Below are 57,671 nucleotides of genomic sequence, written 5' to 3' on the forward strand. Positions count from 1 at the left end.
GGCTACCAGCACATATTTAGTAAATAAAGTTACTTCTTACTTAGATTTTATTTTTGCGATCGCTTGTTTTTTACTGGATCTGACAAAACCGCATTGCTCCCGTACAGATTTAACTAATTCGTAGCGAGTTAAATTTGGCAAGACTCTGTGCCCCTACCCTACGCGAAGGCGTTCGCGTAGCGTCTCGTAGAGAAGCGCTTATGCACTTAGCTTTGCTACCTAGTGCGTTTAAAAACGCTACGATTTCACACAAAACGGTACTAAAGTTTACTCTTATCTGCTTCTTTCTGCGCCGCCTCACTATATTTCTTATATAGTTGAGTCCGAATTTTAGCTTCCTGATAACGGCTGTGGTTTTGTGGCACCGTACCCATTAAATCTGAGGCTCGTTGCCACTTAGCAGCGATCTCTAGCCATTGAGTTGAGGTTGTGGCTGTTTTACCAGATGTAGAAGCTTGATTTGCAATTCGCACAGATATTGCAAATGGGTCATCAGATGGCTCATCAAAGCTATTGCTAGGAACACGAGATGATGTTTGGGCTTTCCTCTGGTTAGTATTTTCTGTAGTTAAAGATTTGGAAGTTTGTGGTTGCATCAGGTTTCTCAGTTTATCACCTAGCTGGGCATAAACAATCCAACTAAGTAATAACAGTGAACATAAACCAGCTGCTGCTAATACTTTGGTTTTAGGTTTATTACTGTGTTTTTCTTTGTTAATAAGTACCAAAGGACGAGAGACTTGAGTTTTAGGAAAATTTGGTTTTCCTAAGTCAGCTTGAGCTTCTGTAAAATCTTTAATTAGTTGCTTTACAATATTAGGCTGAATTAAGGCGATTTCCTGTGACCAGAGCAATTGGTTGTCGCGATCGCTATCTATTTCCTTTAACCAAAGTAATTGTTGTTCTCGAACAATCCGACTATTGATATTGACTCGGCGAATGTGGCGCGGAGCAATAGACTCAAGAATTTGCTGGATTTGTTCTACTAGGGGAGATTGCTCAAGTTGCTCCATCCTAGCCGCCTCACACAGAAGTTGTAAAACACCATCAGAAAAAATGGCTCTAGTTCTGACACCAGATTTGGCTAGCTTTTCATTTAATAACTGAATAATCGCAGCAACGCTCCCTTGGTGAGCTTGCCAACCGATATCGTTTATTCGGTCTACCATCTGAGGTTTGGTGATAACTCTTCCACCCTGACTGATTAACGTATTCATTAATTTAGGGACTCTTTTCTACTGACCTTGATCTTGTCTTCGATTTTACGAGTAAAAAGATGAGTTGCCAAATAAAATCATAAAAGTCGAGTCTCCTTTCTCGGTTCGGTAAAGATGCTCGATCGCGCTCAGTTAATTTAACACTCCCACGCTTAAAAAGTGTAGGATTCTTGAACTGAAACTGCGCTTTCAGGTTAACGCCGATGCTGGCGGACGAGCTACCTGTTTGACATACTACATTATGATATCTTTTGGCGATCGCATAAACTCAAGTTAAGTTAGCTAAATACTATCAGGATCGACACCAAGGGATGTTTAGTCCAGCCGCTTCTCTGTAAGAGGCTACGCCGACTCCAACGCCTCTACACAACTAGTTCCTTCAACCTTTCCAACTGCGATTCTGCATATCTTGCTTGCGATTGGGCTTGTTCCCTGGTTAATCTTTCCTGTTTCAGAGACACTTTCGCTGATATTTCTGGAACTGTCATTGTGTCAGATATCCTTCACAAAGGAAACAAAATAGCTGTATCAGGATAAATTTATCAGCCATTCTCGCTTTTTTTTGCCTTTTTATCAGAATGGCAAGACTATTTAGTACAGCGATCGCTACATTAGAAGATATATATAAATAAAAATCATTGTTGATTTTTCGTTCGCAGTTCACACAAAACCATGAGTGCAAGTACCATTATTTCCGACAATCCCTTACTTCAAGGCGTTGGTTTACCTCCCTTTGCAGAGATTAAACCAGAACGAGTAGTACCAGCCTTCAATCAGTTGTTGGCAGAACTTGAGCAGCAGCTTGCCACCTTAGAAGCTAGTGTACAGCCTACTTGGAGTAGTTTAGTAGAACCTTTAGAAAAGCTGACAGAACGGCTTACCTGGAGTTGGGGGGTGGTGAATCATTTAATGGGTGTTAAAAATAGCCCGGAACTGCGCGAAGCTCATGAAATTGTACAGCCACTAGTCGTACAATTTATCAACAAGCTCGGTCAAAGCCAACCTATCTACAATGCTTTTAAAGCACTCCGTACCAGCGATAATTGGGCAACTTTAGAATTAGCCCAACAGCGCATTGTAGAAGCCGCCATTCGAGATGCAGAACTTTCTGGTGTTGGCTTACAAGGAGAGGTCAGAGAGCGTTTCAACGCCATACAAATGGAGTTAGCAGAACTTTCTACCAAATTTTCTAACCATGTACTTGATGCCACGAAAGCCTTCAGCTTAACCCTAACAACACAAGCAGAAATTGAAGGTTTACCACCAAGCTTAGTGAGTCTAGCAGCCCAAGTTGCTCGTGCAGCGGGCGAAAGTAATGCCACGCCAGAAAATGGCCCGTGGCGAATTACTTTAGACTTCCCCAGCTATGGCCCTTTCATGCAGCACAGCACCCGGCGAGATTTGCGTGAAAAGCTCTACAAAGCTCATATCACCCGCGCTTCTGCTGGCGATTTGGATAACAACCCGTTAATTGAGCGCATTTTGAAGTTGCGCCAAGAACTCGCAGATATATTAGGCTTTAAAAGTTTTGCCCAATTGAGTCTGGCTAGTAAAATGGCTCCTAATGTTGAGGCAGTCAACGCTCTCTTAGAAGAACTACGCCACGCTAGTTATGATGCTGCTATCAAAGACTTGGTAGAACTCAAAGCTTTTGCCGCAGCACAGGGAGCAGAAGAAGCTGAGGATTTAAAACACTGGGATATTAGCTTTTGGGCAGAACGCCAACGAGAAGCAAAATTTGCCTTTACTGCTGAAGAATTGCGCCCCTACTTTCCGCTTCCCCAAGTTTTAGACGGCTTATTTGGACTAGTCAAGCGGCTGTTTGGTGTTACTGTCACTTCTGCCGATGGTCAAGCCCCAGTCTGGCATGAGGATGTGCGTTATTTCCAAATTGCTGACGAAACTGGTTCTCCCATAGCCTACTTCTACTTAGATCCTTACAGCCGTCCAGCCGAAAAACGCGGTGGTGCTTGGATGGATGTGTGCATCAATCGGGCCAAAATCACTGAAAATGGTGTCACTACCATCCGCTTACCTGTAGCTTATTTGGTGTGTAATCAAAGTCCTCCCGTAGATGGTAAACCTAGTTTGATGACCTTCTATGAAGTAGAGACTTTGTTCCACGAGTTTGGTCATGGATTGCACCATCTGCTTACTAAGGTTGATTATCCTGGAGCCGCAGGCATCAATAATGTGGAGTGGGATGCAGTGGAACTACCTAGTCAGTTTATGGAAAACTGGTGCTATGAGCGACCCACTTTGTTTGGTATGGCGAAGCATTATGAAACTGGTGAAGCCCTACCGGAGCATTATTATCAAAAGCTGCTAGCGGCGCGTAATTATATGAGTGGTACTGCTATGTTGCGGCAGATTCACCTAAGTAGTCTTGATTTAGAACTACACTACCGCTATCACCCTGATAGTAATGAAACTCCGTCAGATGTGCGTCATCGCATAGCCAAGACTACTACTGTTTTACAGCCACTTCCAGAAGATGCAATTTTATGTGCTTTTGGACATATTTTTGAGGGTGGTTATGCGGCGGGTTACTACAGTTACAAGTGGGCTGAGGTACTGAGTGCTGATGCTTTTGCCGCTTTTGAAGAAGCTGGTCTAGAAGATGAAGAGGCTATAAAAGCTACAGGTCGGCGTTATCGGGATACGGTACTCGCACTTGGTGGTGGTCAGCATCCAATGGAGGTGTTTAAAACTTTTCGGGGTCGTGAACCAAGTACGATCGCTTTACTTAGACACAATGGTTTAGTCAGTGCTGCTGTAAACTAAACAATACCACTGTAGGAAGGTTGCAATGCAACCTTTCTACTCGCGTCAAATCTTTGTTATCTAGCATCTAGCGATCGCAAAGCTCGTTATTCTAATACCAGTGGATTTTACCCCAAGTCATGCCCTGTCGAAGTGACAGGGAATGACTTAAACTTTAGACATGAGAAACCTTGATATTTCTGCATGTGCCAACACAGCAGATGGTTCGCGCTGGAGAGCATTGTAATACTTTCTCTCGAAGGTATTGCCTGTCTCTAACGGTACAATCAGCGTGCGGACATCAGTAATCAACTTTTCAAAATCGTCCATTGATATCGGTTCATCAGCTTCGAGCATTTCATCAACTTGCACAACTACCTCAGAAATGCGATGTAGCCAAGCAAATTGTTCATGAGCGATAACTAGCTGAAGTAATTCTCCGCTTGATACTCGTCCACTAACCTGTTCATAGGCAATGCGTTCTGTTTCCAACAACATTTTATGAAGGTGGAGTAATTTATTTCGTAAATCACGCAGATATTGATGTTGACGTATTCTTTGTGAAAGTGTGTTAGAAGTCAATGTTACTCATCCTCTCGTTACAATAGTCTTCAATAGCTTTAATAATTGCTGCGTCAGTATTTATCACCAATAGACTGTAGCGAACAACTGGCTTGTTGAGTGATACCGTAGCGATGCAGAGACGCTTGCCGCTCCAACTTTCTCTCCAAGACACTCTACTTAGATCGACAGTCAAGATATATTGCCACTCCCTCATTGTCTTGTGCAAACAGCACTATTAGCCATCTGCCCTCAGTTAATCTATTCGGTTTCCTTGTTAAGACGTATAAAAATCAACATATCTTTTTATAACCGTTACATCTTATATCAGATTAATCATATATTAGCATAAACTTATAAGAAGTAGATAGTTATAGAACCTAGTGAGAAAATGTCAATTATGGGAAAACAGTCCTAATGTCCCTAGCATACGTAATTCTAGGTCTTCTTCAGCAGCAAGAAATGACGGGCTACGACCTTAAAACAAGCTGCTTTGATCAATGTATTGCCCATTTGTGGCCAGCAGACCAGGCACAAATTTACAGAACTCTCGATAAGCTAGTTGAGCAAGGCTGGATTACCTGTACGATTGAGATTCAGCACGATCGCCCCAATCGCAAAGTTTACACTGTGACGGAGCTAGGGAAAGCAGAATTTGCCCAATGGCTTGGGACTCATCAGCCGTTACCAACTGTACGAGAACCTTTGCTAGCCCAATTGCATTTTGCAGATCAGTTGTCGAATGAAGCCATCATTCACCTACTGGAGCAACAATTGGCGGCTCGAAGCAAAAAGCTTGCTGAATGCGAAATCATTGATTTGCCATCACTTGGTGATGAGTCTGCCAACCGTGAGCAGGTAATGCAAAGGCTGGTGCTGGAGTTGTTAATCAGAAGAGAACAGACTTATATTAATTGGTTGAAGACAGCGATTAATGTTATCGCTCACCAAAAGCCATATCCATCACATTACCAAATTTTATAAATGCCAACAATAGCAGTAAATCCTTATCTTGATCGCAATTTTGCTCCAATCCATGAAGAAATCACCACCGATAAATTGCCAGTCATTGGTGAATTACCCCTTGATTTATTGGGGATGTTTGTACGGAATGGCCCTAACCCTCAATGGACACCCATCGGTCAATATCATTGGTTTGACGGAGATGGGATGCTACATGGTGTGCAAATTAGCAACGGCGTAGCCACTTATCGTAACCGCTACGTCCAGACAGCTGGATGGAAAAAAGAACGAGAAGCGGGTAAGGCTTTGTGGAGTGGGCTTTTAGAACCACCGCGAATGGATAATCCACATGGCCCCCGCAAAAACACCGCCAATACTGCCTTAGTATGGCACGCGGGTCAGATGTTGGCGCTGAACGAAAGTGGTAAACCTCACGCCATCAAGCTTCCTGAATTAGAAACCATTGGGGAGTATAGCTACAATGGGAAACTAATCTCTGCCTTCACAGCTCATCCCAAGGTAGACCCGGTGACGGGCGAGATGATCTTCTTTGGCTACTCTCTATTTACGCCGCCATACCTGCAATATAGTGTTGTCTCAGCACAAGGCGAACTTCTGCGGACAGTGCCAATTGACCTGCCCATAGGAGTGATGATGCACGATTTCGCCATCACTGAAAACTACACTATTTTTATGGATTTGCCGTTGACTTTTAGCGCCGAGCGATCGCAACGAGGAGAACCTGTGATGATGTTCGAGCGCGATCGCCCTAGTCGTTTTGGCATTCTACCACGTCATGGTGACAACAGTAATATCCGATGGTTTGAGAGCCCCTCTTGCTACGTCTTCCATACCCTCAATGCTTACGAAGATGGAGATGAAGTAGTGCTTATCGCCTGTCGTATGAGTTCTACTACTGTGTTGATTTCTGATGATTCCCAACCCGACCCAGAAGGAAATATCCCGCGTTTGTATCGCTGGCGATTTAACCTCAGCACGGGGACAGTGCGTGAGGAGATGTTAGATGATGTAGCTTCAGAATTTCCCCGCGTCAACGAAAATCTATTGGGGCGACAAACCCGATATGGCTACAGTAACAAAATGGCGAATAGTTCATTACCTTTATTTGAAGGCATCATTAAGTACGATTTAAACAGTGGAAATTCTCAAACCCACGAATTTGGACAGGGACGCTATGGTGGTGAAGCTGTGTTTGCGCCGCGTCCTGGTGCAATTGCTGAGGATGATGGCTGGCTTGTGACTTTCGTTCATAATGAGAATTCAAACACTTCAGAATTAGTAGTCGTGAATGCCCAAGATGTAACTGCTGAACCTGTAGCGCGGGTGATAATTCCTCAACGAGTACCTTATGGATTTCATGGTGCTTGGGTTGCACAGTAATAGCGAAATGGGCGGTTTGTAACCGCCCCTACTCAAATTATTTTTCCCTATAACCCCCAGCGTAGTCAATTACGCAGATTGTTCTATATGATTTGTGAGTTCCATAAGCAACGCCAGACACTTTAAAAGCGCCGTTAAATATATTTTTTCTATGGCCGCGATCGCGCACGCCATCATCAATAATTAATTGCATGACGATATCTTGGGCAGTGTTTGGGCCATAACTAATATTTTCGCCAGCCGTTGTTTGCCATGCACCATAGCGGTTGATGCGAGTAAAAGGGTTGCTACCATCGCTACCATCATGACCTGTAACACCTTTTGGCCCTTGGTCTTTAACATGGTCTTTTGCTCCTAAAGACATACCTTTAGAGGCACTCAACGCTCCTACAGGACGTGCAGATTTCAAAAATGCGATCGCTTCATCGACTGCTTTGACTCCTTCTTGAGTTCGCAAATAGGTATTATTAGAAATTTTGACTCGGTTCCCTTCAAAGCGCTTCTTATAGTTTTCCAGAATCGGGAGATATGATTTGGGATTTGTTCGTACCTTATTTGTTTCAATAATTACCTGTTGTTCCAACGGTGAAAGATAACTCGCACTTGCTAATAGCGTTGGACTGCTTGGTTGAACTACGGCTGGATTCGAGTTTGCCACAGATGGGCTAGATTGAAATAGTTGATTTGAGCAACCCAATATCAGGGTAACTGGCAAAAGTACCCAAAGTTTAATGCGATGCATTCATTACCTCACAATTTTTTTATGGATTAATTTAGTGAATTAGGAGAAATAATAATTTTCAACACACAGAGAAGTTTCTAGACGCTTCTTTATTCGGAATTTTAGAAACGGCTTATTGTCAGACATCAGAATTTCTATCAGTTGCCTAATAAGAACGAAAATGAGTTTATTAAGAGTTATAGATAACCCTGTGATCGTCTTTGTTCCTTGAGTGTTAAAAAAGGATTACTTAATACCTGTTGTAACCTAGTTAACACTCAAACGTAAACTAAAAAAATATTTTTACTTTATTACGGCTGCTTTGAAGTAAATTAATTCAGAATATTGGCTAGTAGAAAATATAATGCAAATAAAAAATTTGTATATTTGCGTTCAACAGTAAAACGCAGAGTTGATATTGTGTCCGCTCAAATAAGTGTTATTGCGATCGCTTTTTCTCAGTGTAGGGAAATAAGCCCGAAACAACCTTGCGATGGCGCAAGCGCAGGCCTATGGCCCAATACAGTTCAGATAAGACCAAAACACTTGTAGAGACGGCGATTTATCGCGTCTCAAAAACCCAAAATTTTTGCCAGTAGCCCTTAACCCAAGCGTATTGGGCCATAGGCGATCGCTAATTTTAGTCGCAATTGACTAATTACACCTGATTTACTGGATATAATTTTACACTTTGAGAAACCAACGTTGCCGATACATCAGAACACCAACACCCCACCACAACAGCACGGTGACTAGGGCAAACAACAGGGAACCATTTAGAACTCCCGCCCAAGATGCGAAAAAATTCTGGTAAATCCAATTGTAGGTACTGGGAGCGTCTTTAGCTGTGCCGATAGTGGTTTTCACTAAGATTTTAATCAACAAAACCGATGGAACGAAAAGTGCGATCGCATTTAAGCCCATAATTTCAAAAGGTTTACTCCAGCGACGATTCACCCGGACTTCGATCAGTTCATAACAAGCTGCTAGCAAAAGTAACGCCCAACCGCTAGTAAAGACTACATAAGAACTTGTCCACAGCTTTTTATTAATGGGAAATGTCCACCCCCACGCCCAACCGATAATTAAACAGCCAACTCCAAATAATCCTAACCCGATACTTGTGCGTGATTGTACAGGTTGGCTGCGTATCCATTGACCAGTAAAGTAGCCAGCGAGGACGCTTACTATCGCGGGAATAGTACTGAACAGTCCCTCTGGATCTCCCATAAATTTGAAACCATCACCTTTGTATAGATGTGCTTTGGGAATAATCATCCGGTCAATATAAGCGCCCAAATTACCTTCTCGTGTTAGAACTCCCGCGCCATAATCTGGTACTGGTAGATACATCATCATTAGCCAGTAGCCAATGAGTATTACTGCTGGAAGTATCCATTGACCTTTGCGCGGAAGGTTGAGAACTATCAAGGAAGCCAGGAGATAGGTAATGCTGATGCGCTGCAATACTCCCATAATGCGGATGCTACTCAAATCAAAAGTCCAAACACCTTGATTCCAAAAGCCATTTAGTAGCAATCCCAAGGCAAACAGAATAGCGGCGCGGCGGAAGATGCGCCAGTAAATAGCTGAAGTTGGTTTGTTATCTTCGGTGTACTTTGACAGCGAGAAAGTCATCGCTACACCAACAATGAAGAGAAAGAAAGGGAATACCAAATCAGTTGGCGTGCAACCATGCCAATCGGCGTGGGCTAAGGGAGGATATACATCATCTGCGACTCCCGCCATATTGACAAGAATCATAGCAGCGATCGTAATGCCGCGAAAAACATCCAGTGAAGTCAGGCGCATAGAGGGAATTTTTTCTTTGATGAGTATCTAAGTTACTCCGCCTCATGCAGCTAATCAAGCAAAATTTATATACTCGGATACAAGGTAAAATTTTGTTAAGTAATTACCACCACTTGTTATGCCAGTCAAAGTTGGAGATACTGCTCCTAATTTCACTCTACCTGCTCAAAACGGCTCAACAGTTAGCCTCCAAGATTTTCGCGGCACAAAAGCTGTTGTCCTATATTTTTATCCCAAGGATGACACACCCGGATGTACGGCTGAATCCTGCGCCTTTCGCGATCAATATGAAGTCTTTAAAAGTGTTGGTGCTGAAGTTGTTGGTGTGAGTGCAGACTCTAGCGAATCTCACCAAAAATTTGCTGCAAAATATAATCTACCTTTCACCCTGTTAACTGACAAAGGCGACCAAGTACGGAAGCTATATGGCGCAACAGCAGCCTTTGGCTTATTCCCTGGTCGCGTTACTTACGTCATTGACCAACAGGGAGTTGTGCAATACGTGTTTGATTCAATGTTGAACTTTAAAGGTCATGTTGAGGAAGCATTGAAAACTTTGCAACAAATTGTGAAATGAGGGAATGGCGATTGGGTACTGGGGATTAGGGATTGGGAAACTCTTTCCAAGTACCCAGTCCCCAGTCCCCAGTCCCTTCTCTCTAGCCCCTATTTAGAATGCAACTTTTCCGGCATGACAATATTATTGTGGCTTGACTTGCCATTCTTGCCGTTAGTATGACCGTTACCATTGCGGGGATGAATTACACCATAACCGCCGTGGTTGCGTTCGTAAATTACATTAATCTCTCCAGTTTCAGAATTGCGGAACATATAAAAGTCGTGTCCCACGAGTTGCAGTTGTTCCAGGGCTTCTGCAAGGGTCATCGGTGGCATGGAAAAGTATTTGGTGCGGACGACTTCGTTGGGCAATTCGGGAGTGCGATCGCCAATTAAATCTGGGACTACCGACTCTGCAACAACTACTTCTGTTGGTTGGGGCTGAGTTTTCTGATCTTGACGGCGTTCTTTATATTTCCGCAGTTGACGGGCAATTTTATCTGCAACTAAGTCAATGCTGGCATATAGATTTTCGCTACTTTCCTCGGCACGGATAACGCTACCATTAGCGTAAATAGTTACTTCAGCTGCTTGTCTAGTATTAATTCGAGGATTACGGGCTACGCTAAGATGCACATCCACTTCATTTGTTATGCTCTGAAAGTGACTAGCTGCTTTTTCAATCTTTTGATGTACATATTCCCGAATCGCATCGGTGATTTCAATATTTTTGCTGTGGATGACAAGCTTCATGTAAACTCTCCCACTGAATATTTGATGTGTGAATTTGCTTTGTATGAAAAGAAATTGCGGTAAGGTCTATTACTCCCGCCAAAACAAATTGTGAACTGTTTCTATCTAATGCTGGTAAGCTATCTTTAAGCTTACTGCATCTAAGTTTTTGCTCATTATACCCTTAATTTTCCTCCTCATCTCTGCGCTGATATCCAATTGGATTTCCACATAGAACTATTTGGTGAGGAAATTTGAGCGGTAGCTCTCGTAACTGTCTTCTCTATTAAAACAACGCTTACAGAACTGTTGATAGTTGCTCCTTCTGTGTCCGGTTGAGGTTTACTCTCTGTTGATCGACAACACGAGTATTTATAGAAGTTGATCTTGCTTTAATATGCAAAACAAGATTATTAGAGTCATCAGCCAGTGCATCGTTCTTAATTGTCTTGGCATGATGCTTATTGCAGAGAATTCCTCCTAAAACCTATTGAGGTTGTATATTCAAACTAGCACTTTGTATTTTCTAATGCATGTTCCCTTGACTTTCCTTTAAAATCCTTTGCAAATCTTGACACTTTTGGACTTCAATCCTGTAAATCGCAATATATTTTATTCCTAATACCAGTTGATTTTTGGCATGATCCGTAGTAAAGAATCACACAATAACCTTTGTTTGCTGTATAACCAAGGATTAATGCCTTACTTAGATGCTCATGGATGGCAGCGATCGCTCCTCACTGAACGCATTCATGACCCTAGTCTAGATGACGTGTTAATTTTGCTAGAACATCCACCTGTCTACACTTTGGGGCAAGGAAGCAACTCAGACTTTATCAAATTTGATATTGATAAAGGTGAATATGATGTGCATCGAGTTGAAAGAGGCGGCGAAGTTACTTATCATTGTCCCGGTCAACTAGTGGGGTATCCAATTTTAAATCTGCAACGTTATCGTAAAGACCTGCATTGGTACTTACGCCAACTCGAAGAAGTCATAATTCGCGTATTGAGAGTTTATGGGTTGCAGGGAGAAAGAATTCCGGCTTTTACTGGTGTTTGGTTACAAGGGCGAAAAGTTGCGGCTATTGGGATTAAAGTCAGCCGTTGGATTACTATGCACGGCTTTGCATTAAATGTTTGTCCAGATATGAAAGGCTTTGAGCGCATTGTACCCTGTGGTATTTCTGATAAACCTGTAGGCAGTTTAGCCGAGTGGATTCCAGGTATTACTTGCCAAGAAGTCCGTTTTTATGTGGCACAGTGCTTTGCTGAAGTATTTGGAGTGGAAGTAATCGAATCACAGCCTCAAGACTTTTTCCGGTCTGAGTAAATTCAGTCTGTATTTATGTAACAAATACTATAGCAGCCCTAGGAAAATTATGAGACACTAATGAGAGTAGCCTATATCTAAATAGTATCAAAATAACTATTTAACTACGGTTGTCAAACCTAAAATCTGATTATTTCCAAATTTCTATACTAAATTTTTACGGCTGTCAAGCACAACTTTGCGCGTGAATTACTCAAATAATTGCCAGGTATATACCCCATCATTAACGTCTCTGAGAGAACGTGATTTGACAGCTTTGATAGAACTATTTGATAGAGACGATGGTGATGAAATTGAAGCCGACATCAGTGCTAGTTTGTTTTGGTTGATACCTGAGCCTTGTTGGGAAGATGATCCCTTTGATTTCTTGCGCGAGTATCTTTAAGTAGTGCTGAGTACCGTGAGATTAAAGGAAGCCTTTAATTACGAATTACTTGAAGGCGACTGAGGAAAATACGCAGGCGATCGCTTTGAGGGTTGGTCAGTACTTCATAAGCTGAACCTTTTTCTGCCACAATACCTTTGTCTAAAAATATCACCTGATGGGCTACTTCTTTTGCAAATTGCATTTCATGGGTGACAACCACCATTGTCATTCCCTCTGCTGCCAATTGTTGCATCACTTGCAAAACTTCGCCGACAAGTTCGGGATCTAGGGCGCTGGTGGGTTCGTCAAATAGCATGATTTGGGGATTCATACATAAGCTCCGAGCGATCGCTACTCGTTGCTTTTGTCCGCCAGAAAGTTGTTCGGGATAAGCAGATGCTTTGTCATGTAAGCCAACTTTCTCTAAATACAATCTCGCTATTTGGGCGCTTTCCTTGGGTGTTTTACCCAGAACTTTACGCGGCGCAAGTGTCATATTTTCCAGGACGCTGAGATGAGGAAACAGGTTGAACTGTTGAAAAACCATACCTACCTGTGTCCGTAGTTGACGCAGTTGATTATAGTTGACAGTGGGCCGGGATAAGTTGATACCGTTGATTATTAAACGCCCGTTGTCAATGGTTTCTAAGCGATTAAAGCAGCGTAATAAGGTACTTTTACCACAGCCGGAGGAACCGATAACTGCAACAACTTCTCCCCGGTTGATTTCGCCTGTGATTCCTTTGAGGACTTTTAGGGAACCAAAGTTTTTTTCGATATTGTCAAAAATAATTGCGGGGATGGTATTGTTCATTACTTGTGTCAAGCTGCTTTACAGTTGATTGTAAGGTTTTAAGGAACCGCCAACGCGTAGCGTCTCGCAGAGAAGACACCAAGGGCGTAGAAGGAAGAGAAAATAATATGGCTAAATTTGGTTTTGGGCGTTGGTTGCGCTGGTGTGTGGTTGTTAGTTTTGGTTGTTTGTTATTGGTTGGCTGTGCTGTGAACTCTAGTGCGGGAAAAACTTTGCGAGTTGCTACAGAACCAGCATTCCCACCTTTTGAGTTTAAAAAAGAAGGTGGTGAGTTACAGGGTTTTTCCATTGATTTGATGAATGCGATCGCAGTTGCAGCTAAATTTAAAGTCGATTTTCAAAGTATGCCTTTTGATGGTATGGTACCGGCTTTGGCTGCCAAAACGGTAGATGCGGCGATTAGTTCGATCACGATTACAGAGGAGAGGGCGAAGACAATTTCTTTTTCCCGTCCTTATTTTAAAGCTGGGTTAGCGATCGCAATCCGTGCAGACGATCAAAATATTACTGGCTTTGACAGTCTCAAAAATAAAAAAATTGCAGTTCAAATTGGTACAACTGGAGCTGCAAAAGCTAAGAGTATTCCTGGAGTGCAACTTCGTAGTTTTGATTCAGCACCTGTAGCCCTACAAGAATTGGCCAATGGTAATGTGGATGCGGTAATCAATGATGCACCAGTGACTTTATATGCTATTAATACGGGCAATCTTCAGGGAATAAAAATAGTACAGCAATTGATTACGGAGGAGTTCTATGGCATTGCTACAGCTAAAAATTCGCCAAACTTGGCATTAATAAATGATGGTTTGGAGAGAGTTTTAAAAAATGGCACTTATTCTCAAATTTATCAAAAATGGTTTAAAATCAAACCGCCATTACTACCAGCTAAATCACCATTTGAAAACCAGAATAGTACTAGCTCACCTAAAATATTTACCTCAATTGCCGTAATTTTGCAGGCTTTTCCAACTTTATTGCAGGGAGCATTGGTAACATTACAATTAACAATAATTTCTGTAGTTTTTGGTTTAATTGGAGGTTCCCTAATTGGTATTGTCCGACTTTCTCGCATTGCACCTGTGCGTTGGCTAGCGAGAGCCTATGTAGATTTTTTTCGGGGAACACCTTTATTGGTGCAAATTTTTATGATTTACTTTGGTTTACCAGCAATTTCGCAAGAACTTGGTTTTACATTTACTTTTGATCGCCTAACTGCTGGAATAATTGCCTTAAGTTTGAATAACGCCGCCTACACCGCCGAAGTTGTGCGTGCAGGGATTCAATCGATTGAAGTAGGACAAGCAGAAGCAGCACAATCATTAGGATTGAGTTCTATACAAACGATGAGTTATGTCATTTTCCCCCAAGCTTTTCGCCGGATGATTCCACCTTTGGGTAATGACTTTATCAGTTTATTGAAAGATACTAGTTTAGTTTCTATAATTGGGTTGGAAGAATTACTACGGAAAGGACAGTTAATTGTTGCTGACAACTATCGCGCCTTTGAAATTTACGCAGGTGTAGCGGTGGTTTATTTATGTTTAACGTTACTTTTTTCACAGGCATTTAGTTACTTAGAACTGTGGATGAATCCAGTTAAACGGCAAAGGTGACTTTTTTATTCATTCGCTCGCCAGTCGTACAGAATCCTTCTAAATTCTGACTCCTGAATTCTATTTTGATAAAGTCTAGTTTAAACAATATTTTAAAGGGGTCTTTTGCTGTCATTCTGTTCTCGTAGCGTTATCGCTTAAAAACTAGAGCTTTTTCAACAGCCATTTGAAATATGTAGCTTTTGCTATATAAAGTTTGCAGCCAATACTGTAAAAGCTAATGATTTCAACCTGGATAAAATTTATTTATACAATTTGATCTATAAGTATGTATCTATACAAATAATAAATATTGCATTGTTTGTAATTATGATCTGGTTATTATAAAATTGGCATAAATATCGTACTAACAATAAAAATACTCAAATACAGTCATTTAGTGAGTAACAATCATATCTACTGAGTATCAAAACAGGAAGGACTAATAGAGATAAACTAGATAAAAGAGAAATTAAAAGTTGCTTACAATAATATAATAAGCATTGAAAAAATAAAATTTTGATGAATATCATAACAATTTAAACACTTTTTTAGAGCCAACTTAAAGCAGAATACATAGATGCGGATAATTGGACATATCAACTACAAAAGGTACTACCCATGAGTTCCCGCGCCCTGCTGTTAATAAATCGTCATGCCCGCCAAGGGCAAAAGAGTCTGTCGGAAGCGATTGAATATCTGAAAACACTCGGCTTTGATTTAATTGAGGAGTCTACAGAAGACCCAACACATCTTGCTGAAGTTATATTTCGCTATCAGCATCAAGTTGATCTAGTAATCATTGGTGGAGGAGATGGCACTCTCAATGCAGCAGTAGATGCTTTAGTTGAGACTCAGTTGCCCTTGGGAATTTTACCTTTAGGAACTGCCAACGACCTAGCGAGGACTTTGGAAATCCCGAATTCACTCAGCGAAGCTTGCCAAATTATTGCAAATGGAAATTTACGCCACATTGATTTAGGTTGGGTAAACGGCAAGCACTTTTTTAACGTTGCCAGTCTGGGATTGAGTGTAAAAATTACCCAGCGACTTACCAAAGAAGTCAAACGCCGTTGGGGAATATTTGCTTATGCCGCCACTGCATTGCAAGTGACTTGGGAAGCTAGACCTTTTACTGCGGAGATTGTAATCAATGGTGAATCAGTTCGCGTAAAAACAGTACAAATTGCTGTAGGTAACGGTCGTTATTACGGCGGTGGTATGGCAGTGGCTGACGATGCCACAATAGATGACCAAAGGCTAGACCTCTATAGCTTGGAAATTAAACACTGGTGGCAGATTATACTATTACTCCCTGATATGCGAGAAGGGCGACATATACATTGGCAGAGTGTACGTTCTCTTCAAGGTCAAGAAATAAAAGTATATACTCGCAAACCTCGTCCTATCAATACAGATGGTGAAATTACTACTTACACACCGGCTCATTTTAGGGTTATACCTAAAGCTATAGCTGTTTTAGCACCCCCAGAAATTAGGAGTTAGGAGTTATTCTCCCTCATCTCCTCCACTTACTCTATTTCCCTCTACTAAAAATGTGGGAAGTCGCATCAACTCACGCCAAATGCATCTGAGATTTTCTCAAGATATAAAGTCCCTGTTACAACGCCTAGCGGAACAACCGCTTACTCTAGGTGATGTTCTGGCAGAAACCTCAGAACGAGGATTCTGCCTGGTAATTACATTATTAGTTTTGCCTTTTTTATTTCCTATGCCACCAGGATTAACTGGCCCTTTTGGTGGTGCTTGTTTACTGTTGTCAGCGCAAATGGTTTTAGGGAGGCGATCGCCTTGGCTGCCGAAAAGAATCGCTAACTACAAGTTTCCTCGTCCTTTTGCCGAGTTACTTTTACAAAATTTGGGACATCTTACCAAAGTTTTACACAAAATCGCCCGTCCTCGATTGGCCACAATAGCCCATAATCCTTTGATTTGGCGAATTAATGGATTTTGTATCTCTTTATTAACAATATTTTTAATATTACCAATTCCGTTTACGAATCCTATCCCTACTATAGGTATTTTACTTTTGACTGTTGCCACCATCGAATCTGACGGTTTATTAATTTGCATCAGCTACGGCGTTACTGTCTTAATTACCTTGATGTTTGGATTTATTGGTTATGCAGTATGGTTAGCTCCTGGTTTCCTGCCATCTATATTTAAATAATAAAAGCCCCCAGCTTAAGGCTAAGGGCTGTAATTTATTAGGGTGCATCTACCATTTATTAATCCGCTTTATTAATTGCTATATCCGGGTAAATTAGGTTTTTTAACAAATTTATTTTATCGATGTATTAAAAAATATAAGTAATAAAAAAGCCCATAACGTTAAGCTAAGGGCTGTAATTTATTAAGGTGCATCTACCATTTATTAATCCGCTTTATTAATTGCTACATCCGGGAAAATTAGTTTTTTGAACAGATTTATTTTATTTTTTTTAATTATAAATTTAATTAAAAAAAGCCCTCAGCTAAAAGCGGAGGACTATGATTTAATTAAGGTGCATCTACTATTTATATATCCGCTTTAGTTCTTGCTGTATCAGGAAGAATTGAAAAAAAATGGATAACTGTGGAATTGATTTCGTTTGCTATAAAACTAGTACTAGTCTGAACGAGACCAACCTGCGGTTTTTGACTAGATAATCATTGACTAACTTCACATTAATTTTACAATTAGACCCAATTTTACCTAAATACACAAAGTTTTTGTTAATATCTCTGATGCTATATCCGCAATAGTACGAATATAGTTTATTAGTTGGGTATATGACTATGAAAGTTAGACGCACCCAACTTCATGAAGCGATCGCCATTTCTATTAGCCCTTGCTAGCCTTTGTATTGTCGGGGGAAGCTTTTTTATCAGAACAGCTTTTAGCAGTACTAGCGAGCCTAAAATAATAACTGATACATCACGCTACAAAGAAATTCGTAATCAGCTATGGTCTGATAATGATCGAGTAAAACATTTTCCTAATCAGATTCCTACTGATGCCAAAGACGTTCATATTGCTTACTCTCCAGAATTTTTGCAAGGAAATACTTTTTTTCAAATTAGGCTGAAACAGCCACCAAATAAGATAGAAAAATTACTGTCACAATACAGAAATAGTGCAAAGTACAAATATAGAGGTGGTAACACAAACGACCACATAAATCAACTTAACGGTGTACCAACAACTTTTTTCTACACCAGTGACTCTTCTACAGAATCTTTTCCAGCTACTTATGAAATACTAGTATTAAATGCAGACGACAAAGGCAGACCTGGCTTCAAATGGAATCATGGAGATAGCTATGGTGTCGCTATTAATACTTCCGCCTCAGAAATAATCTATTGGTCTGAAAAATGGTAGCTAGCAATTCAAAATAAATTTGAATCGCTATGAGAAAAATCATTATTTGGGATATGACCCTTATTCAGTACTAAGTAATGGTTTTACCCTTTTGGGTATATCACTTTAGGTAGTTAAAACTTATAGCCAGCATAGGTAAGATTTATAAGCTGCTTAAAAACTATCTAAATATTTAGAATGCCAACTGCTTTAATTACTGGTGCCTCTAGTGGTATTGGTAAAGCTTTTGCCCAGGAACTAGCTGCACGCAATACAAATCTTGTACTCGTAGCTCGTTCCAAAGAGAAACTAAGTCAATTAGCTAAACAACTACAAGAACAACACAAAATTCAAGTAGACGTTATAATCCAAGACCTCACGGAACCTAATGCCGCTGCTGCTGTATTTAATGCCACTAAAACAAAGGGATTAACTATTGACTTATTAATCAACAATGCTGGTTTTGGTTACTATGGCGACTTTGCCGAAGGGGATGGAGAAAGACAAATTAAAATTATACAATTAAACATCTTAGCATTGGTAGATTTAACCCATAAATTTCTACCCTTGATGCGGCAACGACGGTCTGGAAGTGTTATTAACGTATCCTCTATTACCGCATTTCAACCGATACCATACCTTTCTGTTTATGCTGCCAGTAAAGCTTTTATTCTCAGTTTTAGTGAAGCACTATGGGCAGAAAATCGTCAATATGGTGTCCGTATTTTGGTCACTTGTCCAGGGCCAATAGAAACAAATTTTTTTGCGGAAGCTAATTTTCCTCCAGCGCTGGCAAGTAGTACGGATAAAGTGTATTCTTCCGAAAAAGTTGTTTGGGAATGTTTAGATGCTTTGGAAAAAGGCTATCCAACTGTTATTAGTTCTGATACTAGCACTCAAATTAGAAGCAAATTATCTCGGCTCGTACCGCGCAAACTTCTGCTAAATATATTAGCAAAACACTTTAAAGCTTAAGAGGTTGTTTTAAAAGTGGTTACTGAGGTATTCAAGACTTAAGATCCTCCTAAATCCTCCTTAAAAAGGAGGACTTTGAGAAGGTTATTGCACCCTTTTTAAGGAGGGTTAGGGGGGATATGAATATAAGGGTAGACTTTTCAAAAATCCTCTTAGGAGTTAAGAATTGGGGGATAAAGAAACTGGTGAATTTAAAACTCTTAACTCCTCATACCAATTCTGTATGAAGATGCACAGAATATTAAACGAACCGCCAAGTACGCCTTCTCTACGAGACACTACGTGAACGCGAAGCGTCTCGAAGAGAAGAGCGCCAAGAATAGAGAGTTACTCTTTAATGCAGCTTCACATTAAATTGGTATTACTGATTACATATACCTTGTTAATTGAACTCGGTAACGGTCTTTTTTTGTAACTGCGATTTCCCCAACTTCTAAACGCCCTTTAGAGCGAATGGCGATTAAGTCACCTGATTTGACTTGAGAACTAGCTTGTGTAACTTCCTTCCAATTAACGCGGACATCACCAGCATCAATGAAGTCAACCATTTTGCTGCGGGACATACCAAAACCAGCAGATGCGATCGCATCTAACCGCAAAGAAGCCTCCACAGTAGTTAGTTCTTTTTTCTTTGGTTCCCTAACCCTTAATTCAGTTATCTCAATTGGCTGAGTCTTGACAGGAACCGATCGCACTTGCTTAAGACTCATTTCCAAAAATTCTACTAACTCTGGGGCGACAATCGCCTGGGCCCCTCGTTCTCCTAAGACAATAACGTCTCCTGTCTTTTCACGAACAATTCCCGTTCCCAGCATTGCGCCTAAAAAGTCGCGGTGAGAGGCGGTATCAAACAAGAAATTACCAGCAATTTCCACGGCGACAAGGCTGACTTGAGATTGATCTAAGGGAAGTTCTGAACGAGCGATCGCTATTCTTTGGCGTTCAGCTTGGGGATATCCGCCCCACGCAACTAATTGCACTTCTGTTAATCGGTTAAACACCCGTTGAATTTCCGCTAATTCTGGGGGAGATAGAAAATCTGTCAAAACCACTTCCCAAGTTTTGATAGCTTGTTCCGCTTGATCAATTACACGAGCTACACTATCTCGATTTTCAACACCCTTTAAAAGTTCTTCTCGTGGCAACATTCTTAAAATTTATGAGTTAGGAATTGAGAATTAAACTGCTATAACTGTCTTGATTCTAACTTTAATTCCCATTTCAGCAGTTTCCCATCGCTAGGAATTTGTTGCATTCTTACTTTTTTCAAAATGCAAATCGAGGCAACACACTCGTCTGGAGAATGAGCGATAATTCTTTTAAGTTCTCGCCCAGTAAAGGCAAAATTGACCAGTACTTTTACCGCTTCAAAAATAAATCCTGTGTGTTGTAATGCGTAAACCAGGATTTTTTGTCACACGCTACTTGTGTCAGCATAACCTTGGATATTTTCTGGATCAAACTGACGTAATATTCGGGTCGCTTGCCGAGTCAGAGTTTCAGAGCCTTGAACGGCAACTAAGTATTTACCCGCGTCTAAGCGGTTTCGATAAGGCAAGGCATCACCACCACCGATGAGTAAACCGACTCCGCCACCCACAACCACACCACCCATAGCACCACTAGCAGCACCCAGCAGTCCGCCAACGATGTGATTGCCAACTTCACCCGCCCAGGCAAAAGTATCTAAACCAGTGATGAGGCTGAATGTAAAACCTGCAAAAAAGCCAAATGGTATCAGCCAGGTTGCCATAAGTTGTGCTTGCTTTTTGGCTTGGTCTTTGGGGTCAATTAAGCCAAACTCGTCAGCCGTTTTATAGCCCTTCCCAAGGATAGTACTGTTTATGCCTTCTTCTTCTAAAGCTAAGTAAGCAGCTTCGGCTTGAATGCGGTCTGGTAATACGGCAACAAGGTAATTCATTGATTTTACAATTTGTCTAATATAAGTTTTGCCTTAATTAACAGCGTATCAGTCTTGGTCGAATCGATCTTACATTGGGTAAGAGTTTGGAGTTGGGAAAGGCTTTGATTCTTACTCCAATACTTTTCGGATAAACCCAATAGACCTATCTTTTGGTCTGAGGAAAGGTAAATTCAAACCCTTTGCCTTTCCCCTTTCCCCCAAAACCCAAAAAGTATTGATGCTTACTCCCCATCCATTGTAGAGAAGCGATTGGGGGTTAGGTCTGTATTAAACTCAACTGCAAATCGCGTAGGCGTAGCCCGCACTTCGACTGCGCTCAGTGACCACCGCAGGCATCGCGCAAGTTAAGCATTAGTTAAATCAAGTTAAGCATTAGTTAAATATATATGGGTTGATCACTTGAGCGAATCTAGTGGCTCACAAAAATTGTTTACGCCTTGTTTGAGGACATATATCAAAACTGGCGTTGCCAAAATCTTGGGAAATGTCGGCATTGCTTTTAGATGTTCCATCATCTTTTGAGGTGAAGTATTAAGCAAATCTTCCCGGTATTCTTGTTCGCAAATAACCACACGCCATTTTCTAGCCAAGGCATCTAACCACTCAGAATTTGCTCTTTCTGGTTGTTGTCCTGCTCTAATAGCTAGCGTCATCGCCGCATCTTCTAAATCTCCATCACAGTCTTCAATCAAATCCAGCGCTTCCATATCGCTAGGATCGTCAGCCAATTGAGAGCGAAACTGTGCAATTTCTTGAGATGTTACTTTAGTCATGAGTCTTTGACAAGGCTAGCAATCGAACATTCAGTTATGCTACATCATTTCACAAAATTCCTGTTATGCGTTTTCGCGGCACTTTCAAAATTCAAAATCTCTGTGAGAAGATTCAGTTAAGAATTAAACTGTGCCATATTTAATTTTTATCTAGAGAGCGTTCATGTTGCCCACCCCACAAAGACCAATACTGCTCGGTTAAGAATTTTTAACTCGGAATTGGGTTTGGGAAAAAGGTTAAAGGGTAAAGGTTAAAGGTTTTTTCCCTTTTCCCCAAAACCCAACAAGTATTGCCACAAAGACTGATATTTAATTTAGGTTATGCAATTTAAATCACTTTCAGCTGATCGGTGGGAATTTTAGGCGTATAGAGAGTTAAAATTCCGGTCTTTTTTAATTAAAAAGCCTCATCTTTCAATGAGGCTTTCAGAATTTTTAATTGAGAGGTTAAGTCAGCAGTACTAGCGTAGCGCTCTGAGGGTAACAGACCGTTGTAACTGAGCTAAAGCGCGGTTGTAATCCAAAATTGCTGTGACTCGATTACCTTCAGCCCTTGTGAGGTCGTTTTCAGAGTTAATAACATCAGTTTGAGTTCCTACACCAGCTTGGAATCGCAAACGCGCTAAACGTAGAGCTTCTCTAGCTTGTTCTAAAGCGGTGTTAGAGGTTTGAACATTCTCCAAACTAGATTGCTGGGTAGAATAGGCTTGTTCTACCTGAAAACGAATTTGGTTGCGCTGTTCAGCAAATTGAGTTTCTGCGATCGCAATATTAACTCTGGACTGAGCTGCTCTTGCTCTTGCCGCTCCCCCATCATACAAATTGATGGTTGCTCTCACTCCCAAGGAATAACCATCAGTAACGCTGACACTATCATTGAACTGGTCTAGTAGGTTGTAACTACCTACCAAACTAACTTGAGGCCCCAGTTCTGCAAGAGCCTGTCTACGCTGTTGTTCGCTGATATTGCGTTGTGCCAACTGCTGTTGCAATTCTGGACGATTTTGATAAGCCAGCACAATACTTTGTTCTAGCGTTGGGTTCCAAAGACCAGCTAATTGTACAGGGTCGGCGGCACTAATATTTATTCCCTGCGGCAAACTTATCCGAGTTGCTAATTGACGACGGGAAATTGCCTGCTGGGATCTAGCATTAGTCAAATCTTGTTGGGCATTGGCTAAATTCACCTGCGATCGCAACACATCGAACCGCGTACCAACCCCAGCTCGCTCTAAAGCTTCCGCATCACGCAAACTAGCCTCGGAGTTTTGCACAGCCGACTGAGCAATACGTACTTGTTCATCCGCTTGTTGCAGATTATAGTAATCAGTGGCAACATTCAAACGGATTGTCTCAGACTGAGTTTCTACAGCCAATTCATTGAAACGTACCTGTTCTTCAGCCGCTCTGACACTAGCTTGCACTCTCCCAGAAGTGTAAATGTTATATGACAGCTGTGCTTGACCGGAAAAAGATGTACTAGCTTCATCTGGCGATGAGATACCCGTCTGTTGTTCTTGAAGTTTCGACGAGAGCTGACTACTGGCAGACTGACTACGAGTAATATCAGCGCTAATTCCCAGAGTTGGCAATAAAGCAGCTTGTGCCTCGCGTAGAGCCGCTCGATTGCGTTCTAGCTCCAATATCGACACCTGTAAATCGTGATTGTTACGCCGTGCTAGCTCCAGAGCCTGTGCCAAAGTAATCGGCTGATTTCCCTGAAGTGTCACTTCCTCCGGTTTGGTAGGAAATTGCAAGGGATTTGAGCTAGGAATCAGGTTATCGGGAACTTGCACCGGCCCTGATGGCACAGGAGTTATGGTTCTCGGTACAGTGGAAGGTTGCACTTGCCCTGATGGTACAGGAGTTACAGTTCCTGGTATAGTAGGAACTGGTGTCGAATTTGCCGGAATCGAGGTATTATTCTGAGCAATGCGGCCAATAGCATTTTGTTGTAAACAGGTGTTTGAAGCCAGTAGCAAAGCCGCTGAGGAATGAGTCTTGGTTTTCCCTGATTCCTGTGGGCATCTTGGCGCTGACAACAGTTTTGCTGATTCTCCACCTGTAGCTGAAGTTTGTAAAAATGTTTGCAACTCAGTAACAGCATTTTTCTTTTTAACCACTGGCTGCTGTGCAGAAGACAGGGGTAAAATTTTTCTTTGGACAGAAGAAGGTTTTGAAGTGTAGTTGGGAACTACTATGCTCTCTGATTTCTGCCCAGAAATGCTTGAGTTACTCTGTTTTTGGTTATTTTGAGCAGAACGGCTAACATCTAGCTGTTGGGAAGAATTAGAGGTAGGTGTCAAACTGACAAATCTACCTTCATCTTTCTTAAGTACTTGTTTTATTGGCACAACAGTATTTCCAGCCGTAAATACTGGAATACTGTTATTACTTAAAGGCTTCATACTAAGTTTAGTAAAACCAAAACCAGGTAGTAGTGTTGGAACACTAACATTTGCACCATGCGGCAATTGCGTATTCATCATATCTACAACCGAGCTTTGACCATAAGTAGAAGTCAAAACACTAGGAGAAGAAGCCAGCTGTACCCCAGTTAGTTTTACAGTACCAGCCCAAGCAGGCTGAGTTGTTAAAACCGCTGCCGTGACACCAGGCAAGAAGCTATAGAATAATTGCTGTCCTTTCACCGCATCCCTCACACGAAAATCAATCTAGCGGCAGAAAACCTTTCTTCACCACAGAATATAGCACGATACTAAATTTAGGAAAGAATATACTACGATACTAAATTTAGGGTTCGGAACTCTGTTTGTCTTCAAAACGTCTAACAATGCGAGAAAGTTCCGCCTTTTCATCGATACTAACGCGAGTAGGAGCACCGCTGATAATCCGTTCGTAGTTTCTGAAAGAATCTTTAATATCGGGCCCGTCAGCAGTGATATTATACTCGCGAATGCCCTTATCATGCCAAGATCCGCGCATTTTAAATACGTTAATTGCCCGCGACATTTCTCCACGAATTTCTACGTACTGTAACATTAGAATTGTATCGGTAATCGTAGATATATGAGAGTCAGTAATCGAATGCGCTCCTAGAAATTGGTCAGTTGTGTTGGTAAAGAAACCAGTAATTTCTTCTTGTTTAGCATAACCCGTTACACCAATTACAAACTGCCTAAATGCATTATTGCTCACTCCTCTAGCTAATGCTGATAGGGAATCAATGGCAATCCGAGCTGGTTTGAAGACAGCAATTTCTGATTTAATAATTTGTAAATGGTCTTCTAAACCAGTTGATTCAGGATAGGTACAAATTATTTTTAGTAAACCTTGCTCCTCTAATTTTTCAAAATCAATTCCCCAAGAAGAAGCATTACGAGATAGTTGGGCGCGTGATTCTTCGTAAGCAAATAATATTGCCTGTTCTCCATTCAGGCAGCCATCTTGAATAAACTTACTTACTAACAAGGTTTTACCAGTACCTGTGGCTCCTGTTGCCAAAATAATAGAATCTTTAAAGAAACCACCACCGCACATTTCATCTAAGATTTTGACACCAGAAGATACCCTGATATTAGATGAACGCTGAGTTAAACGCATTGCTCCTAGTGGGAAAATGTTAACTCCTTCATTAGTAATTGTGAAAGGATACTCGCCTTTCATGTGAGTTGTGCCACGCAATTTGAGAATTTCAACTGTGCGACGGCGGCGTTCTCCTTCTAAGACGTTGCGAACAATTACTACATTATCAGAAACAAATTCTTCCACTCCAAAAGAAGCAACGGGGCCATATTCTTCACTGCGTTCAGTGGTAATTACAGTGGTAACACTCAGTATTTTGAGACGTGCTACTAAGCGAAAAATCTCGCGTCGTACTACTCCCATTGCTTCGTACTGCTGAAATACAGCTGTCATTGAGTCAATTGAAACTCGTTTAGCTTTGTATTTGCGAATGGCATATTGCAAGCGTTCAATGAGTGCAGAAAGGTCAAAATTTCCAACGATATCTTGACCTTCTGGATCGGGAGATGCATCAAGAATAAATAATTTACCTTCTTCGATTAGGCGCGGTAAATTCCAACCAAAAACATGGGCATTTTTAATAATATCGCTGGGTGATTCTTCAAAAGTAACAAATACACCGGCTTCATCGAAATAGGTGATACCGTTATATAGAAACTGAAGAGACAATAAAGTTTTACCTGTACCTGAAGTGCCACTGACCAAGGTGGTTCTACCAATTGGTAAACCACCATGACTAATATCGTCAAACCCTTCAATCATCGTGCGAATTTTTTCTACACCCCCATTTTTTGGTGTCTTGTTGGGTTCTACTTGCTCGTTTTGACTCATTGCTTGATAATAAAAGGGTATTAAAAACTGTTGTTTTATTAGTAAAATTTTTACTCAATTTTTCCAGACTAATTATAAACTAAATGTTCAGCAAGTAGGGTGTGTTAGGTCACAATTTGACAAAGATATAGCAAAAACAACTATTTTGCTGTAATGCTCTAGGATAAAGGGTAATAAAGCTCTTTTGACTAGAGCAACATAATGCTTTCCCTACACAGTTAAAATTTACTTTATAAACGCTATCTTGTATCATTAATTATTTTACTCTTCAAAATCTGCTTCACTCAGTTCTTCATAAAGCAAATCTAATCCAATCAATACTCTTTCTCGATCTGAAAGATCGCCAATAATTTTGCGAACGGGTGGAGGCAAAATTTTGGATAATGTTGGCGTTGCCAATATTTTATCTTCTTCTGCCAGTTGTGGGCTTTTTAATACATCGATCACTTTTAAAGCATAAACACCTTCAAACTCCTGTTCTAAAATATTTTTGAGTGTTTTCAACGCCCGAACTGAATTAGGGGTGTTCCCTGCTACGTAAAGCTTGAGAACGTAGGTTTTTTTGGCTTTAATCATATATTTACAGGCTAGTTACGATCGTAGAAATACAAGATGTGTTCGCACGTTGGTAATAACTAACAGTGTTAGCTTGTTCCAAGTTAAATATTAATAAATAAACTTATTTTATTTAGGAATCGAACTCCTATAGACTTCACACAAGTGAGCCAATATATCTATCAACGTCAGGCGGTAATCAAGTAAGGTTTCATTGCTTCTTCCTTCTAATTTTAGCTGGATAGAAAATTCTTCAATTACCTCCATGTGAATTTCGATTATTTGGGGCACAGGAATATTAGCATAAAATATCGTATTGATGAATTTATCAATTTTTTCTTTGAGTGTTTTGTCTGTGGTAAAATAATTTATAAGGATTAGACTGTAATCTAATTTAAGCTGTCTTAATAATCCTTGCCTTTCGGCTGGATTCATCTCGTGGAAATGCTGTTGGCTTTTTTGCATCTGGCTGGCAAATACATAGACGTACTTGCTAGTGTATGCCTTACTTGGATTTTGTTGCGGCCAATTTGGTAAATAGTTTATTTTTTCAGAGGTCGTTGCAGTAACAGGTAAATTGCAAAATTGGGCGATAATCGCATCAATAAATTTCCACACCCAAGCAATCCAATCTTTTTGCTTGGCTAAGTAAACTAGATTATTTAAACATTTGTTAATATCAGGTCGCAGAATCAATATCGGTAATAACATTTACTCTTTAATCTATCTCCTTGATCGCCTTGACCAAGAAACGTGGGCTGATAAGTTTGGCTAACGCTTCTAGGGGAATACCTCTTGATGTGCAGTAAACTGGCGACTTTACCCCAAAATAACGCTCTGTGTTCACAGATACTGCAAGAAGGCAGTTCTTGCTGGAGGTGGTAAGTAAGAAAGCTTATGCACTAAACTTAAACTTTTTAGTTTTTTTCTAACTGGATATTTATTTATGCCTGCCTGTGCTGGCAACTCAAAAGCTTAATTCAGCAACTGAGTGTTAAGACTTAGTAAATCTTTGATGATGAGGTATTTGTCGCCATAAAGAGACACACTACCTAATTTATTGTTTGCGTATCTGTATCTATGTATATAAATAGATATATTTTTTAATTTTTCTCCTTGATAAGATACTTAAACGAACTTAAAGGATTGTCGCATTCTAAATCATTATAATTCCTCAAGGTTCTAAAGCGAATCTTTGGGGCCATAATTGTTGTAGCCGTCACTATCGATCGGGAGTTTAAATACCAGTAAGACGCTGGGGAGGCTAGTTGCTATAAATCAGAAACGTCGCCTCTTGGAAAAATGCACTCGTCCACAAGCAAGTGTCCGTGAGGGGAAATCCCGTTGTTTTATTTAATGGCGTTGAAATAACCAGAGTTGCTTATATGAGTCTTCTTAGAGGATATGGCTTCAGGCGAAAAGACCATCAACAGTTGGCAGATGGAGATGCCGGAGGTTCCCACAGGAAGAATGACCCCCAAAGCCCTATGTTAATGCTAGATTACCCGCTTTCTGACTTTCAGGCAACCGTAGCTAGCTGCCTCCAAACATCTTCTTTGGCAGTGGTGCTGGAGATTTTTGAGCAAGAGCAGTGCGATCGCTTGGTAGTAGTGAATCAGCAGCAATGCCCCATTGGATTGCTGTATTCTGCCCGTTTAATCCAAAAATTATTAGCACATAGTGACAATAAAAATCTAAATTTACATCAACCACTCTCTACTTGGGGTCAAGGTCTAATTGAGCCAATACAGACAATATCAGCTTCTGAGCGTGTAGAGCAATTAAGCTTGCACTTGGGTTATCCACAAGCCGAAAAACACCAGAACTTAGATTGGGCGCTGATTGACTCTGATGGTCGATATTTGGGTCTGCTGGATAGTTCTTGCCTTTTGCGATCGCTGGCTAAGGAACGCATGGTTGGTTTACAAAGCTCAGGAATCCAGGGGTCGCACCATGAGTATGATGCTGGTCTACAGCCCCCAAATAAAGCAAAATCATTGGGACACCAGCCACTGATACTGTTACTGGAGAGATTGCCTTGGCCTTTAATGTTGCAAACGTCTACTGGCGAAGTGTTAGCCCGAAATCCCGCCTGGTGGCAACAATTAGGAGCCTTAAAAGATCCAGAAGGAGTTAGGCAACAAGTGGAAGCAATACTTGTCCCTAAGCCCTCCGAAAAATCTGAATATGTCACCCAACGAGCAATCAAGGTTCATCCCAATGGCAGGGAGAATGAATATGGTGGTGAAGAGGAACTGACTCAGCAAGAAGCATCACCAGATGCTGTCTACAGTCGCTGCTATTTGGATAGTCAAGTGGGTACTTGTACCTGTGTTGTGGAAGTGCAAAATGGTCAGGAGCGAATCTGGCAGTTTGCCAAAATTCCCTTAGATAGTCCTGAGTTTAAAGTCATAAGTGCTGAGTCAGAGGTTGTACTCAGCAATGATTTGTGGTTAGTTTTAGCTACTGATGTAACTGAACAGCAGCAGCTTTGCAAAGAGTTAGCTGCAAAAAATGCCGATTTAATTCAACTAAATCGGTTGAAGGACGAGTTTTTAGCTTGTATTAGTCATGAACTCAAAACTCCCCTAACTGCCGTTTTAGGATTATCGCGCTTGCTTGTGGATCAGCAGTTAGGAGAACTTAATGAGCGTCAAGCTCGTTATGCAGGACTAATCCATCAAAGTGGCCGCCACCTGATGAGTGTGGTTAATGACATTTTAGATTTGACCCGAATGGAAACGGGACAAATGGATTTGACGCTGACACCAGTGAAAATTAGTGCTGTGTGCGATCGCGCCCTATCGGAAGCCAAAGCCATCCACACTCAAACTACTAAAACAACATCCCAAACTCAAGAAAATGCCCATTCATCTGCTCCCCAATTCTGCCTTTCCATTGAACTAGGCTTAGATGAAATGGTGGCAGATGAGTTGCGCTTGCGCCAGATGCTAGTACACTTACTTTCCAACGCCTTTAAATTCACTGAAATATCCGGCGAAATTGGGCTGCGGGTAAGTCGTTGGGAAGGATGGATTGCCTTTACAATTTGGGATACAGGTATTGGCATTCCAGAACACCAGCAACACCTAATTTTTCAAAAATTCCAACAACTAGAAAATCCCCTCACCCGCCAATTTGAAGGCACTGGTTTGGGGCTAGTATTAACTCGGGCCTTAGCTCGGCTCCACGGAGGAGATGTCAGCTTCTTGTCTCGTGAAGGGAAAGGTAGCCAGTTTACACTACTTCTGCCGCCCAGTCCCCCGAAAACAGGCTTTTCGGAGCCAGATATGGTAATCAGACCAGACGAGAAGACACGACACCAACAGACACGGGAAAACACCGCAGCCACTCGTCAGCAGATCGTTACGCCTACACAGCATCATCCCGCGAGTTCCCAACGATTGGTCTTAGTAGTCGAGGCTGTAGCCCGATATATTGAAGACTTGACCGAAAAACTCAAATCTTTAGGATATCGGGTAGTAATTGCGCGATCGGGGACAGAAGCAGTCGAAAAAGCTCGGCGCTTGCAACCAATAGCGATATTTTTGAATCCGTTGCTACCCCTGCTCTCAGGCTGGGATGTGTTGACTTTACTAAAATCTGACACCGCAACCCGTCATATATCTGTAATAGTTACCGCAACGGGGGCCGAAAAGGACAAAGCATTTGCTAACCGAGCCGATGGTTTCTTAAGTTTGCCAGTGGAGCATCAGGTATTGGCACCAGTTCTCGAAAAATTATGTACTGCCCAAGTAGCTCCGCAGGTAGGGTTGGAAAATAGCGCCGTTATCCCACCTAAAACCCCACTGCGAATTCTCAGGTTGGTGAATCCCCAGTTGGAATCGGTTAATCCTCACCCCTCACTTCGAGAACATCGGGTGATTGAAGTAGATGATTTAGATCAGGCAGAGCTTTTGGCGCGGGTATGGCAATTTGATGTCATTTTACTAGATGTCGAAAGTACCACCGCCCAAATTTATCTGCAACAACTAATCCAGCACCCACGTTTGGCGGCTCTACCATTGGTTACTTGCGATGTTGCAACTACCTTAGTGGCTTCTAAAGTACCAGGGTTATCTGTATTTCCTTACTTAACACCATTTACCAAAGACAACAGTAGTCGCATCGAAAAAACAGATGCTTTACTATCAGTACTACAAATTGCTTCTGGTATTTGCTGCCCTCCTAACATCTTGGTTGTAGATTTGACGATGCTGCGTGATTTTCCACAGGTAAGACGTAAGCCAGCTAAGGGTTATCGGACAGCAAAAAATTGCTCAATTAGTAGTGAAACTGCTGAAAGGGGGGCTGAGTGGTTCCAAGCTTTAATTCAGTATTTACAAACAGCAGGCTTCAAAGCGGCGATGAGTCCTTGTTGGGCAGAAGTATTACAACAAATTCGCCACCAAAGCGTTGATTTACTGCTAATTTGTTTAGGAGAATCCGCTATCCACAAAGATGTGCTAAAAGCCCTGAAAACATTGGGAGATTCACCTGATAAATTACCACCAATTTTGGTACTAAATCAGCGATTAAATCGCCCAGACACCAATTTTCCGGTTGGGGTAGCTTATAAGGAAATTGACAAGCAGAAGAAGAATGGTTTGGAATCGATAGAAGCTGTTGTTGGTGCGATCGCTACCCAAATATTACCGCGATCGATATCAATGGAAGACCTATTAAACCAGATCAATCAAGCCTTAGCTGTCAATGGTTACAATGGCAAATGTTAAGGGGAATAGGGAATGGGGAATGGGGAATGGGGAGCAGGGGAAGAATTTTTAACTCCTAACTCTTCACTCAGCACTCCTCAAGGGCTAAACCTTAACTATCCGCTAACAGCACGGGCTAAACCTTAGCTATCCGCTAACGAAACTGTTTTGCCCAATGCCCAATGCCCCATTCCCAATTATGATATGTCTATTTTTTCATTTTTCTTTTTCTTAAAAGGAACCCGAACTAGGTTATAAGCACCTTTGGTAGATAAACTTTTGTAATCATCTGGCTGTAATTCCATTTGTAAAAACTTTTTCTGTTCAGCTAATAGTAACAGTGAGGCAGGTTGTAGTTTCTTGGCAGCCTGGTTTTGAATATGCTCTATAGCCTCTTGGGGAAATCTTAAGTAATTGACGTGGATGTGGCTGTAAAATACCACACTGGGCTTTTTGAAGCCAAGCATGATCAATTCTTCATTTGGTTGTTTTACTTCTAGAATGACCGCAGATAATTCCCTTAAGGGTAATTGACGTTCTCGATCAATAAAAAACGAAGCAGGCGTTAAGACAAAAATTATAAATGCCACAAGCCCTAGTAAATTAATTCCAATAATGTAGTTCCATCGGCGACTCAGTAAGAAACCAGCAACTAAAATTGCACAAATCAACCACATTACGCCAGCTATTACTGGTAAACCAGATTTTTGAATTAGTTCATGAAAGTTACTGATAGCTGGATCAGTACCTAATATATGCGTTATGTTAAACAGTGCTGTTGCTAGAACTGATAAAAACATTACATTCAACCAACCACTCACTCGGAGAAAAGTAGGGGAAAGGGGAGGAGTGGGGGAGGAAGAAACCGGAGATGTTTGTCTGTCTTCTGTATCCTGGAAAAAGTCGCTCCATAAAAGCGTCACTAGGATCGCTGCTGCTGGCATTAAAGGCAAGACGTAACTAGGCAGTTTGGTGACAGCAATGCAGAAAAAGCAAAAGATGCTAGCAAACCAAATCCAAGCGAATAAACCAAACTGCTGAAAACGTTCAAGGGATCGCCAGTGCGATCGCTGCCAAAACTTTAGTCTTATTATAGAAACTGGTAAATATACAGAGTATGGCGCAAAACCCAGCAGCACTACTATAAAGTAAAAATACCAAGGTGCTGAGTGACCATTAACTACTTCTGTAAAGCGTTCCAGGTTATGATAACCAAAAAAGGCATTAATATAATTCCAGCCATTGCGCCAAATTACTAAAGCATACCAGGGCACTGACAAACCTAGAATTATCAGTATACCCACGAAGAGGCGCATTTCCCGCAATACCTCTCTAAACCTTCCCACGTAAAGCAAAAAGGCGGCAACAATTATCCCTGGCAAGACAATTCCCACTGGGCCTTTAGTCAAAATTGCCCCAGCAATTAGCACATAACAAGCCAAGTACCACTTATTAGGGAATAGGGCATGGGGCATTGGGGATTGGGCATTGGTTATTAATTCTGCTTCCCCTGCTCCCCTGCTCCCCTGCTCCCTGCTCCCTGCTCCCTGCTCCCTGCTCCCTCCCTTCCCCGCGTACCCTAGAAAGAAACATAACAAAGCTGATGCTATACATCCGGTGAGCAGCATATCAGAGACACCCGTTCTCGCCCAAATAATAGTTTCGGGGTTGAGTGCCATGAGCGCGGCTGCGATAAAAGATGTTAAGTAGCGGCGAGTAGGACGTGAAACTTGCTCTAATTCATCTTGTTTAGCGAAATACCACTGTACGGTGTAAAAAGCTAAACAAATTAAGCCAAATGCTGCGATCGCAGAAGGAAGACGTACTGCCCACTCATTTACTCCAAGAATGTAATATGCGATCGCCTGACACCAGTAAATTAAAGCAGGTTTATCGAAACGAGTTTCACCATTGAAAAATGGGGTTATCCAATCACCTGTGACAAACATCTGGCGGGAAGCTTCGGCAAACAGTGGCTCTGTCTCATCAATCAAGCCAATATTGCCCAAATTCCACCCAAAAGCTATCCAGCCAACCACCATTAACCATAAACCCGACACAGTGACACTGAGACCTGGATTCTTTGCTATTTTGTTGAACCACTGATCAACAGTGTGCTTAAAACTCAATTTCATGCTCATTAGTCAATAGTCAACAATCACTACTCAATAGTCGTTGATTATCTATCTTTTGTTCTTCCAATGCTCAAATTCAAATTTTTTTTTATTTAATACTTAACACTTAACACTCTACACTTCTTCGGCTTGGAACAATACCAGTTGCTCGAAGCTACCCAAGGGTTTACCAAATTATCACCGCCGAGCAAGCTCCTAAGTCCTATTTCAGAATTTATTCATTGACAAATTAGACAATAGATGCACTACTGAAAGCAAGATAAAAATAAGCGTAGCTCAACCTGGGCTAAGCTTACTCTAGTCGGCAGTGACTTGAAAGACGGATAATTTATGTCATTAGAATTACGCATATAGTACAAAACCCCGCTCTCAAGAGCAGGGGTTATCTTAACTAGTAACTTCTCAAACATCCTCTAAGCGATCGCTCACCTATAACTTGTATATTTGACTTTTTAAATCTGGCAAACTCATAATTTTTACTTTTACATATCAGAGGATTTCAGAAATTGCAAATTCATCATTGATTGCAGCAATTTCTGTTGAAATCTTTGGCTCATCAACCATTAATTCCAGTTTATCTTCCTGATTTGTGACATCAGCAAATTTATCTTTTATATATTCACTTTCTCTGATTTGTCTAGCAATGCTTTCTAGTAGCCAAAGTTGCTCTTCTACAGACAAGGCACGGATTGAGCGCTCAATTTCTAGTAAGTTCAGTGATATCATTTTGCTTCTGATTCCAAGCGGGGCGTATTTTTCAAAGATATTCTTATATGTCAGTCTATCTGGTTAACCTATAGCATCGCAAATTCTCCATCATTTTTCCCAAGCTTATCTTTTCACAAATCAAATGAGATTGCTATAAATAACTAGAAGCCAATTTTATGACTTTTTAATTAGGTATTACTGCTGAAGCAAAATGTACGCTAAACTGACTACATGAATTACGAAACAGCTCGGAAACTCCTCATAGATCAGACAATCACAACCGAGGAAAACCCAGATGCGCTGTTAACGCGTATGAAACAGGGGAAACCGCCGGTACCCGGTCAGATCACTTCAATTTTGCTGGCATTGAAAGTGGTGTTTGAAGCCCTTAAAGATGCAAAGACCCTAGACCGAGAACTGGCTTTAGCCCTTTATCAGTTAAGCATTAAGGCACAACAGCTATTTGCCGCAGGGCGTAAAGCTGGTATAGATTGGCCACCACTACTAAAGGAAGATTTGCTACGAATTTCCTTAGCATCTGAAAGTATCTTTTCAGGTATATGGCAAACCCTAGCTCCCATCAGCCTAGGGAAACTATAGAACACTATTTTTAGTAACCTTTAAGTGGAAAATCAGGGGCAGAGGAAGATGAGGAAGCGAGGAAGAATAATTAATGCCCCATACCCAATGCCCAATGCCCATTACCGAATTTGCAGTTCACCTTCTAACTTGTCTAAGTCAGTTTTGAGCAAAACCGTCATTTGCCCGGTAAAAGCCTTGCCACTCTTGGGTTGAGCAATTTCCACCCAATATACATAGCGATCGCCTACTCGTAATTCTCCCTTTAAAGCTTCCCGAATGGGAGTTTTAGCCAGACGCGCCGAGTTAACTACCTTCTGGTTGGGATACTGGTAAACTACCTGGGCGCGATCGTAGTCTTGATAAATCTCCAAGCCATAAATCACCCGCAAGGATTCCTGGAGACGCGCAAATGTCATGCCGTTAATGGCATCATACATGGAAATGCGCTCACTACGAATTGTGCCACGGTCTTTAGAAAATTGCACCCTACCAGGGGGCAATACCGACGCTTGAAAAGTGAATCGTTGAGCAGCAGTATCAGTTTTTTGCACAAACAATAACTCCCCACTCCGAGGGCGGAGTGTAGGATGTGCTTTAATCCAAGTGCCTACTTCCTCTGTACTTTGCCCTGGTAAAGCATTGGCTTGGGAATCAAAAAGCGTTCCCACGCACAGCCAAGGTACTAGAGAAAAAGGCAAAATTAAACAGTTAAGCAGAGATTTTTTGAGCATTTTTCTATTCACGACTTTCATGGAAATTTCCCCATTAGGGAGTAACCATAGTCTTCCCGTTTTTCAGCAAGATTATTTCAATGAATCAATCCAAATTAAGACATCAGGGATCTTACTTATCAAAGCTAGTATGATAGAAAAAGCCAAGGAATGAAATCGTTATGAGCATTACATTCAGCCCAGAGCAAGAACAACTAATTCAAATTTTGCTATCAACAGGTAGATTTAACAGTGTTGATGAAGTAATTCAAAGTGCATTACGTCTTTTAGCATAAAATACTCTTTCTGAGGAAACATGGCTCGAAGAAACTCGCACCAAGATTGATGAAGGAATAGCATCACTTGAAAAGGGAGAACGGATTGATGGTGAAATTTTTGTGAATCAGCTTTTAACACAGTTGAAGCAAAATTTATGTAAGTTGTAGATATGTGTCCTGAAGAATTGGAAAAACTAATTCAGCAGCATGGTGAAGCTGCTAAATCCTACGCGAATGAGGCTATCCAAATTGGCGATACATACATAATTCCAAACTTTGGTTTTGATGCAGCAATGCAGAATTATCTAGATTTACTGCTAGGTGGCAGAAAAACCTGGAACCACGGAGTGGTTGATATTCGAGTTTTTACAAAACCTGAAGACTTTAGACTGTTTGATTGCGACGAAGAGACTACAGAAATCCAAATTATTGATTTATTGACACTTTGCCGAAATCTTTATCCAGATGACTATGATTATTCCCAATTACCTGAATGGTGGACTGAGGAAGATATGCAAAATGCGGCTGAGGTGCTTGAGCCGCTTGATTTTGCAATTTGGATGCAAGATACATTCCGTCCAGATGAGTCAGAAGAGGAAGCACTCAATATATGGCTCAAGTCTGTGCAACCTTGGTTAGGAAAGGGAATTATCTTCTACAAGATGGAAGATGATGATGACTCAAATTGTGGTTTTTCACCATACCTTTTTATGGGAGATCGTTGTCTTATTCTTGTTGCACGATGTTGGCAGCTATAGATAATAAGGGAGTAAAATCCGCTGTATAAAAATTCGGTTAATCGATAGGGTGCAGGAACTAAGGAGTCAGCGCTACCTTAATTACTTTAGGCGCTTTCATCTCATCAAACACCTGTTCTAAATCTTTTAACGATCGCAGTTTGGTCTTAAGCTGTTTGAGGTTATCGGTGAAGTAGTGTTTCCAGTATCTCATGCGATCACTAGTTCAAGCGTCAAAGACATTTAAGCGGACATGATGTAAAACCGCGTCCTATTTGGGGTAATAAGACACGGTTTCATAAAAGTATTTAGTTATAATATTACAAAAATCAAAGTAAGATTTGATTTATACCAAAGTAATCCATTTACTGAGATTTATTTCCTGGTTGATTAACTTTCTCTGTTGTAGGAGAGATTTGGCGCTCGTAACTTGTCTTTTCTTGAGTTAGGGCGATCGCACTAAAGAAAATGGCACTTCCTACAGCCAAGGCTACCATCGGACGCTTGAGCAAGACAAAATCTCTGATAATCCTAGCTAAAGGTCGGCTTTGACGACGTAACGAGGAAGCAATCATTAATTGTCTCCAAGTAAACGGATCGCGCACATAATGACCGCTTTGGCAAACTACTAGCCGTTCTTGGCAATAGGGACAGCAAAACAAGCCCATGCGCGTTTTAACTGGTTTGGGAGTGGCATTTCTTTGGCAAATTGGGCAAGTAACATAATGATTATCAAAGGTGTGTATATTCATTTACCTCGTCCGCCTAGTCCATTTACTCGCTCTATAAGAATAGCTATATTGAATTCCGATCAATACTTAGCAGACTTCCAAGTATGGTCTGACAACAGCCATAAATCATACATACATTGTATTACTACCAAGGATGGCTCAATGGTCGCAACACGAGTATAGCTAGATTTAGGCAAGGATGACTCCTAGTTAATGTTTGCAGGTGTATCCACCAGACCACAAAAACTTTGTTGTCTCTAGAAAAAATAGTGTTGGCACTCACTCGCACCCCACCAGGGATCTTTGCCCCTCAAGTAACAATTGTCTCCCATTTAACCATTCTCCCCACAAAAATTTTGCACAATGACATTTTTTGCTAAAGCTTTGTAAATTAAGCAAATAAAGTCTACTTGTCTGGTTGCTAAATAATGGCTCACAATGAGAAGTAACAGATAAAAATTTAAATTTTTTCTTACATTTACCCCGCCTCTCAATGACTCTCCTGCCTCCCACTCAACTGAGGAAGGTAACGGAACAACCTGCATTTCCTACACCTTCTGCTCATTTAGCTCACCTAATTAATCGTTTTCAACCATCCCCAGAAACAGTTGTCCTGTTTTTAGCCATGCTCATTGGCGGTGGTACGGGTATGGGTGTAGTCACCTTTCACTATTTAATCCAGTTGATTCACCAGTTGATGCTGGAAAATTTAATGGGTCAAATCGGTGTCTGGGGTGCTTGGACTTTAGCCTGCGTTCCCACCCTTGGCGGATTAATCGTTGGCTTGATGCGCTGGCGCACTCAAGACTTTGGCCCTGGACTTTCATCTCTCATCGCCGCTTCTCAGGGAACAGAGATTAAGCGACCACTACGACCAGTTACGAAAATGCTGGCCGCATCTGTTTCTTTAGGAAGCGGTGCTTCTTTGGGGCCAGAGGGGCCGAGTGTAGAAATTGGCGCAAATTTTGGGATGTTGTTCTCTGTAATTCTCAATGTATCTCAAGAGCGACAACGTTTGTTGTTGGGTGCTGGCGCGGCGGCTGGACTGGCGGCGGGATTTAATGCTCCCATTGCTGGAGTATTTTTTGCCTTGGAAGTGGTGATGGGAGCGACATCTTTCGCTACTTCTGCGGTGAGCGTGGTGCTATTAGCGGCGGTGGTAGCAGCATTAATTGCCCAAATTGGTTTGGGGGCACAACCTGCTTTTGATTTACCTGTTTACCAAGTCCGCAGTCCTTTGGAATTACCCCTTTATCTTGGCTTGGGTTTAGGGGCCAGCCTTGTTTCTCTGGCTTATACTCAATTAATTCGTTTAGCAAAAGCCTGCTTTGCTGGAAAGGTTCGAGGTTTTGCCTTTTTGGGACGAATTCCTGAGCCAATTCATCCAATTATTGGCGGTGTGATAATTGGCGCAGTTGCTTTGCATTTCCCACAAATTTTGGGTGTGGGTTATGAAACTGTAGAAGCAATGCTTCAGGATGTAGAGTTTCCACTCTCCCTGTTAGTAGTACTGTTGGTGGTGAAACTACTGATGACTGCAATTAGTGCGGGTAGTGGTTTCATTGGCGGTTTGTTTGCACCAGCCATGTTTTTAGGTGCTTCTTTTGGTTCAGCGTATGCCAAACTTTTAGCTGTGGCATTCCCGACTATTTGCGATCAAATGGCGGCTCCTCCTGCTTACGCAATGGTAGGAATGGCAGCAGTACTAGCTGCTAGTGTCAGAGCGCCGTTAACGGCTATTTTAATGCTGTTTGAATTAACCCGTGACTATCGCATTGTTTTACCGTTGATGGCAGCTGTGGGTTTGAGTGTTTGGCTAGTAGAAAGGATTAAACCAACTTTTAACTCTAACTCTAATCTGCAACAAATTGGTCTTTCGGAATTGAAAGATGAACAAGCGGAAATTGTGCAGCAAATTTTGGTAGAAGATGCTATGCACCCCTATCCAAAAAAATTACCTGCAACCCTTGGAGTTTTAGATGCAGCTGTAGAAATGATCCGCGATCGCACCCGAAGTGCTTTAGTAATTGATGCAGCCGAGCAATTAGTTGGTATACTCTCTCTAGAAGATATTAACCGTGCCCTTGCTCTTTGGCAAAGTTACCCGAATTCACTAACTGAAATTCCAGATAATTTATCCAGTCAAACTCTCATAGATATTTGTACTACTGAAATTCTCTATGCATGGCAAGATGAACTATTATCTGAAGCTTTAGATCGTATGAGTCTTCGAGGTTTACATCAATTACCAGTGGTAGCACGAGACAAACCCGATCGCATTTTGGGTTTACTAGAAAAAGAGCAAATTGCCTTAACCTGCAATTTAGCAGTTACGCGCAAGGCACTTCGCCACTATTTACCAGTCTTACCCACTACAGATATAGTTATTAGTCATTAGTGATTGGTCATTGGTCATTGGTCATTAGTCATTGGTTTTCACAAAGGACAAATGACAATTGACTAATGACCATTTATTAAGCCGTGGCTTCTATAGCTTCATCACCTTCCCGATCTTCTGGATCTACCTGTCTCAGACGAATGTGCTTTTTGCCTAAAGTGATGATAAACTCATCTCCTGGTTTCAGATTCATCTGTTTTGTATAAGCTGAACCTATAAGTAAGTTACCATTCGATTGCACACTAATTCTATAGCTAGCACTACGTCCACCACGCCCATTAGCACTTGGTGTACTGTCCAACTGAATCCCTTCAGCATCAATTAGGGCATTTAAGAACTTCATCATATTGACGCGCTCTATACCGTTTTTAGTAACGGTATAGTAGCCACACTTTTTGGCTTTGTCTTCTTTGCTCTCGTTCTCTAGCTCTTTGACTTTTTTGAGCAGTTCTTCACCGAGTAGGGGTTCAATTTTTTTCTGTTTAGGCATCAACTTAGATCAAAAATGGATGTTTGAAGTGTTGGAATCGATTTTATTTTAGCTGAGGTTGAGCTAATAGGAACATAATCCTTTAGTTTTTATCTCAACCTAGCCAAGTATATTACACTCAGATGCACAATTGTTATGCCATTAACAATATTGTCAAGACAATCTATTTTAGAGAATGCTGGCAATGCTGATCGCTATATATATAGTTTGTAAATCACTGCTAAACTATACTTGTTTAAGTTTTCTAAACTAACGCTCTAAAGGTTGTTTATTTGCTGAGGATGATAATTGAGTTACAGAATGATAAGTAAAACTGATCCTTAGTTATTGGTCGTTGGTTATTGGTTATTTACAAAGGACAAATGACAAAGCATAAACAACAAAGCTTGCCAAAATGAAACTAACTACCAGAGGACACTATAGTGTAAAGGCGTTGCTAGATTTGAGTTTACAGCCAAAATATGGGCCTGTATCTGTAAGAGCGATCGCTAAACGTCAAGATATCCCTGCTCCTTATCTCGAAAAACTACTAATAGAAATGCGTCGTGCATCAATAGTTAAATCAATTCGTGGCAGCATCGGCGGATACCAATTGGCAAGAGAGCCTGCACAAATATCTATAGGACAAATTTTAGAAGCAGTTGGCGAAACTAGCCATTTACCTCATCACACCCCAGCACCTACACAAGCTGAAGATTGGGTAACATTTAGCCTTTGGCAAAGACTCAACCAAAAGCTCAAAGAAGCTTTGTACAGTATTACTCTGGCAGACCTTTATTACGATGCTCGTAGCTGGCAAGCTTCCCTTGGGGAAGAAGCCAGTTTTGTGGTTTAGCCAAGAGCGGAGCCGGAGACGCTCCGCCTCCGGTCTAATAGTTTAAATATTGAATAGGATTTTAGATTTTTTGGTTGATACCCCACCCGGTAATTCGTCCCCCAACGCTTTCGTGAGGGGAACAAATCGAAAATCCTCAATTTCAAATCGGACGCTTCTACAAATGCTCGTTCCTCTGTACAAAATGCTGCACTCCCCGCAGGAGTAAGCTACCGCTAACGCTGTGTTATAAGAGCCAATTACTCGGATTTTGTACCACTACACTAACGTGGTCGGGGTCAATCTAAAATCCAAGTTGCTCTGGAAGCGCACCAAAGATGTAACCCAAAATCCAAAATTGATTGACCCTTGACTCATGACTTATGACTGATAGCATCTATATTTTAATAATTGCTGCATTTTTAGATTACTTAATTGGCGATCCTTGGGATTGGCCTCATCCAGTACAAATTATGGGGTGGGTAATTTCTCACCTAAGCAAATTTTTTCTCCAATTGTATAAAAATCCTCTTATACAACGCCTAGCTGGAATTGTACTAGGGATTATTTTAATAATTGGTAGCGGTCTTGTTGGTTTTTTGATTATTCAAAGTGCCAGATGGGTTCATCCGTGGTTGGGAATTGCAATTGATTCCATTCTTTTAGCTAGTTGTTTTGCTGGTAGAAGTTTGCGAGCAGCAGCAGTAGCTGTTTTACAACCTTTAACAGCAGGAGATTTGGAGAAAGCTCGGAAGATTTTAAGTAATTACGTTGGTCGAGATACCCAAAACCTCTCACAACCAGAAATTTTGCGAGCCGTTTTAGAAACGGTTGCAGAAAATGCTACCGATGGAGTCATGGCTCCGCTTTTTTATGCAATTGTTGGTGTCTTTGTGCCAATTGTGGGGCCAACTCCCTTGGCTTTAGCATACAAAGCCAGCAGTACCCTTGATTCAATGGTGGGATACCGAGAAGCACCCTATACTTATTTGGGATGGTTTTGTGCGCGGTTAGAAGATTATTTAACTTGGCTACCTTGTCGATTAACAGTCGTGACTCTGGCGCTGTTATCGGGTAAACCAATGCAGGTTTGGCGAATTTGTCGTCGGGATGCAATTAACGATCCTAGTCCCAATTCTGGCTGGAGTGAGTGTGTCTATGCTGCTTTTTTGGGTGTGCAGATGGGAGGTACAAATTGGTATCGTGGGGTGGCTAAGTACAAACCACTGCTAGGAGATGCTATTTATCCCATTACTGCAACATCTATTCAAAATGCTTTGCAGTTAACTCGATATTGTTTTTTGCTATGGTTAGGCATAGCGATCGCAATATTCTTAATACTCCCAAACAAGTAAATTTAGGAGTTAAGAATAAAAACTTCTAACTCTTGTACAGACGCGATTAATCGCGTCTCTGTTAACTCATCACTCCTAACTTATTATTCCCTATGTCTGCTAAAGTAGTTGAAATTCTCTCATCCGAAGAAATCCGTCGTACCTTAACTCGCCTCGCCTCTCAAATTGTGGAAAGGACACGTGATTTGTCTCAACTGGTGCTTCTTGGTATTTATACCAGGGGTGCGTTATTAGCCGAATTGTTGGCGCGTCAGATTGAGACGCTGGAAGGTGTAGCTGTGTCAGTTGGCGCTTTGGATATTACATTTTATCGAGATGACCTCGACAAGATTGGATTGCGGACTCCAACGAAAAGTGAAATTCCTTTTGACCTTACGGGGAAAACGGTTGTACTCGTGGATGATGTGATTTTTAAAGGACGGACAATTCGCGCTGCTTTGAATGCAGTCAACGATTACGGTAGACCAGAGGTGATTCGTTTAGCCGTGTTAGTAGACAGGGGCCATCGAGAATTACCAATCCACCCAGATTTTATTGGAAAGAAGTTACCTACTGCTAAAGAGGAAGTTGTGAAAGTTTACTTACAAAATTACGATGGACGAGATGCAGTAGAGTTGATTAGTCATTAGTCATTAGTCATTTAGTCATTAGTCTTGGGTATTGTAAAACTCTTCTCTAGTCCCCATTCCCCATTCCTCACCGCAAAACTGGACTGCCATGATGATGAACTAAATACCACTTTCCACCAAGAAAGTGAAATATATTTGTAGCTGTTGATTGTGCTTCAAGTCTTCTCCCAGCTACTACTTGGAATACATTTTCTCTCAGCACAATATAAGCAATATTATCAACTATTTCTGTAGCAATTATATCTGTGTTTATTTCGATATAAGCGGTGTTTTTAAATATCTGCTCCCAAGAGATGCGAATCTCCTTCCAACCTCGTAGTATATTACTTCCAGGATGAATACAAAAACTACCAGTTCCTTGTGACCATACGGCACTCATTATCTCAATATCTTTTCTTTCAAAAGCTCGATAAAAAGCTGCATTAGCCGCTAAGACTTCATCCTTTGTCATGGGTAATTTAATAGTTAGGAGTTAGAAGTTAGGATTCACTAAATTATAACTCTCAAGTTTGACAAATAAATTAGTAATGCCCAATGCCCCATGCCCAATTTCAAATTCCTAAATCTTTTGAACTGTGCTAATAATTTGCAGTAATTGACTAGCTGTATAAGGCTTAGATAAAAAGGCTTTAATACCCATATCATAGGCTGTATTAACTTTATCAGTCGAAGTTAGTCCGCTGACGGCAATAATTTTGACATCTGGGTTAATTTTTCGCAGGGTGCGGATAGTAGTTATCCCATCCATAGACGGCATTACCATATCAGTCAAGACAAGAGATATTTCATCTCGATGTTCTGCATATAAGGCTATTGCTTCAATGCCATCACTAGCTGTCATTGCTTTATAATTATGGCTTTCTAAGGATGTTTTTGTTACGTCTCGAATGGCAGCTTCGTCATCTACAACTAAAATTAATTCTCCTTGTCCTGAAGGTAGTCTTTGGTCTTCTTCTTCTATAGTTTCCGCCGCGTCTTGTGCTGGCAAATATACCTTAAATTGGCTACCTTTTCTCTGTTCGCTACATACGTTGATAAAACCGCCGTGGCTTTTAATAATGCCAAGGACTGTAGAAAGACCAAGACCAGTACCTTTATTGAGTCTTTTGGTAGTAAAAAATGGATCAAATATGCGATCTAATATTTCTGATTTAATCCCAATTCCTGTATCAGTAACAGTAATAACGACATGATGGCCAACTTGAGCTTCGATATGCATCTTGGCGTAATTTTCATCAATTAAGAGATTTTCCGCCGAAATTTTCAAAGTTCCACCATTTGGCATAGCGTCACGAGCATTAACACATAAATTCATCAATACCTGATGCAGTTGGGTGGCATCACCACATACAGTCCAGAGATTTTGCGAAATTTGAGTGGAAACTTCAATGGATTTGGGAAATGTTTCTCTAATAATTTGCTGAATTTCTATTATTAAATGCTTTAATTGCAATATTGTGCGATCGCCTTCAAGCCCGCGAGTAAAAGATAATACTTGCTTGACTAAATTTGCCCCGCGTTTAGTGTTTGTAATCAATATTGGCAACAGTCGCCGAGAACGCTCATCATGGACTTGTGCCTCTAACAGTTGAGCTGTCATCAAAATAGGCGCAAGAATATTATTTAAGTCGTGGGCGATACCACTGGCTAAAGTACCAATGCTTTCCAATCGCTGGGCGCGGAGAAATTGCGCTTCAAGTTGTTTTTTTTGTGTGATATCAGTGTTAACAACGAGAAAAGATTGTGCTTTATTGCCGAATTCATGCACTAGTGTCCAACGGCTTTCGACAATAATTTCTTTACCTGATTTTGTTTTTTGCTGTAATTCGCCCTCCCAAGAGCCATTTTTCATCAAAACACTGAGTGCTTCTTGAACTTTAGACGGATGTTTTTCATGCCAGAGAGATCGTGTTTTCTTATTAATTACTTCTTCTTTTTTCCAACCGTACAGACTCTCAGCAGCTTTGTTCCAAAATAAAATTTTATCGTCTAAATCACGCACAAAAATTGCATCGGTGGCAACATCGAGTAAAGCGGCTTGTTCGCGGATTTTCTGTTCTGTCTGTTTGCGCTCGATGGCGTAGCGGATAGAACGCTCTAATAAAGGTGCAGTCAACTGGCTTTTTTCAAGATAATCTGCGGCTCCAGCTTTCATCGCTTCGATATCTATTTCCCAGTCGCCCTGACCAGTTAGTAAAATTATGGGAGAAGAACAGCCGTTGGCAATTGCTTCGCGCAAAAGTTCCAGTCCATTGTGTGGCCCCAAACGGTAGTCTACAAGATAAACGTCATGTTGGTGGCGAGCGATCGCATTTCTTGCTGCTTCATAATTATTCACCCACTCCAACTCGCAGTCTGCTACCTGAAATTCACTGAACCAGTAACGAGTCAAAATATAGTCATCTTCGTCATCATCAATGAACAAAACTTTGATAGGGCTGTTGTCCATGTTTTTCTCCCACTGCTTCTAGTGGTAGTTTCACGATTTCAAACCAGTATTTGACTAAAGTGTCCATGACCTCGACTAATGAGGCAAAAGGCGCTGGCTTAATGATGAAGGAGTTCGCACCTAAATGGTAAGTATTATATATATCTTCTTCTCTTCGTGATGTTGTTAGTATTACAACTGGAATTTGCCGCAGTTGGGGGTCAGATTTTATCTGTTTGAGTGCCTCAAGACCGTTAATTCTCGGTATATTCAAATCTAATAAAATCAAACCAGGATGCGGTAAACTGCTCCTGTTTACATATTGACCACGATGGTACAAATAATCCATCAACTCTTCACCATTACTCACGATGTATAGTTCAATTGGCAATTGACTCTCTGCCAATGCCTCACGAACCAAGATGCCATCGTCTTCATCGTCATCAGCCATTAAGATGGTGAGATTTCTTTTTCGACCCTCCACATCGTCTCCTTTGTAGTAATTTATTATGAATCGAGTTATTAAGCTGGCATAGATGGTAACTCTTCCGTTGACAAAAATCATTACTTATGCAATTTATTTGTTTAGGATCTGAAAGTTTTATTTCTTTGCTAATAGAAGGCGATGTCTAACAACAAATAGCTTTGGTGGTGCCAATAGCCTGAAATAATCTAATCTTATTAATAATTAACATTATGGTTGATTTGTACAATACATCAGTCCTACAAATTACGAGTGGCAATTGTACAATTAAGCTAATTTTGGGATTTAGTATTAATCCCTCTCTAGGAATAAAAATCAAGAATGGGAATTAATTGACAATATGATTGTAAATTTTGCTCCTTGCCCAGGTTTGCTTTGGGCTGTGATATGTCCATGATGACGCTCAATTATTTTCCGGCAGATCGCTAAACCTATACCAGTGCCTTCGTATTCAATGCTACTATGCAAACGTTGAAAAACATTAAAAATCCGGTCGAGATATTTTTCTTCAAAACCAATACCATTATCTTCTACGATGATTTGGCAAAATCCAGAATTACTAGATATGTTATCTGCTTGATTGTTTAATATCTTACTATAGATTTTGATAACTGGTGGTATTTGTGGGCGATGGAATTTGAGGGCGTTACCAATTAGATTTTGCAACAATTGACGCATCTGTATAGGATCAGCTTGAATGGTGGGTAACTGTTCTATTTCTACACTTCCTCCAGTTTGCTGTACATAAATTTCTAAATCAGACAATACCTCATGGGCAATCTTTGTCAGATTTACTGATACAAAAGGTTGCGCTCTGGTAGTAACTCGTGAAAGTGTTAACAAGTCTTCAATTAATATCTGCATTCTTGATGCAGCATTCTGCATTCGTTCTAGATAGTCACGTCCTTGTTCACTTAAGGTGTCGCCACAGGTGCTTTTGAGCCGATCGCCAAAAGTTTTAATTTTACGCAGTGGCTCTTGCAAATCGTGGGAGGCGACAAATGCAAATTGTTTTAGTTCTTCATTAGAACGCGTGAGTTCTTCTCTGTGCCGAGTTTCTTGTTCTAGAATGAGGCTCTGAGTTGAGGCAATGCCTATTTGATCTGCTAGCTGTCGTAAAAGTTCAATTTCCCAGCTAGTCCACTGGCGGGGATGGGCGCACTGATGGGCAATTAGCAGTCCCCACAGCTGATTTTTGAGGAAAATCGGGACTACAAGGTTGGCTTTAACGACAAATCGTTCCAGTAATTCAACGTGGCAAGGTTGGATATCAGCTTCTTTGATATCGTTAATGACATTAATTCGTCCTTGGCGGTACTGCTCAATATAATCATCGCGAAAGCAAGGGTCGATAATTTGCTGCCCCAGTACAACAGGTAAACCAGGAACTATTGCCTCTTGAACCGCTATGAAAGAGCCATTTGGCTGTAGGCGCAAGATTAATACTCGGTCGGCAAGCAGTAGCTTTTGCACTTCTTTGACACTGGTTTGCAGAATTTCATCGATTTGTAAAGACTGACGAATTTTCAGGGTGATATTAGCGAATAGTTGCGATCGCAAATTTTGGAGTTCTAATGCTGCTTGGGCATGATCGCGATCGCGCAGTACGGCTTGCCGTTCGCTTATATCCATCATCGCGCCCATCATCCGCACTGGTTTACCTGTTTGGTCATGAACGACATAACCGCGATCAAACATATAGGCATAAGAACCATCGCTGCGACGAAAACGGTATTCATTTGACCAGAATTTTTCACCGCTATCTATCAGTGTCCGCGCTTGGGAGGCGATTCTCTGCCTGTCGTCTGGATGTATATGTTCATACCACCAATTAGCGGTAAATGTGATTTGCTCTTTTGAGTAACCCAGAAGTTTTTCTAAAGCTTGATTCCACCACACCTCATCAGTCAGCAAATCCCAGTCCCATAAAAGATCGTTAGTAGCATGGGCGACTATTTGGAAACGTTCTTCGCTCTGACGCAGTTGTTCTTCTGCCAGTTTTCGTTCAGTGATATCTGTATGGCAACTTGTCATCCGCACAACATTACCATCTTCATCCCACACTGCCTGACCGCGATCCAAAACCCATTTATAGGTGTCATCTTTGCACCGGACTCGATGTTCGCTGATAAAAAACGGGGTAATCTTAGCAAAGTGATCGGCGATCGCTTGTCTGACAAATCCAATATCATCTGGATGTACTCGTGTTGCCCATTCGTCTAAATGATTGGAAATTTCATGTTCTGCGTAACCAAGCATTTCTTTCCAGCGAGTTGAGAAATATACTTGATTATTTTTAACGTTCCAGTCCCAAATGCCATCATTATTGCCCTGCACGGCTAACTGGCAGCGTTCTTCACTTTCTTTGAGTGCCTCTTCCACGCGTTGGCGCTCAATGGCTGTAGCGAGAACATTGGCAACAGCTTGGAGAAAAGAAATGTCATCTTTGGTAAAAATGTGGTGTCTGGTTGTGTGTGCGCCAAAGACACCAAAAGGTCGCTCTTTGCCATAAATCACTACGCTAATGCCGCTCACCACTTGATGCTCATGTAGTAGTGGTGGCCCATTGAATCGCGTTTCGGCACGGAGGTCATCAACAATCACTGGTCCATCGCAAAGCAGAGTATAACCAGCTTGAGAATTTATCTCCCCGCTCACGATCGCCTTTCCCGCAAGTCCAGGTTGCCAACCGACTCCAGCACGTAGCAGTAATTTCCGATTATCTGGCAGGAGTTCCAAAATTTTGCAAAACTCAACTTTGAGACATTGGGCGACGATTGTTACAGATGAGTTCATCAGTGTAGTCAAATCTGTACCAGCTAAAGCCATTTGACTTAGTTCTGCCACCATTGCTTGCTGGTTAGCATGAACTTCTAGGGCCTCCTCCGCTTGCTTGCGCTTGGTGATATCCATGTATACCCCAGATATTTGCACAGCTATACCAGACGTATCTACAACGACAACTCCTTTGTTTGCTAAAAAACGAATTTTCTCATCGGGTAAAATAACTCGAAATTCAATTTCATATTTGGCTCTATCCTTAATAGCTTGCTGATGCGATCGCCTGACGAAATCGCGATCATGGGGATGAATGCAGTGGAGAAAAGCTTGATATGTGTAGTTGAAAGTGCCTTTCTCTAAGCCAAAAATTGCTTCTAGATTATCTGAGCAAGTAATTTTGTTCGTCAACAGATCCCAGTTGTAGATGCCCATACGAGCAGCATCTAATGCTATCTTGAGTTCGACTTCCCGCAATTGTGCCTGTATAGCTTGCTGTCTTAATTCCTGTATGGCATGATTAGCTTCTAAAAGACGGCGCAATCTTAGATGTAATATTGGCCATTGAATCGGCTTAGTAATAAAGTCAGTTGCACCCAGAGCAAAAGCTTTATCTACGGTTGCTTGATCGGAAAAAGTAGAAATCATTAACACTGGTGTGTTTTTGCCGTTGGAAAGTGCTTGCAGTTGAGCGCAGCAACTAAACCCATCCATCACTGGCATCATAATATCCAACAGTACTATATCTGGTTGGAGGCGAGTATAGATAGCGATCGCCTCTAGCCCGTTACTTGCTTCTTCCACCTGATACCCTGCATCTGTCAATTGCTTACACAGATGCATTCGCATAAAATTGTCGTCGTCTACAACCAGAATCAGGTTAGTCATTTGAGTTTATCCTGGGAGCGATCGCCCTTCATTTCACTTTTTCGCATTACTGGGAGGATGTTAACTAATCATAGCGAGGGGGAAGGGGGTAAGGGGTAAGGGGTAAGGGGTAAGGGGTAAGGGGTAAGGGGTAAGGGGTAAGGGGTAAGGGGATAATTCAGATGGGAATTGAACCCAGGTTGTTGAAGTAACGCACTCAAACCCATCTTCCGGTTCCATAGCAGGAGTCATTTCCCCCTGCTCCCTTGCCCACATCCAACCCCGTTGAATCCTACTCCTTTCTTTGTAGATTGCGGTTTTTGGCTAGCCCACAGCTAAATGTCATGGAATCTTGATATTTGTACCAGGGAACAAAATGATGCTGATCAGCAATGTCATGTTTCCATGACATTGCGATCCCAGAAAAGCTTATAAATTCGTAATATAGTCAAAAAAGCTATAGGAAACACTTGATCCCTAGATATGCTTAGTGGTTAATATTGACTTAACAAACAGAACTTCTTCGATCCCAAAGAAATGCTAATTTTGGCATAACCAGGAATTTTAGAAGTTACCTCAATTTAAAAACAGATTAAAAAACTTAAAACTGGGCAAAACCAGGAGTCAGGAATAAGAAATTCATCTGGATGTGGATGACCTTTTATATAGCATTCTTTAACCAGGGGAAATCATTTACCGCTTACACTACTGGAGGCCAAATTAATGGCAAAAGAACGCCCGCCCCTAGAGGAGATGACCTTACGGCAACTACGAAAAGTTGCCAGCGAATATAGCATCTCTCGCTATAGCCGAATGCGTAAATCACAATTGCTGGCATCAATTTTAGAAGTCCAGCGAAGCAAAAGTTTGCTCAGTCCATCTCGTTCATTGGAGGCACAGGAAACCGTGGAAGCTGCTAAGTTTGAATTAGGTCAGGAAGATCGTACAGGTGGATCTCTAGCTGATGTTGATGAAGGACTCGCAGATTTGCCTTCTGGCTATGGTGAAAGCCGGATTGTCCTCTTACCGCGCGATCCACAGTGGGCTTACACTTACTGGGATATCCCCAATGAACATAAAGAGGAACTGCGCCGCCAAGGGGGACAACAACTCGCGCTACGGATTTATGATGTCACCGACATCAATATCGAATACCAAAGCCCTCACAGCATTCAAGAATATCCTGCTGATGAACTAGCTAGAGAATGGTATCTACCAGTTCCAGTTAGCGATCGCGATTATGTGATAGATATCGGCTATCGTGCTGCTGATGGTCGCTGGTTAGTACTAGCTCGTTCTGCTAGAGTACACATTCCCCCCGTCTATCCTTCAGACTGGATTGAAGATGTCTTCATCACTGTCAACTTTGAAGAAGATTTGCGCGGTAAGACTCAGTACGAACTAGTTCCCCCAGCCAAGAAGATTGCAGCTACAGCTACCGCCAATGGTGGTGTAAACACTAACGGCAATCCTATCTACGACCAAATCTTTGGTTTAGCCGAATCTGCCGAAGCGCTACGAGTCGCTGGTTCTATCTTCGGTTCTCAGCATCAAGTACCAGGTTCAGCGCGTCCTGAACAAGCCCTTAGTTCCTACATTTTCCCATCTGGTGTGGGTATGTGGGCAGTTCCCACCGTCTCAGGCTTAACCGCTTCCGGTGCAGGAATGTCAGGTGTTGGCTTCTCCGCTTCCGCCGTCCCAGTGCGTCCGCGCCAGTTCTGGTTAATTGCCGATGCTGAATTGATAGTTTACGGTGCAACCGAACCCGACGCTACCGTAACCATTGGTGGCCGTCCAATTCAGCTAAATCCAGATGGGACATTCCGCTTCCAAATGTCCTTCCAAGATGGTTTAATTGACTATCCAATTCTGGCTGTAGCTGCGGATGGTGAGCAAACTCGGTCAATTCAGATGAAATTTAATCGTGAGACACCATCTCGGAATACTAACACTAAAGAAGAAGCTGTTTTAGAATGGTTCTCTTAAGTTGTAGTTATTCAGATTAATTTCAGACTGAAATTTTAAAGCAAGAATTCAGAATCCAGAATCCAGAAATCATAATTAAGAAGCCATAATATCCTTGATTTTCTAATCATTCTGGATTCTGACTCCTGACTTCTGAATCCTTACATTTTAAATTATTCCCCGCTATAGTAATTCTGTAGCGGTTTTTTTTGCATTATTATGTCAACCAAAAAATTATTTTTGTTATTTATCTCGATAATTGGTGCAAGCTTGTTATCAGGTTGTCAACAGATTGAAGCAAATCCAGTCCCCAAAGCATCTAAAACTTGCCCTGGCAAAAATCCTAAATTCAGTATTGATTTTTTTAAAACTAATAATCAAGGTAAAAAAAATTCCAGAGGTATTAACAATGTGATTATTTTTAATCCCAAATCAGCAGAATTAGATTTCAAAGTTAATGTTGGTCTATCTCATAAACTTTACACCAAAGATGCCAGAGGGAAGGTGCGTAAAGAATACATTCCAAAACAGTTTCATCAACTCATCGGCGATGAAAATGCCAAATTAAACGGACAGCTACCGATTGCCGCAATTAATGCCGATTACATAGATACTGATAATAAGCCACAAGGTTTAAATGTCTCTCGTGGTATAGAATATTCAGGAGCGTTTAAAAACAAACGTTCTTCCTTTGGGATATCAGGAGGTACACCCAACCAAAGGCAGGCTACTATCCAAGCTGGTAGAAGAAAAAACGATATTCTCAATTACAATTTAGTAGGTGGTAATGGCAGATTCTATCGTCAGGGTAAGTTTAAAGATATTTGTCAAGATTTGGGAGAACTTGCTTGTAAAAATGCAACTAATCGCTCTCTGGCAGCTATCACTAGTCAAGGCTATGTAATACTATTAGTTAATGACTTGAAAGCTAATTCAGAGATTGAATTATCTCAACTTAATCAAGAGTTACTACCAGATATGTTTGATAATGTCTTACAAGGCATTGCTAACAATAACTGTTTAGGTAATATTCAAGAAGGAATTTTATTTGATGGAGGTATGTCTCCAGGATTGTATTATAACCAAAAAACTTATGTAGAAAATCTTGGGCCAATTGGTTCAGTTTTTTTGATCTATAAAAAATAAATAGAGTTTAAAATTATTAACCTTGGTAGGGGTAATTCATGAATTACCCCTACTTCTATTGTTAGTTGAGATGATAGATGGATTTACGTCGTGCTGTAGTAGGTTTACTTCCATATAGCTAAATTTTAAAATACTGACTCTTTGACTTTTTTCAAATTCTCAAGCTTATTTGGATTTACCCAACGATTGACAACTTCGTGGTTATGTTTGTATACCTTGATTTGTACTTGCTTAGAACTTAACTGAACTACTTCGGCGGGAATCCTTTGGACATCACTAGAATCCGCACGAGCTTTGTAAAGCCAAATGACTTTTTGTCCTACTTGAAAATAGTCAGGATTGTTATTTGAAGAAGGCATTTTTTCTGCCCAAGAAGGGAAAGCAATTACTAAGTTTATTAAAAGTACTAAGACTACTAGAGTGATTTGGAAAAGTTTCATGATCATTGCGCTTGTCTTAGGTCTGCTGGGACAATCAATCTGCTGATCTAGCATTTAGCTATTCTCCTTATTTGTTTTATCAAAGTTTAAAGATAGATACACCAAAATTTCTTTAGTAAATTTAGCGTTAGTTTAGTATTTAAATTTTGGCAAGACACCTACTTTTATCTCATACGCAAAACTACACGCTATAGGGATAATACGCTGCGGCTAGCTGTTGGAGAACTCGTAAAGTAGCTGCTTATCTAGGCTCCCTACGGGAGGCTACGCAAACGCGCAGCGTATCGCAGATAGACACTCCGCGCACCTTGCTTCGACCTAAGAGTATGCGTCTACATAAATTGCCCCTACTAAAAATAAAGATTTTCAATATTGTTGGTGTAAGTCTTGTAAAGTTCAAATCTCTACTGATTTCAGGATAAAGCGACTTATAGAATAAAATCAAATAGTCTTGTTTCTTGAAACGATAAATTAAAGTTATCGTAAGGTTGTGATGCTCTGATTTGAGTTCACGATCTCTATCTCAAGAGTAGTAGACGCAAAATAACATTTTGTCGTAAAAATTGTTACTATATGGTGCTTTCTGAACTTTAATATATATGACTCATAGTGTAAGCCGACTTATGGCAAAGCAAACTAATATTGGCAAACTAATTCGTGCCCTGCGGCAAGAGTTAAATCTGTCTAAAGAAAAGTTTGCTGCCGAATTTAGTGTTACTTTCCTAACAATTAACCCTTGCGAAATTAAGATGTAAGACCTTATCCCTTAAGAATACAGCGAATTAATAATCTACTCAAGGAGTTAAGTGAACCAAGTTAAATTCTTAAGAAAATAGACTCCCGAAAAGAGGAGTAGGCACTGTGAGTTCTAAATAAGAACTGACCTTCCTTGATAGCTTGGAATATCGGTCATATAAAGTTAACAATAGAAGAGAGCCAAAACAGCAACTTGCCCTAAAAGACGATTTCAATGCTTTGAAAAGTCATGGCAGAGCCTGTATGTAATTGTATATGCCTTTGCATATCCTCTAAAATGACTATTTAGGAGCATCAACGTCTAATTTAGAGGGAATTTTGGCAAAAAGACGACCACAGATATAGCTTTTAACCGACGCATGACCAACCGAGAGGAATTAATGAAGAACGAGTCAACGTCAGCAAGCAACGCCGACGTAAATTTCCTTATCGGCGGGGGTGAAATGGGTGCTAGGATGCGAGAATGGGACTGGTCAAAAAGCTCCCTTGGCCCAACACAGCAGTGGCCACAGAGTTTAAAGACTGCCGTGCGAATTATGCTGACTTGCCGCCAACCTATGTTTGTTTGGTGGGGCGAAGAACTCATAAACCTTTATAATGACCCTTATAAGGCTATTATTGGTGGCAAACATCCAGAAGCACTTGGGCAGCCAGCTTCCTGCGTGTGGCGGGAAATATGGGATCAGGTTGGCCCTCGAGCAGAATCAGCGATGTTGAAGAACGAGGGTACTTATGACGAAGCGCTACTGCTAATTATGGAGCGCAACGGCTATCCAGAAGAAACCTACTATACTTTTTCATACAGCCCAGTTCCTAATGACCAGGGCGAAACAGGCGGTATAATCTGTGCCAATACAGACGACACTCAGCGCATCATTGGTGAACGTCAGTTAGCACTTTTGCGCGAACTAGCGGCTAGGACGGCAGACGCAAGGACATTCGATCAAGCCTGTACACTAAGTGCAAATTGTCTGGAAAGCAACCCTTACGATTTGCCTTTCGCAATGATTTATCTGGTTGATCCAGATCAGCAACAAGTTTTTCTGGCTGGAACGTGCCGCATCGGGCAGAATCATGTAGCAGCACCTGAAACAGTCGATCTTGATTCTGATTGCGTTTGGCCATTTGCGGAAGTGATCGAAACGCATCAGGCAAAACTAATTTCTAATTTGGAAGTGTCTTTTAGTAGCTTACCCTGTGGTGTTTGGGAGCGATCGCCCCATCAAGCGATCGCAGTACCAATTGCACCATCCGGTCAGACCGGAAAAGCTGGTATATTAATTGCTGGGTTGAATCCCTTCAGGCTATTCGACGATAATTATAGAAGATTCTTTGATTTAGTTGCGGCTCAAATTGCAGCCAGCATTGCCAACGCCCAAGCTTACGAGGAAGAACGCAAACGCGCCGAAGCCTTAGCAGAAATTGATCGCGCTAAAACTGTTTTTTTTAGCAACGTCAGCCACGAGTTTCGTACCCCTCTAACCCTCATGTTGGGCCCATTAGAGGAAACCTTAGCTAATTGCGCCAGCCTACTGCCAGCCAACGAACGAGAGCAGTTAGAAATGGTGCAACGGAATGGACTCCGCCTGCTAAAACTGGTTAACAGTCTGCTAGATTTCTCGCGCATCGAAGCGGGAAGGGTTCAAGCTTCTTATGAACCCACCGATTTGGCCACTTTCACCGCCGAACTAGCTAGTGTATTTCGTTCAGCAGTAGAGCGTGCAGGGATAGAATTATCGGTCAATTGTCCTTCCCTTTCAGCAGCAGTGTATGTAGATCGGGAAATGTGGGAAAAGATTGTTCTTAACCTGCTCTCCAATGCCTTCAAGTTCACGATGACTGGAAAAATCGCGGTAAGCTTGCAGTGGGCAAACGACCATATTGAGTTTGCAGTCAAAGACACAGGAATAGGTATCCCAGCAGAAGAAATTCCCCATCTTTTTAAACGATTCCACCGCGTCAAAGGGGCGCAAGGACGAACTTTTGAAGGGTCAGGAATTGGATTATCACTGGTGCAAGAATTGGTGCAAATGCATGGCGGAACAGTCAAAGTAACCAGTGTTCTAGGAGCAGGAAGTTGCTTTACTGTATCAATTCCAACGGGATATGCTCATTTGCCTCCAGCCCGGATTAGCGCCCCTCGAACCTTAGCTTCAACTGCCTTAGGTGCAATCCCTTATCTAGAAGAAGCTCTGCGTTGGCTACCCGAAGAAGGGAATAGGGAACAGGGAATAGGGAATAGGGAGGAATCTTACCTGTCACCTGTCACCTATAACCTGTCACCTTCTTCTCCCCGAATTCTCCTGGCTGACGATAACGCAGATATGCGTGATTATGTCAAGCGGCTGTTAAGTCAGCAGTATGAGGTGGAATCAGTGGCGGACGGTTTAACGGCTTTGGATTCTGCCCGTGGGCGTGTCCCAGATTTGGTACTGACGGACGTAATGATGCCTGGATTAGATGGCTTTGGACTGCTGCAAGAATTACGGGCCAATCCGCAAACGAAAAAAGTTCCCATCATTCTGCTGTCGGCGCGGGCGGGGGAAGAGGCACGGGTGGAAGGTTTAGAAGCGGGAGCCGATGATTACTTAATTAAACCGTTCTCGGCTCGGGAATTGTTAGCACGGGTGGAGGCAGCTCTAAAAATGGCTCGTCTCCGCGAGGAGGCAATGCAACGAGAGCAAGGGCTACGCATTGAAGCTGAGGTCGCAAAAGCACACTTAGAAACTGTCCTCGCTGGCATCCAAGACCAATTTTTTGTGTTGGATCGGAACTGGAATTACACCTTTGTCAACGATCGCGTAGCAGAAATTGTGGGCATCCAAAAGGAAGAGTTGCTAGATCGGATCATTTGGGAAGTGTTTCCAGACGTGGCCAAAAGCGAGTTTTATACCCAGGTTCATCGGGCGATGGCAGAACAGACGGTTGTTCAGTTTGAATACTTCTATCCTACTTGGCAACGCTGGTTTGAGAATCGCATCTACCCCTTTGCTGACGGAGTAAGCATCTTTGTTACAGATATCAGCGATCGCAAACAGGCAGAGAAAGCACTTCGTGAAAGCGAAGAACAGTTCCGCAACATGGCTGACAATGCCCCCTTCATGGTTTGGGTAACAGATACCAATAACTATTGCACCTATCTGAGCAAAAGCTGGTATGACTTTACCGGTCAAAGAGAAGAAACGAGTCTGGGATTTGGCTGGTTGAACGCCGTACATCCAGAAGATTGCGATGAGGTTAGGAATATTTTCCTGGAAGCTAGCAAGCGGTGTGAGGCTTTCCGCATGGAGTACCGCTTGCAGCGCAAAGACGGCGAGTATCGCTGGACAATCGATGCTGCTAATCCTTGGTTTGGGGTGGACGGTCAATTTAAAGGTTACATTGGCTCAGTGATTGACATTACAGAACGCAAGACAGCAGAAGCCGAACGCGATCGTCTCCTGGAACTTGAACAAGCTGCTAGAACTGAAGCCGAAACAGCCAACCGGATTAAAGATGAGTTTTTAGCGGTACTTTCCCATGAATTGCGATCGCCTCTCAATCCCATTCTTGGTTGGGCAAGACTCTTACAAACCCGTGAATTTCAGCCAGCAGAGATCAAAAAAGCGATTGCAACCATCGAGCGCAATGCTAAATTACAAGCTCAACTCATTGAAGATTTGCTTGATGTCTCTCGGATATTACAAGGCAAGCTCAATCTGAAGATGTTTCCCGTCAACCTAGTACTGGTGATTGAGGCGGGGTTGGAGACAGTACGTTTGGCAGCAGAGGCTAAAGATATTCAAA

General features: G+C 41.5%; 47 protein-coding genes (1 of these 47 running past the window's edge). 23 read left to right on the forward strand and 24 right to left on the reverse strand.

All coding sequences use genetic code 11. The annotated features are described in order from the left end of the window. Window positions 1–260 precede the first annotated feature (260 nt). Window positions 261–1,217: a hypothetical protein gene (locus H6G86_RS25660; RefSeq protein WP_242064970.1), complete on the reverse strand. Its 957-nt coding sequence runs from the start codon at window positions 1,215–1,217 to the stop codon at window positions 261–263. Window positions 1,218–1,889: 672 nt separating this feature from the next. Here H6G86_RS25660 and H6G86_RS25665 point away from each other — a divergent pair. Beyond that, the gene (locus H6G86_RS25665) at window positions 1,890–4,001 is read left to right on the forward strand and encodes a M3 family metallopeptidase (RefSeq protein ID WP_190936680.1); all 2,112 of its coding nucleotides are present in this window, start codon (window positions 1,890–1,892) and stop codon (window positions 3,999–4,001) included. A 147-nt stretch (window positions 4,002–4,148) separates the two neighbouring features. On the opposite strand, the gene H6G86_RS25670 is transcribed toward H6G86_RS25665, so the two are convergent. Continuing rightward, entirely contained in the window at window positions 4,149–4,562 is a 414-nt protein-coding gene (locus H6G86_RS25670) for a hypothetical protein (RefSeq protein ID WP_175586513.1), read from the reverse strand. A gap of 396 nt (window positions 4,563–4,958) precedes the next feature. Here H6G86_RS25670 and H6G86_RS25675 point away from each other — a divergent pair, with 396 nt between their 5' ends. After that, entirely contained in the window at window positions 4,959–5,525 is a 567-nt protein-coding gene (locus H6G86_RS25675) for a PadR family transcriptional regulator (protein WP_190936681.1), read from the forward strand. Continuing rightward, window positions 5,526–6,905, forward strand: coding sequence for a carotenoid oxygenase family protein (locus tag H6G86_RS25680; protein ID WP_190936682.1), 1,380 nt, complete (start codon window positions 5,526–5,528; stop codon window positions 6,903–6,905). A gap of 37 nt (window positions 6,906–6,942) precedes the next feature. On the opposite strand, the gene H6G86_RS25685 is transcribed toward H6G86_RS25680, so the two are convergent. Both H6G86_RS25685 and H6G86_RS25690 read right to left on the reverse strand, forming a co-directional pair. After that, complete coding sequence (locus tag H6G86_RS25685; RefSeq protein ID WP_190936683.1) at window positions 6,943–7,647, reverse strand: CAP domain-containing protein; 705 nt, start codon at window positions 7,645–7,647, stop codon at window positions 6,943–6,945. Between the two features lie 663 nt (window positions 7,648–8,310). After that, window positions 8,311–9,438: an acyltransferase family protein gene (locus tag H6G86_RS25690; RefSeq protein ID WP_190936684.1), complete on the reverse strand. Its 1,128-nt coding sequence runs from the start codon at window positions 9,436–9,438 to the stop codon at window positions 8,311–8,313. A gap of 118 nt (window positions 9,439–9,556) precedes the next feature. On the opposite strand from H6G86_RS25690, the gene H6G86_RS25695 reads away from it, so the two are divergent. Further along, window positions 9,557–10,015, forward strand: coding sequence for a peroxiredoxin (locus H6G86_RS25695; RefSeq protein WP_190936685.1), 459 nt, complete (start codon window positions 9,557–9,559; stop codon window positions 10,013–10,015). Between the two features lie 89 nt (window positions 10,016–10,104). On the opposite strand, the gene hpf is transcribed toward H6G86_RS25695, so the two are convergent. Beyond that, window positions 10,105–10,749, reverse strand: coding sequence for a ribosome hibernation-promoting factor, HPF/YfiA family (gene hpf / locus H6G86_RS25700; RefSeq protein WP_114082493.1), 645 nt, complete (start codon window positions 10,747–10,749; stop codon window positions 10,105–10,107). Window positions 10,750–11,368: 619 nt separating this feature from the next. On the opposite strand from hpf, the gene lipB reads away from it, so the two are divergent. Next, window positions 11,369–12,061 (forward strand): lipoyl(octanoyl) transferase LipB, encoded by a 693-nt coding sequence (lipB, locus tag H6G86_RS25705; protein ID WP_190936686.1) that lies wholly within the window; start codon window positions 11,369–11,371, stop codon window positions 12,059–12,061. Window positions 12,062–12,245: 184 nt separating this feature from the next. Continuing rightward, the gene (locus H6G86_RS25710) at window positions 12,246–12,446 is read left to right on the forward strand and encodes a hypothetical protein (RefSeq protein ID WP_163927364.1); all 201 of its coding nucleotides are present in this window, start codon (window positions 12,246–12,248) and stop codon (window positions 12,444–12,446) included. A 34-nt stretch (window positions 12,447–12,480) separates the two neighbouring features. Here H6G86_RS25710 and H6G86_RS25715 read toward each other — a convergent pair whose 3' ends face one another. After that, the gene (locus H6G86_RS25715) at window positions 12,481–13,242 is read right to left on the reverse strand and encodes an amino acid ABC transporter ATP-binding protein (RefSeq protein WP_190936687.1); all 762 of its coding nucleotides are present in this window, start codon (window positions 13,240–13,242) and stop codon (window positions 12,481–12,483) included. A gap of 107 nt (window positions 13,243–13,349) precedes the next feature. Here H6G86_RS25715 and H6G86_RS25720 point away from each other — a divergent pair, with 107 nt between their 5' ends. The 5 genes from H6G86_RS25720 (at window position 13,350) to H6G86_RS25740 (ending at window position 19,170) form a co-directional block, all read left to right on the forward strand. Beyond that, on the forward strand, window positions 13,350–14,855 hold the full coding sequence (locus H6G86_RS25720) for an ABC transporter permease subunit (protein ID WP_190936688.1): 1,506 nt from the start codon (window positions 13,350–13,352) through the stop codon (window positions 14,853–14,855). A 600-nt stretch (window positions 14,856–15,455) separates the two neighbouring features. After that, window positions 15,456–16,340: a lipid kinase gene (locus H6G86_RS25725; protein WP_190936689.1), complete on the forward strand. Its 885-nt coding sequence runs from the start codon at window positions 15,456–15,458 to the stop codon at window positions 16,338–16,340. A gap of 79 nt (window positions 16,341–16,419) precedes the next feature. Continuing rightward, window positions 16,420–17,025 carry an exopolysaccharide biosynthesis protein gene (locus H6G86_RS25730; RefSeq protein WP_190936720.1) on the forward strand — a complete coding sequence of 202 codons (606 nt, stop codon included), beginning with the start codon at window positions 16,420–16,422 and terminating at the stop codon, window positions 17,023–17,025. Between the two features lie 633 nt (window positions 17,026–17,658). Next, entirely contained in the window at window positions 17,659–18,216 is a 558-nt protein-coding gene (locus tag H6G86_RS25735; RefSeq protein ID WP_190936690.1) for a hypothetical protein, read from the forward strand. 177 nt (window positions 18,217–18,393) lie between these two features. Further along, window positions 18,394–19,170: an SDR family NAD(P)-dependent oxidoreductase gene (locus H6G86_RS25740; protein WP_190936691.1), complete on the forward strand. Its 777-nt coding sequence runs from the start codon at window positions 18,394–18,396 to the stop codon at window positions 19,168–19,170. A gap of 368 nt (window positions 19,171–19,538) precedes the next feature. On the opposite strand, the gene H6G86_RS25745 is transcribed toward H6G86_RS25740, so the two are convergent. The 7 genes from H6G86_RS25745 to H6G86_RS25775 form a co-directional block, all read right to left on the reverse strand. Continuing rightward, the gene (locus H6G86_RS25745) at window positions 19,539–20,318 is read right to left on the reverse strand and encodes a photosystem II electron transport protein, Sll1252 family (protein ID WP_163927357.1); all 780 of its coding nucleotides are present in this window, start codon (window positions 20,316–20,318) and stop codon (window positions 19,539–19,541) included. A gap of 266 nt (window positions 20,319–20,584) precedes the next feature. Next, complete coding sequence (locus H6G86_RS25750; protein ID WP_179074905.1) at window positions 20,585–21,091, reverse strand: hypothetical protein; 507 nt, start codon at window positions 21,089–21,091, stop codon at window positions 20,585–20,587. A 398-nt stretch (window positions 21,092–21,489) separates the two neighbouring features. Then, entirely contained in the window at window positions 21,490–21,867 is a 378-nt protein-coding gene (locus tag H6G86_RS25755) for a hypothetical protein (RefSeq protein WP_012409408.1), read from the reverse strand. A 461-nt stretch (window positions 21,868–22,328) separates the two neighbouring features. Beyond that, the gene (locus H6G86_RS25760; protein ID WP_190936692.1) at window positions 22,329–24,518 is read right to left on the reverse strand and encodes a TolC family protein; all 2,190 of its coding nucleotides are present in this window, start codon (window positions 24,516–24,518) and stop codon (window positions 22,329–22,331) included. 103 nt (window positions 24,519–24,621) lie between these two features. Further along, entirely contained in the window at window positions 24,622–26,184 is a 1,563-nt protein-coding gene (gene kaiC / locus H6G86_RS25765) for a circadian clock protein KaiC (protein WP_190936693.1), read from the reverse strand. 261 nt (window positions 26,185–26,445) lie between these two features. Next, window positions 26,446–26,760, reverse strand: a complete 315-nt coding sequence (gene kaiB / locus H6G86_RS25770; RefSeq protein WP_114082480.1) for a circadian clock protein KaiB — start codon at window positions 26,758–26,760, stop codon at window positions 26,446–26,448. Window positions 26,761–26,868: 108 nt separating this feature from the next. Beyond that, window positions 26,869–27,450 (reverse strand): KaiA family protein, encoded by a 582-nt coding sequence (locus H6G86_RS25775; protein ID WP_190936694.1) that lies wholly within the window; start codon window positions 27,448–27,450, stop codon window positions 26,869–26,871. Between the two features lie 674 nt (window positions 27,451–28,124). On the opposite strand from H6G86_RS25775, the gene H6G86_RS25780 reads away from it, so the two are divergent. Continuing rightward, the gene (locus tag H6G86_RS25780; protein WP_520449502.1) at window positions 28,125–31,475 is read left to right on the forward strand and encodes an ATP-binding protein; all 3,351 of its coding nucleotides are present in this window, start codon (window positions 28,125–28,127) and stop codon (window positions 31,473–31,475) included. A gap of 176 nt (window positions 31,476–31,651) precedes the next feature. On the opposite strand, the gene H6G86_RS25785 is transcribed toward H6G86_RS25780, so the two are convergent. After that, window positions 31,652–33,595 carry an ArnT family glycosyltransferase gene (locus H6G86_RS25785; protein WP_190936695.1) on the reverse strand — a complete coding sequence of 648 codons (1,944 nt, stop codon included), beginning with the start codon at window positions 33,593–33,595 and terminating at the stop codon, window positions 31,652–31,654. Between the two features lie 483 nt (window positions 33,596–34,078). Beyond that, window positions 34,079–34,315 (reverse strand): hypothetical protein, encoded by a 237-nt coding sequence (locus tag H6G86_RS25790; protein WP_190936696.1) that lies wholly within the window; start codon window positions 34,313–34,315, stop codon window positions 34,079–34,081. 213 nt (window positions 34,316–34,528) lie between these two features. Here H6G86_RS25790 and H6G86_RS25795 point away from each other — a divergent pair, with 213 nt between their 5' ends. Further along, on the forward strand, window positions 34,529–34,897 hold the full coding sequence (locus tag H6G86_RS25795) for a hypothetical protein (protein ID WP_012409416.1): 369 nt from the start codon (window positions 34,529–34,531) through the stop codon (window positions 34,895–34,897). A gap of 101 nt (window positions 34,898–34,998) precedes the next feature. On the opposite strand, the gene H6G86_RS25800 is transcribed toward H6G86_RS25795, so the two are convergent. Further along, window positions 34,999–35,610: a hypothetical protein gene (locus H6G86_RS25800; protein ID WP_190936697.1), complete on the reverse strand. Its 612-nt coding sequence runs from the start codon at window positions 35,608–35,610 to the stop codon at window positions 34,999–35,001. A 161-nt stretch (window positions 35,611–35,771) separates the two neighbouring features. On the opposite strand from H6G86_RS25800, the gene H6G86_RS38900 reads away from it, so the two are divergent. Together H6G86_RS38900 and H6G86_RS25810 are read left to right on the forward strand one after the other, a co-directional pair. Further along, entirely contained in the window at window positions 35,772–35,885 is a 114-nt protein-coding gene (locus H6G86_RS38900; protein WP_242064972.1) for a ribbon-helix-helix domain-containing protein, read from the forward strand. A gap of 152 nt (window positions 35,886–36,037) precedes the next feature. Further along, on the forward strand, window positions 36,038–36,625 hold the full coding sequence (locus H6G86_RS25810) for a hypothetical protein (protein ID WP_190936698.1): 588 nt from the start codon (window positions 36,038–36,040) through the stop codon (window positions 36,623–36,625). Window positions 36,626–36,683: 58 nt separating this feature from the next. Here H6G86_RS25810 and H6G86_RS39665 read toward each other — a convergent pair whose 3' ends face one another. Beyond that, window positions 36,684–36,818: a hypothetical protein gene (locus H6G86_RS39665; RefSeq protein ID WP_277883667.1), complete on the reverse strand. Its 135-nt coding sequence runs from the start codon at window positions 36,816–36,818 to the stop codon at window positions 36,684–36,686. 151 nt (window positions 36,819–36,969) lie between these two features. Further along, window positions 36,970–37,356 carry a hypothetical protein gene (locus tag H6G86_RS25815; protein ID WP_114082473.1) on the reverse strand — a complete coding sequence of 129 codons (387 nt, stop codon included), beginning with the start codon at window positions 37,354–37,356 and terminating at the stop codon, window positions 36,970–36,972. A 472-nt stretch (window positions 37,357–37,828) separates the two neighbouring features. On the opposite strand from H6G86_RS25815, the gene H6G86_RS25820 reads away from it, so the two are divergent. Further along, a complete protein-coding gene (locus tag H6G86_RS25820; RefSeq protein ID WP_190936699.1) occupies window positions 37,829–39,733 on the forward strand; it encodes a chloride channel protein in 1,905 nt (634 codons plus the stop codon). A gap of 76 nt (window positions 39,734–39,809) precedes the next feature. Here the strand turns inward: H6G86_RS25820 and H6G86_RS25825 are convergent, their stop codons facing one another. After that, entirely contained in the window at window positions 39,810–40,223 is a 414-nt protein-coding gene (locus H6G86_RS25825) for an AbrB/MazE/SpoVT family DNA-binding domain-containing protein (protein ID WP_012409420.1), read from the reverse strand. Window positions 40,224–40,617: 394 nt separating this feature from the next. On the opposite strand from H6G86_RS25825, the gene H6G86_RS25830 reads away from it, so the two are divergent. From H6G86_RS25830 to pyrR, 3 genes are all read left to right on the forward strand, one after another. Continuing rightward, entirely contained in the window at window positions 40,618–41,058 is a 441-nt protein-coding gene (locus H6G86_RS25830; RefSeq protein WP_012409421.1) for an Rrf2 family transcriptional regulator, read from the forward strand. 362 nt (window positions 41,059–41,420) lie between these two features. After that, complete coding sequence (cbiB, locus tag H6G86_RS25835; protein WP_190936700.1) at window positions 41,421–42,392, forward strand: adenosylcobinamide-phosphate synthase CbiB; 972 nt, start codon at window positions 41,421–41,423, stop codon at window positions 42,390–42,392. Window positions 42,393–42,484: 92 nt separating this feature from the next. Beyond that, window positions 42,485–43,021, forward strand: a complete 537-nt coding sequence (gene pyrR / locus H6G86_RS25840) for a bifunctional pyr operon transcriptional regulator/uracil phosphoribosyltransferase PyrR (RefSeq protein ID WP_114082469.1) — start codon at window positions 42,485–42,487, stop codon at window positions 43,019–43,021. A gap of 67 nt (window positions 43,022–43,088) precedes the next feature. Here the strand turns inward: pyrR and H6G86_RS25845 are convergent, their stop codons facing one another. The 4 genes from H6G86_RS25845 to H6G86_RS25860 all read right to left on the reverse strand — a co-directional run bounded on the left by H6G86_RS25845 (window position 43,089) and on the right by H6G86_RS25860 (window position 49,599). Next, complete coding sequence (locus H6G86_RS25845) at window positions 43,089–43,472, reverse strand: nuclear transport factor 2 family protein (RefSeq protein WP_190936701.1); 384 nt, start codon at window positions 43,470–43,472, stop codon at window positions 43,089–43,091. 108 nt (window positions 43,473–43,580) lie between these two features. After that, a complete protein-coding gene (locus tag H6G86_RS25850; RefSeq protein WP_190936702.1) occupies window positions 43,581–45,470 on the reverse strand; it encodes a hybrid sensor histidine kinase/response regulator in 1,890 nt (629 codons plus the stop codon). Continuing rightward, window positions 45,436–45,900 (reverse strand): response regulator, encoded by a 465-nt coding sequence (locus H6G86_RS25855; RefSeq protein WP_199338426.1) that lies wholly within the window; start codon window positions 45,898–45,900, stop codon window positions 45,436–45,438. Before H6G86_RS25855 ends, H6G86_RS25850 begins: the two co-directional genes overlap by 35 nt. Window positions 45,901–46,248: 348 nt before the next feature. Further along, on the reverse strand, window positions 46,249–49,599 hold the full coding sequence (locus H6G86_RS25860; protein ID WP_190936703.1) for a PAS domain-containing protein: 3,351 nt from the start codon (window positions 49,597–49,599) through the stop codon (window positions 46,249–46,251). Between the two features lie 702 nt (window positions 49,600–50,301). On the opposite strand from H6G86_RS25860, the gene H6G86_RS25865 reads away from it, so the two are divergent. Further along, complete coding sequence (locus H6G86_RS25865) at window positions 50,302–51,564, forward strand: DUF4912 domain-containing protein (protein WP_190936704.1); 1,263 nt, start codon at window positions 50,302–50,304, stop codon at window positions 51,562–51,564. Between the two features lie 198 nt (window positions 51,565–51,762). Continuing rightward, window positions 51,763–52,689 (forward strand): phosphodiester glycosidase family protein, encoded by a 927-nt coding sequence (locus H6G86_RS25870; protein WP_190936705.1) that lies wholly within the window; start codon window positions 51,763–51,765, stop codon window positions 52,687–52,689. A 125-nt stretch (window positions 52,690–52,814) separates the two neighbouring features. On the opposite strand, the gene H6G86_RS25875 is transcribed toward H6G86_RS25870, so the two are convergent. After that, window positions 52,815–53,183, reverse strand: a complete 369-nt coding sequence (locus H6G86_RS25875; RefSeq protein ID WP_242064973.1) for a hypothetical protein — start codon at window positions 53,181–53,183, stop codon at window positions 52,815–52,817. A gap of 545 nt (window positions 53,184–53,728) precedes the next feature. Between H6G86_RS25875 and H6G86_RS25880 the strand changes: the two genes are divergently transcribed. Beyond that, window positions 53,729–53,884 (forward strand): helix-turn-helix domain-containing protein, encoded by a 156-nt coding sequence (locus H6G86_RS25880; protein ID WP_190936706.1) that lies wholly within the window; start codon window positions 53,729–53,731, stop codon window positions 53,882–53,884. Window positions 53,885–54,265: 381 nt separating this feature from the next. After that, on the forward strand, window positions 54,266–57,671 hold the 5' portion of the coding sequence (locus tag H6G86_RS25885; protein WP_190936707.1) for an ATP-binding protein. Its footprint extends 830 nt past the window's final position; only the first 3,406 of its 4,236 coding nucleotides appear in the window; it begins with the start codon at window positions 54,266–54,268; its stop codon lies off the right edge, out of view.

The sequence above is a fragment of the Nostoc sp. FACHB-133 genome, from assembly GCF_014698055.1.
GTDB lineage: Bacteria > Cyanobacteriota > Cyanobacteriia > Cyanobacteriales > Nostocaceae > Nostoc.

What these genes read in the sequence shown, in the direction of transcription:
- H6G86_RS25660 (WP_242064970.1), bottom strand. Translation starts at nt 1,217, where the DNA reads ATGAATACGTTAATCAGTCAGGGTGGAAGAGTTATCACCAAACCTCAG.
- H6G86_RS25665 (WP_190936680.1), top strand. Translation starts at nt 1,890, where the DNA reads ATGAGTGCAAGTACCATTATTTCCGACAATCCCTTACTTCAAGGCGTT.
- H6G86_RS25675 (WP_190936681.1), top strand. Translation starts at nt 4,959, where the DNA reads ATGTCCCTAGCATACGTAATTCTAGGTCTTCTTCAGCAGCAAGAAATG.
- H6G86_RS25680 (WP_190936682.1), top strand. Translation starts at nt 5,526, where the DNA reads ATGCCAACAATAGCAGTAAATCCTTATCTTGATCGCAATTTTGCTCCA.
- H6G86_RS25685 (WP_190936683.1), bottom strand. Translation starts at nt 7,647, where the DNA reads ATGCATCGCATTAAACTTTGGGTACTTTTGCCAGTTACCCTGATATTG.
- H6G86_RS25690 (WP_190936684.1), bottom strand. Translation starts at nt 9,438, where the DNA reads ATGCGCCTGACTTCACTGGATGTTTTTCGCGGCATTACGATCGCTGCT.
- H6G86_RS25695 (WP_190936685.1), top strand. Translation starts at nt 9,557, where the DNA reads ATGCCAGTCAAAGTTGGAGATACTGCTCCTAATTTCACTCTACCTGCT.
- hpf (WP_114082493.1), bottom strand. Translation starts at nt 10,749, where the DNA reads ATGAAGCTTGTCATCCACAGCAAAAATATTGAAATCACCGATGCGATT.
- lipB (WP_190936686.1), top strand. Translation starts at nt 11,369, where the DNA reads ATGATCCGTAGTAAAGAATCACACAATAACCTTTGTTTGCTGTATAAC.
- H6G86_RS25715 (WP_190936687.1), bottom strand. Translation starts at nt 13,242, where the DNA reads ATGAACAATACCATCCCCGCAATTATTTTTGACAATATCGAAAAAAAC.
- H6G86_RS25720 (WP_190936688.1), top strand. Translation starts at nt 13,350, where the DNA reads ATGGCTAAATTTGGTTTTGGGCGTTGGTTGCGCTGGTGTGTGGTTGTT.
- H6G86_RS25725 (WP_190936689.1), top strand. Translation starts at nt 15,456, where the DNA reads ATGAGTTCCCGCGCCCTGCTGTTAATAAATCGTCATGCCCGCCAAGGG.
- H6G86_RS25730 (WP_190936720.1), top strand. Translation starts at nt 16,420, where the DNA reads ATGCATCTGAGATTTTCTCAAGATATAAAGTCCCTGTTACAACGCCTA.
- H6G86_RS25735 (WP_190936690.1), top strand. Translation starts at nt 17,659, where the DNA reads ATGAAGCGATCGCCATTTCTATTAGCCCTTGCTAGCCTTTGTATTGTC.
- H6G86_RS25740 (WP_190936691.1), top strand. Translation starts at nt 18,394, where the DNA reads ATGCCAACTGCTTTAATTACTGGTGCCTCTAGTGGTATTGGTAAAGCT.
- H6G86_RS25745 (WP_163927357.1), bottom strand. Translation starts at nt 20,318, where the DNA reads ATGTTGCCACGAGAAGAACTTTTAAAGGGTGTTGAAAATCGAGATAGT.
- H6G86_RS25750 (WP_179074905.1), bottom strand. Translation starts at nt 21,091, where the DNA reads ATGAATTACCTTGTTGCCGTATTACCAGACCGCATTCAAGCCGAAGCT.
- H6G86_RS25755 (WP_012409408.1), bottom strand. Translation starts at nt 21,867, where the DNA reads ATGACTAAAGTAACATCTCAAGAAATTGCACAGTTTCGCTCTCAATTG.
- kaiC (WP_190936693.1), bottom strand. Translation starts at nt 26,184, where the DNA reads ATGAGTCAAAACGAGCAAGTAGAACCCAACAAGACACCAAAAAATGGG.
- kaiB (WP_114082480.1), bottom strand. Translation starts at nt 26,760, where the DNA reads ATGATTAAAGCCAAAAAAACCTACGTTCTCAAGCTTTACGTAGCAGGG.
- H6G86_RS25775 (WP_190936694.1), bottom strand. Translation starts at nt 27,450, where the DNA reads ATGTTATTACCGATATTGATTCTGCGACCTGATATTAACAAATGTTTA.
- H6G86_RS25780 (WP_520449502.1), top strand. Translation starts at nt 28,125, where the DNA reads ATGAGTCTTCTTAGAGGATATGGCTTCAGGCGAAAAGACCATCAACAG.
- H6G86_RS25785 (WP_190936695.1), bottom strand. Translation starts at nt 33,595, where the DNA reads ATGAGCATGAAATTGAGTTTTAAGCACACTGTTGATCAGTGGTTCAAC.
- H6G86_RS25790 (WP_190936696.1), bottom strand. Translation starts at nt 34,315, where the DNA reads ATGATATCACTGAACTTACTAGAAATTGAGCGCTCAATCCGTGCCTTG.
- H6G86_RS25795 (WP_012409416.1), top strand. Translation starts at nt 34,529, where the DNA reads ATGAATTACGAAACAGCTCGGAAACTCCTCATAGATCAGACAATCACA.
- H6G86_RS25800 (WP_190936697.1), bottom strand. Translation starts at nt 35,610, where the DNA reads ATGCTCAAAAAATCTCTGCTTAACTGTTTAATTTTGCCTTTTTCTCTA.
- H6G86_RS38900 (WP_242064972.1), top strand. Translation starts at nt 35,772, where the DNA reads ATGAGCATTACATTCAGCCCAGAGCAAGAACAACTAATTCAAATTTTG.
- H6G86_RS25810 (WP_190936698.1), top strand. Translation starts at nt 36,038, where the DNA reads ATGTGTCCTGAAGAATTGGAAAAACTAATTCAGCAGCATGGTGAAGCT.
- H6G86_RS39665 (WP_277883667.1), bottom strand. Translation starts at nt 36,818, where the DNA reads ATGAGATACTGGAAACACTACTTCACCGATAACCTCAAACAGCTTAAG.
- H6G86_RS25815 (WP_114082473.1), bottom strand. Translation starts at nt 37,356, where the DNA reads ATGAATATACACACCTTTGATAATCATTATGTTACTTGCCCAATTTGC.
- H6G86_RS25820 (WP_190936699.1), top strand. Translation starts at nt 37,829, where the DNA reads ATGACTCTCCTGCCTCCCACTCAACTGAGGAAGGTAACGGAACAACCT.
- H6G86_RS25825 (WP_012409420.1), bottom strand. Translation starts at nt 40,223, where the DNA reads ATGCCTAAACAGAAAAAAATTGAACCCCTACTCGGTGAAGAACTGCTC.
- H6G86_RS25830 (WP_012409421.1), top strand. Translation starts at nt 40,618, where the DNA reads ATGAAACTAACTACCAGAGGACACTATAGTGTAAAGGCGTTGCTAGAT.
- cbiB (WP_190936700.1), top strand. Translation starts at nt 41,421, where the DNA reads ATGACTGATAGCATCTATATTTTAATAATTGCTGCATTTTTAGATTAC.
- pyrR (WP_114082469.1), top strand. Translation starts at nt 42,485, where the DNA reads ATGTCTGCTAAAGTAGTTGAAATTCTCTCATCCGAAGAAATCCGTCGT.
- H6G86_RS25845 (WP_190936701.1), bottom strand. Translation starts at nt 43,472, where the DNA reads ATGACAAAGGATGAAGTCTTAGCGGCTAATGCAGCTTTTTATCGAGCT.
- H6G86_RS25850 (WP_190936702.1), bottom strand. Translation starts at nt 45,470, where the DNA reads ATGGACAACAGCCCTATCAAAGTTTTGTTCATTGATGATGACGAAGAT.
- H6G86_RS25855 (WP_199338426.1), bottom strand. Translation starts at nt 45,900, where the DNA reads ATGGCTGATGACGATGAAGACGATGGCATCTTGGTTCGTGAGGCATTG.
- H6G86_RS25860 (WP_190936703.1), bottom strand. Translation starts at nt 49,599, where the DNA reads ATGACTAACCTGATTCTGGTTGTAGACGACGACAATTTTATGCGAATG.
- H6G86_RS25865 (WP_190936704.1), top strand. Translation starts at nt 50,302, where the DNA reads ATGGCAAAAGAACGCCCGCCCCTAGAGGAGATGACCTTACGGCAACTA.
- H6G86_RS25870 (WP_190936705.1), top strand. Translation starts at nt 51,763, where the DNA reads ATGTCAACCAAAAAATTATTTTTGTTATTTATCTCGATAATTGGTGCA.
- H6G86_RS25875 (WP_242064973.1), bottom strand. Translation starts at nt 53,183, where the DNA reads ATGCTAGATCAGCAGATTGATTGTCCCAGCAGACCTAAGACAAGCGCA.
- H6G86_RS25880 (WP_190936706.1), top strand. Translation starts at nt 53,729, where the DNA reads ATGACTCATAGTGTAAGCCGACTTATGGCAAAGCAAACTAATATTGGC.